Source organism: Falsiroseomonas sp. E2-1-a4 (assembly GCF_051433165.1).
Taxonomy (GTDB): Bacteria; Pseudomonadota; Alphaproteobacteria; order Acetobacterales; family Acetobacteraceae; genus Falsiroseomonas.
On sequence record NZ_JBHMFS010000015.1, the window covers coordinates 1 to 57,498 of the forward strand.

Here is a 57,498-nt window from a genome sequence, read left to right on the forward strand (position 1 = left end):
CGCTGCCGTGACGCGCCGCGGCAAGTGCGTCACGCCGACGGCGTGCCTGCGGCACGACGAAGCCAAGGAAACCTGAGGTTTCCGCCCGGCGCTTGAGGGGCCCTGGAGCGGTCACGCGAAAGGGCCGTTGGTATGATACCAACGCCCGGAAAGCCTGACCTGCGGCCGGAGGAACCGGCCGAGGTCGCGAATGCGGCCCGCCGCTTATTCGGCGAGCCAAGCCCGCGGAAAGGGCGCCCGGCGCTTGAGGGCCCGGAAAGGCATACCAACGATCGATGAAATCGAGCGTTGGTATGAGGCGGCGGCTGAGTTCGGCGAGGTTGTCGGCCGAATACATGGCGGCATTGCCGACGAACAGTCAGCGGCCGAGCCGCCAGGCATCCAGGTCCTGCTTGATGCGGGCGACGGTGGCCACGTCGGCGGTGTTGCCCGGCAGCACCCACGAGCGCAGCGGCATGCCGTCACGGGCGAGCGACTGTTCAACCTCCTCCCCAGTCCAGAGCGTTGAACAGCCCTGGGGGAGGGCAGGGTGCGGGGGGCGTGCAGGTCGCGCGCCATGTCCAGGCCCCGGAGGCCCCCCACCCAACCCTCCCCGCTTCGGGTGGAGAGGGCTTTTCGGTCAGTCCGGCGATAGCTGCGCCGCCAGCCGCTTCGGCGCGATCAACGAATAACTGCGACGGATCAGCGCCTCGGCCTCCGGCCAATCCACCGTGCCCTCCAGCCGCAGCGCGACCCAGCCCTTGTGGCCGAGATAGGGCGGGCGGAAGAAGCGCGCGGGAGCGGCTTCCAGCAGCATTTCCTGGCTGCCCGGCGGCGCCTTGAACCACACGGCCAGCCCGTCCGGCGCCTGGTGCAGCATGGCGAAGATGCGGCCGCGCACGCGGAAGGTGGGCTGGCCCCAGGCCTCCACCTCCGTGGATTCGGGCAGGGCAAGGCACAGGCGGCGCAGACGTGTGGTGGGGGAGATGGCCATGCGGCGATCCTGGCACAGGATCGGCGCTTGCCAAGACGATCAGGCGGCGCCGATGCCGGGCCGGAATCTGTCCGCCGGAGGATGGCCCGACCTGCGTTTCCGCCTCCCCCGTCGCCACCGTGCCATGCGCCGATCTGCTGATTCGCGCGGGCGGCCTGTGCGGCTGGGCCATGACGGATACTTGACCAGCGTCTCAGGCGGTTTCGCCGCACCGCCGCCTTGCTTGACCGCCAGACAACCGCTGGGGGAGCGTCCCTCGAACACCGACGGAGAGACTGCCATGCGCGCCACCCGCCTTGCCGCCCTCGCCTTGGCCGCCGCCCTGCCGGCGCTGGATGCCGCCGCACAGGAACGCCCGCAGGTGTTCCCGACGCGCGATGTCGCCGTCACCTATCGCGTCACCGGCGCGCGGGCGCAGTCTGGGCTGCCGGCGATGACGATGTCCTGGCTCACCAGCCAGCAGACCCTGCGGGTGGACATGCCCGGCATGGGCTACATGGTGGCCGACCAAAGGGCGCAGCGCGGCTTCATGGTGATGGAGCAGATGCGGATGCTGATGGACATCCCGATGGAGCAGGCCAATGCCGGGCTGCCGACGCGCGGCCAGTTTCGCCAGACCGGGCGGGACAATGTGGCGGGGCATGCCTGCAATGTCTGGAACTACCAGGACGGCAACGACCGCGGCACCGCCTGCATCACGCCCGATGGCGTGACCTTGCGGGCGCAGGGCACCTCGGGTGGTGAATCCGGCAGCATGGAGGCGACGCGGGTCGTCTATGGCGCGCAGGATCCGGCCCGTTTCCGCCGGCCGCAGGGCTACCAGACCATGCAGATGCCCCAGGGGCTGATGCAGGGCCTGACCGGCATGCCGCAGCGGCGCTAGCGCGGCGATGACCTACGCCGGCATGGCAACCCCGAGCTTCGTCGCCGCGCCGCGCAGCCCGTCCCAGATGGCCGGCGACAGGGCCAGCCCGTCGCGGAAGGCGGCGCGGCGATGCGCCAGGCCGGATTCGCCGGGCAGCCGCACGCGGGCCACGCCAGGGCGCGGCGTCGCGGCCCGGCAGGCGGCGGCGGTGTGGCTGGTCTGCCGCAGGAAGGCGGCCTGGCCGGCAAAGGCCTCCGGATCATAGACCTGCAGCAGCACGCTGGCGGTCCAGCCGGTCGGCTGGTCGGCGCGGCCATAGCCGGACAGGCCCTGGGTCAGCGCCTCGTTCATCAGCGCCCATGCATAGCCCTTCTGGCCGTGGTCCAGCCCGCCCGCCGGCAGCAGCGTGCCGCCCTGTGTCAGCACCGCCGGGTCCGTGCTCGGGTTGCCGGCGGCATCCTGTACCCAGGGGTGCGGGTACTGCGCGCCGGCCTTCTGCAGCTGTGCGGCCATGTTGATGGTGGTGATGGAGGCGCTGACATCCATCAGGATCGGGTCGCCATCCGTGGGAATGCCCGCCGCCATCGGGTCCGGCGCCAGCACGCCGGTAATGGCGCCAAACGGCGCCACCGCCGCGGCGGCGGAGGCGGAGGAGGACAGCACCAGCATGAAGCCGCGCTCCGTCGCGCGGGTCAGGTAGGCGGCGAGGCAGCCGATATGGTGGCTGTCGCCGATCGCGACGGTGCAGGTGCCATGGGTCGCCGCGCGATCGAGTGCGATATCCAGCGCCTTGTGCACCAGCCACGGCCCCGGCAGGCGGCGGCCATTCCAGGTGAGGGTGGCGCCACGGTCGCGCAGCACCTCCGGCTCCCCATCCCGCGTCATGCCGCCGGAGCGTGCATCATCCAGGTAGCGCGGCAGCAGGGCCAGGCCGTGCGTCGCGTGGCCCAGCAGGTCCGACTCCACCAGCGTCTCCGCCACCGCCTTGGATTTCGCTGCATCCAGCCCGGTGGCGGCGCACAGGCTGCGGGCCAGGTCGATCAGCGTGGCGGGGTCGTGGCGCGGGGTGGTCATGCCGGGCGGCTCCTCATCGGTGGGTTGCCCGCAGCATCATCCGGCCGGGCGGCTGGCGCCATCCCTGCACGGCGCGTTCATGCCTTAGTCTGCTGATGTGGCGGCGCCTGACGACCTCGGTGGCCGCAAGGCAATCTGTACCAGCGCCTGTGACAGTTTGCTTTCGCGGCTATAGCTATCCGGGACATGGTTCATCTCCACAAACCCTCCCCGCCCCCTCAAGTGCGGCTTTTCGGATTGTCCAGCATGACAGGATTTTCTCCAGGCATCGAAGCCCGACGCGGGGCCAGCAGCCTCGAGAAGATGCTCGGCCTGCTCGACCTGTTCACGCCGGGCCAGCCTACCTGGCCGACGGAGGAGCTGATCCGCGTCTCCGGCACCTCCCGCTCCACCTGCTACCGCTACATCAAGGCACTTCAGGCGGGGGGGCTGCTGACGCCGGTGGCGGGCGGGACCTGGATGCTGGGGCCGCGGATCATCGAGATGGACCGCACCATGCGGCTATGCGACCCGGTGACGACGGGCGGCAACCCGCCGATGCAGCGCCTCGCGGTGGAGACGGGGCATACCGGGCTGCTGTGCCTGCTGTTCTCCGGCACCGTGATGTGCGTGGCGGATGCCCCGGTGCCGGGCGCGCCGGCCGGGGTGTTCAGCCGCGGCCAGCGGCGGCCGCTGTTTTTCGGGGCGGCGTCGAAGGTGATCCTGGCGCATCTGCCGCCGCACCAGTTGCGCGCCATCTTCGCCCGCCACCGCGCAGCCATCGAGGCCGCCGGGCTGGGTGGTGACTGGGAAGGCTTCCGCCAAGCCCTGCGTGCCCTGCGCGACGCTGGACATGGCATCACCGAATCCGAATTCATGCCGGGCGTCATCGGCATCGCCGCCCCGCTGTTCAATGCGGAGGGCGGCGTGCTCGGCAGCATCGGCATCGCCGCCAGGATCGAGGAGGTGCCGGAACAGGACCGTGCGGCGCTGGCGGGCATGGTGATGGCCGCGGCGCGGGAGGCCTGCGCCCGCATTGCCGACCAGGCGCAGAATGCCGCGCTGCCGGCGCGGGCGGTGGGCTGAGGGCGCTTCACGTCAAGGTGTCATGCCGTGCGCGCCCGGCCCTGCGCTAAGCTGGAGCTGGCTTTGCGGCTCCGTCTGCCGTGACCATATCTGGTGGTGACGAATCATCCGAATCACTATATATGGTGATGAACGCCGCGTCGGTGCGCGGCCAAGGATGTACGACATGGATGGTTCACTGCCCGGCGCCCCCGCCCTTCGCCACCGCCGCATCCCCGGCGCCCGCTTCGGCGGGCCGCCTGCGAAAGCGCGGGCGCTGGATGCGGGGATGGGCCTGGCGGTGGCCCGCCGCACCGTGTTCCGTCCCTCCGACGCCGAGGATTTCGGACGGGTCGCGGACCGTGTGGCCGCCGGCAACATGGCGCTGCTGGGCGACCGGGCCGACCGCATGGAGCAGGGCCGCCTGCGCAATGCGATCGCCACCGGCGCGCTGATCACCTCCGGCCGCCACCTCCAGCATGGCGATGCGGAGCAGCCGCGGCGGAACATGGAGGTGTTCACCAACTGCGCCACCGCTGCAGCCTCCTTCAGCTTGTTCTATCTGCTGCTCAATGGCAGCGGCGTGGGCCGGGCCTATGATGATGAGCTGATGGCGGTGGATTGGGCGAAGGCGCCCAACCTGCTGCTGCATCTGGGCACCGAACATGCCGATTTCCCGGCCAGCCGCGCCACGCTGCACCGCTTCGGCCTCGATTTCTCGCTGCTTCCCTGGGGCACCAGCTTGGAGTCGATGACGGCGGCGCAGGAGGCTGAGTTGCGCGGCTGGATCGCGCGCGAATTCCTGAACGACACGGCCGAGGCGCCGGTGGATGCGATTCGCCACGTGATCGATGACAGCCGCGAGGGCTGGGGCAAGGCCGTGGAGCTGCTGGAAAGCCTCGCCTTCGAAGGCGCGGCCGACCGCACGCTGCTGCTGGACTTTTCGGCGATTCGGCCCTGCGGCGCGCCGATCGGCGGCATGCAGGGGCGCCCGGCTTCCGGCCCGCTCTCGCTGATGCGCGCCTTCGTCAATCTGCGCGCGCAGGTCATCGCGCCGGCGCGGAACGGCACGATGCAGCCCTGGGAACAGGCGATGATGGTGGACCATCACCTGTCCGTCGAAGTGCAGGTCGGCGGCGCTCGCCGTGCGGCGCGGATGGCCACCAAATCCTGGCGCGACCCGGGCATCCTGCGCTTCATCCGCGTGAAGTCCGAAGGCGGGCTGTGGACGGCGAACAACTCCGTCATGGTCGATGCCGAATTCTGGGACGGCGTGCGCGCCGCCCGCGCCGGCAGCACAGCGCCGCTGGACCAGCACGCCTTCGCGGTGTTCGAGGAAGCGACGCGCTGCGGCTACATCAATGGTGAGCCCGGCTTCATCAACGGCGACAAGCTGGAAGACCACCGCACCGGCAGCGCCTGGGACAAGCCGGTGCATGAGGATGGCCGCGACGTGCGCTCCGTCCGCTACCAGGCCGACCACGCCGTGGGCCTGCTGGCCGAGATCGCACGGCGTGCCGGTAGCGCCCGGTTCCCAGCGACCACGAATCCCTGCGGCGAGATCACGCTGCATGTCACCGGCGGGTATTGCGTCATCGCCGACTTCGCGCCGCTGCTGGCCTGCCCGGTGGACTATGCTGCGCTGACGCCCGGCGAGATGTCGGCCGATGTCGCGGAAGACTGGGATGCGCGGGTGGAGGACAGCGTGCGCCTCGGCGTGCGCTTCTTGATGCGCGCCAATCTGATGGATGCGCTGTATGGCGCCGAAGTCGCGCGCACCAACCGCATGGGCATCGGCCCGACCGGCCTGCATGAATGGGCCTGGATGCGCTACGGCCTGGGCTTTGCCGAGCTGCTGGACCACGACCGGTCGGCCGGCTTCTGGACAATGCTCGACCGGCTTTCGGAAGCTGCGAAGGACGAGGCCGAGTCCTATGCGCAGGAGCTCGGTCTGGAATCTCCGCATACCGTCACCACGGTGAAGCCCGCCGGCACCACCAGCAAGCTGTTCGGCCTGACCGAGGGCGCCCATCTGCCGGCGCGCCGCCATTATCTGCGCTGGGTGCAGTTCAAGGGCGTGCGGGCGGAGGATGGCGGCTGGACGCCGGATAGCGACCGGCTGCTGGCCGATTACGAGGCGCGCGGCTACCCGATCCGCAGCCTGTCCTCCTTCCCCGGCATGTCGATCGTCGGCTTCCCGACCCTGTCGCTGATCGAGCGTCTGGGCCTGGGCGAAAAGCTGGTGACGGCGCCGGAGGCCTCGCCCGAGGCGCAGTATCGCTGGCTGTCGCTGCTGGAGCGCCACTGGATCGGCGCCGAGCGCGGCAACCAGGTGTCCTACACGCTGAAGATCTACACAGATCAGCACGACATCGCCGATTTCCGCGACATGGTGCTGACGCATCAGCCGCAGATCCGCTGCTGCGCGATCCTGCCGAGCCGGCCGGACAATGAGCTCGGCTACGAATACCTGCCGGAGGAGGAGGTGACGCCGGAGCGTTTCCTGGCCCTCGTCGCCGGCATCAACGACCCGGCACTGCATGAGGCGGTGGACGGCGCGCATCTGCAATGCGCCTCCGGCGTCTGCCCGATCTGACGCGCTTCCTCCTCCCCTTCGTCAGGCGGGCACACCCCGCGCCTGGTCCGCCGTCGCACTAACGGCGGACAGCACCGGCCGGCCCACATCGCGCGCCAGGGCGGCGAGGAAGGGCTGCGTCGGCAATTGGGTGCAGCCGATGAACAGCGCATCGCAATCGGCGGCCATCGTCTTGCGCGCCAGCGCCTCGACCTCCGGCGCGCTGATCGCGACGAGCGCCGCCAGGTCCTTCGCGCGCAGCGTGTCCAGCCGCCGCACGGCGATACCGCCATCGGCCAGGAAATCCACGAGCTGCGCGTTCACCGCATCCGCGTAGGGCGTGACGACCGCGATACTCTTCGCGCCGATCGCCTGCAGGCGCTGCACCATGGACCGCGCGGTGGTGACCACCGGCAGGCCGGTGCCCTGCGCCAGATCTCGCGCCAGCGCCGCATCGCCCTCCGGACCGGCCAGGAAGCCGGCGGCCGTGCAGCCATAGACCAGCAGATCATGCCTGTCCGTCGCGAAGGATCGGGCCGCCAGGGCCACCACGGAATCGCGATAGGCCGGCATCGTCTCCCGCGTCAGCGGGCTTTCGGTGCGGGGGATGCCGATGCGGGTGAGGGTGGAGCCGGCGGGCAGCGAGGCCAGCATCTCCGCCTCCATCGTCGTGTTGCTGGCTGGCACCATCAGCCCGATCCGGATCGCCGTCACAGCGGCTTCAGGGGTGGTTCGGTGCCATCCGGCAGCGCCGGGTCCGCGGTGTTCAGCACCATCGCCAACATCGAGTAATAGCCGGCCAGCGCCAGCAGATCGAGCACGCCGGCCTTGCCGAAGCGGGCCTCTGCCGCGGCATACAGCGCATCCTCGGGCTTGCCGTCCCGGTGCACCGACACCGCGAAATCATGCACCAGCGCCTGGTCGGCCTGCATCGAGTCGGGCCGGCGACCTTCGGCGATGGCGGTGATGATGGCTTCCGGCAGGCCCTCGGTGCGGGCGATGCGGGCATGGGCGAAGAATTCATACTGGCAGGTCCAGCGCCGCGCCGTCACCAGGATCAGCAGCTCGACCAGCGCCTGCGGCAGCCCGGTGCCGAAGCGGAGATGCGCGCCCAGCGCCTGCACCCGCATGGCGAGCGCCGGGTTGTGCAGCAGCGCCAGGAAGGGGCCGCGGACGGAGCCGCGCGGCCCGCCGGCGATGGCGGATGCCACCTCATGCTGCGCCTCCGTCATCTGGTCGGGCGGGATGGCGGGGAAGCGTTCGGTCATGCGGGGTCTCGCGCCAGTGACGTCATGGCGGTGAGTGTGGCGCCGGCCCGGCGCCGGGGGGAAGCCCCCGGCGGTCAGGTCGCGGCCCGGCGCGGCGCCGTCAGATCCAGCTTCACCAGGCCCATCATGGCCAGGGTCATGCCGCACCTGGCTTGCCGACCAGTGCGAAGACCGCACCCTGCGGGTCCGTGCCGATGAGGATCTGGTCGCCGCCCGGCACCTCCACCGGGCCGTGCAGGATGGCGCCGCCGCTATCCTTCACGCGCTGCGCCGCCGCATCGATGGCCGGCACGTGGAAGTAGAAGCGCCACATCGGCGGGGCGCCGCCCGGCTGCTGCATAATGGCGCCGATGGCGCGGCCCTGATGTTCGATGAGCTGGTAGCCGCCCATCTCCCCCATCGGCAGAAGCTGTCCGCGGGACCAGCCGAAATGCCGCGCGTAGAATTCCACCGCCGCGTCCAGCGCGCCGGCGCCCAGCTCGTTCCAGCCGCAATGGCCCATCCGGTCCGGCGCGAAGCTGGTGCTGGCGCGATCGCCGGCGCCGCGCATGACGTAGAAGGGCGCGCCATGCGGGTCCGCCACCATGGCGATGCGGCCGACGCCCGGCAGGTCCCGCGCCGGCATCCGCACCTGCCCGCCATCCGCGAGAATGGCCGCCACCGCGGCGTCCACGTCGTCCACGCCGATATAGCCGAGCCAGCAGGGCGGCACGCCGGCCGGCGCCCGCATCAGTCCGCCGATCGCCTCCGCCCCATGGCTGAGGATGCGGTAGCCCGCCTGGCCCTCATGCGGGCTGTCCTGCCAGCCGAGCAGGCCGGCGTAGAAGCCGATGGCGGCATCGGGGTCGCTAGTCAGCAGTTCGTACCAGATGAAGCTGCCATGTGCGTTGGCCATGATGGCGGGCTCCCTCACGCGTCGAGGATCGGCTGGAAGCCGCCATAGATCATGCGCTGGCCGTCGAAGGGCATCTTCATGTCCTTCATGCGCGGGTCTTCCATCATCCGCTTCATGCCTGCGTCGCGCGTGGATTTGGAAGGCCACTCGATCCAGGAGAAGACCACCACCTCATCCGCCTTGGCCTGCACCGCGCCCTTGAAGTCCGTGACCTTGCCGTCCGGCACGTCATCGCCCCAGCATTCCACGACGCGGAGCGCGCCGTATTCCTTGAACAGCGGCAGCGCCTGGCGTGCGTGGTCCAGAAAGGCCTGCTTGTTGGCGGCGGGCACGGCGGCCACGAAGCCATCGACGTAGTTCATCATTGCTCTCCAATACTTAACCATTAAGTGAAGTATGAGGGAGTCCGGGAAGCCGGTCCAGCCTGCCGTGAACACGGCTGCTTGAGCGGGGCCTGCTGCCGCGCCGCGTTGACGCAGTGCAGCATTGCCCGTAAATCGGCGCATCCCGAACCAGCGAAGCCCCAATCGGCGCAGCCTTTTTGAGCGCCGGAGGCGCCGCTTGACCATGTCCATGACCTTCGCCGACCTGTCCCTCGCGCCGCCCTTGCTGCGCGCCCTGGCCGAGGCCGGCTATGCCACCCCCACCCCGATCCAGGCCCGGTCGATCCCGCTGCTGCTGGAAGGCCGCGACCTGCTGGGCCTGGCCCAGACCGGCACCGGCAAGACCGCCGCCTTCGCGCTGCCGCTGCTGCATCGCCTGGCCGCATCGCCTCGCCCGGCACCCCGGGGCGGTGCCCGCGTGCTGGTGCTGGCGCCGACGCGCGAACTTGTCTCCCAGATCGCCGACGGCTTCGAAAGCTTCGGGCGCCATATGCCGCTCAGCGTGACGACGATCTTCGGCGGCGTCAGCCCCTTCCACCAGGTCAATGCGCTGAAGGCAGGCGTCGACATCATCGTGGCCGCGCCGGGCCGCCTGCTGGACCTGATCGACCAGGGCCTTTGCGACCTGTCGCAGCTTGAGGCGCTGGTGCTGGATGAGGCGGACCAGATGCTCGACATGGGCTTTGCCAGGCCGATCGAGCGCATCGTCGCGACGCTGCCGCAGGACCGGCACACCCTGCTGCTGTCGGCCACCATGCCGAAATCCATCGCCGCGCTGGCCGAAAGCCTGCTTCGCGACCCGGAGAAGGTCGAGATCGCGCCGCCCTCCACCACGGTGGACCGGATCGAGCAGTCCGTGATGTTCGTCGATGCGGCCGACAAGAAGGCGGCGCTGCTGGCGCTGCTGCGGACGCCGGGGATCGGCCAGGCCGTGGTCTTCACCCTGCAGAAGACCATCGCCAACGAGGTCTGCGGCTTCATCACCGAGGCGGGTGTCACGGCCGAGGCCCTGCACGGCAACAAATCCCAGGGCCAGCGGGAACGTGCGCTGGAGGCTTTTCGCGCCGGCAGCGTGCAGGTGCTGGTGGCGACGGACATCGCGGCGCGCGGCATCGATGTCGATACCGTCACGCATGTCTTCAACCATGATGTGCCGAGCCTGCCGGAAAGCTACGTCCACCGCATCGGCCGCACCGGCCGCGCAGGCCGCAGTGGCTACGCCATCACGCTGTGCGATGCCGAGCAGCGCGCCTGGCTGCGCGACGTGGAGCGGGAGATCGGCCGCGCCTTGACCGTGCAGGCCGACCATCCGTGGCATTCCGAAGCGGCGCTGACCTCGACCCGCCGCCCACCCGTGCTGGGCGGCGGGCCAGTCAAGGAAATCAAGCCGCAGGAAAAGCGCGAGCGGAAAGTCTGGACCGAGGAGGAAAAGCTCCTCGCGCGCGCAGCGGCCAAGGCGGCCTGACCGCCCCAGCGGGCTGTCCGGCTACAGGATCGGGTCGACCCCGCTCGCCAGATAGGCCGCATGCGCCCGCTCGCCGTTCAGCGCCGAGAGGAATGCCACCGCGGCCCCGCGGTTCGGGGACTGCGCCATCATCGCGGCCGAAAAGGAGGAGACCTGCTGCATCTCCTCCGGGAATTTGCCGATCACTTCGGTGCCGGGGACGACCATAAGTTCGCTCACCTGCTGCACGGCCAGATCCGCCTCGCCGGTCACCAGCTTCTCGGCGGTGAAGCCTGCCGGGATCACCGTCGCGCGGCTGCGTACGGCTTCGGCGATGCCGAGGCGTTCGATCACGGACTCGAAGTGAATGCCGCTGGCGCCCGCTCTCGAATAGGCAATGGACCGGGCTTGCAGCAGGGCCGCCTTGAACGCCTCCAGCGAGTCGATCGGCGGATGCGTCGCGCCGCGGGCCACGGCGAGGCCTAGGCGGGAATGCGCCACCTCCACCCGCGTTGCCGGATCGACCTTGCCCTGCGCCACCAGCTCATCCATCGAGGCCTTGATCAGAACCAGCACGTCGGCCTGCTCACCCGCCGCGACCTTGGTCATGATCAGCGTGGTCGGCACCCAGTCCACGGCCACCCTGTTGCCGCTGCTCGCCTCGTAGTCTGCCACGATGCCGCCTTCGAAGGCGCCGCGCACGGCGAGGCCGGACAAGATCCGAAGCGTCACGCCCGATTCCGTTGCCATTGGTTCTGCATCTCCTCCGATGGGTATAGTCTGGCCCGGACTCAGCCCGGCGGTTCCTGATTGGACCGGCGGCCCGCCAGCAACAAGGTCAAGCAATGCCCTGCCGCATCGTGCTCCTCCACGCAACTCCCGTGGCCATGCAACCCATCCAGTCCGCCTTCGCCGAGCGCTGGCCCGAGGCCGAGATCGTCAACCTGCTGGATGACGGCCTGTCCCTGGACCGGGCGCGGGAGAACGAGCTGAGCGAGCGCATGATCGCGCGCTTCGTCGCCTTCGGAACCTATGGCCACCGCATGGGCGCGGACGGCATCCTCGTCACCTGCTCCGCCTTCGGCCCGGCGATCGACCGCATGATCGAGGCGCTGCCCATTCCGGTGCTGAAGCCGAACGAGGCGATGTTCCAGGCGGCGATCGCCAAGGGCGGGCGCGTCGGCATGCTGGCGACCTTCGGGCCCGCCGTTGGCACGATGACGGAGGAGTTCGACGAATTCGTCGCCCGCAGCGGCCGGAAGGCAAGCCTGGACACGGTGCTGGTGGCGGATGCGATCGACCTGCTGAAGAAGGGCGATGCGGAGTCGCACAACCGCCTGGTGGCCGCGCGCGCACCGGAGCTGGCGGGCCACGATGCCATCATGCTCGCGCATTTCTCCACATCCCGTGCCGCGGAGGCGGTCCGCAGGGTGGTGGACGTGCCGGTACTGACGGCGCCCCATGCCGCGGTGGACCGGATGCGTGAGATGATCGAGGCCCGCGCGGGCGGCTGAGTGCCTTGGCGGCACCCGGCATCCCGCGCCGGGTCCCGCCAGGCCTCACACGTCCAGGTTCGCCACCTTCAGCGCATTGCCGACGATGAATTCGCGGCGTGGCTCCACCACGTCGCCCATCAGCGTCGAGAACACCTGCTCCGCATCCTCCACATCTTCCACCCGCACGCGCAGCAGCGTCCGCACGGCGGGGTCCAGCGTGGTCTTCCAGAGCTGGTCGGGGTTCATCTCACCCAGGCCTTTGAAGCGCTGGATGGTCAGGCCGCGGCGGCCCTGGGCCAGCACGCGGTCGAAGGCCAGCAGCGGGCCGTGCTGGGTGGTCTCGGTGGCATCGAAGGCCAGCATGGCCGGGCCGCCGGCGTAGTCCCGGGCGAACACTTCCCGCCGCTCATCCAGCCAGCGCGCCTCGGCGCTGCGGAGTGCTGCCTGATCCAGCGTGTGGCGTTCCGTCACGCCGCGCACCACGCGGAACAACTGCAGCCCGGCGCCATCCGCCGTGGCCTTCCAGCCGCGTTCAGACGGCGGCGCCAGCGCATCCAGCCGCGTTGCCAGCAGCGCGGCGCCGGCCAGCGCCCGGTCCGCATCCGGCGTCAGCGCGCCGGCGACGGCCGCCTGCTCGATGATGCCCGCCGGCACCTGGGTGGCGAGGCGGCGCATGCGGGAGGCGATCTGGCGCAGCCGCTCCACCTCCTCCGTCAGTTCGTCCCGCGCCACTTCGCGGCCATCCGCGAAGCGTAGCCGGGCGCCGGACAGCGCCTTCTCGATCAGGAAGTCCTCGAGCGCGCGATCATCCTTCAGGTAGCGCTCGTCATTGCCGCGCTTGGCCCGGTACAGCGGGGGTTGCGCGATATACAAATGCCCACGCTCGATCAGCGCCGGCATCTGCCGGAAGAAGAAGGTCAGCAGCAGCGTGCGGATATGGCTGCCGTCCACATCGGCGTCCGTCATGATGACGATGCGGTGGTAGCGCAGCTTGTCGGCGGAGAAACCGCCGCGATCCTCCGGCCCAGTGCCGATGCCGGTGCCGAGCGCCGTGATCAGCGTGCCGATCTCGGCGGAAGACAGCATCTTGTCCATCCGCGCGCGCTCGACATTCAGGATCTTGCCCTTCAGCGGCAGGATCGCCTGGAAGCGCCGGTCGCGGCCCTGCTTGGCGGACCCGCCGGCGCTGTCACCCTCGACCAGGAAGATTTCGGACTTGGCCGGGTCCTTCTCCTGGCAGTCGGCCAGCTTGCCGGGGAGGGTGGAGATATCCAGCGCGTTCTTGCGGCCGACCTTGTCGCGCGCGAGCTGCGCCGCCTTGCGGGCGGCGGCCGAGAGCACGACCTGCTCCAGCACCAGCTTGGCTTCCTTCGGATGCGTCTCGAACCAGTGGGACAGGGCATCGGCCACCGCCACATGCACCACCGGCTGCACCTCGGACGAAACCAACTTGTCCTTGGTCTGCGAGCTGAACTTCGGGTCCGGCACCTTCACGGAAAGGACAGCGGTCAGCCCCTCCCGCATGTCGTCGCCGATCAGCTCGACCTTTTCCTTCTTCGCCAAATCCTCGGCGTATTTCATCACGATGCGGGTCAGCGCCTGGCGAAAACCCGCCTGATGGCTGCCGCCGTCGCGCTGCGGGATGTTGTTGGTGTAGCAGAGCGCCACTTCATGCGGGCTCGAGTTCCACCACATCGCGAGCTCGACGCGGATGCCTTCCGTGGCTTTCGTGACGAGGCTGATTGGCGGCTTGAAAATCGGTTCCTTGCTGCGGTCCAGCCATTCCACGAAGGCGACGAGGCCGCCCTTGAACTCGAAATGCGCCTCCACCGCCGGCACGTGCCGGTCGTCGCGCAGCGAGATCTTCAGCCCGGAATTCAGGAAAGCCAGTTCGCGCAGTCGGCGTTCCAGGATCGGGTATTCGTATTCGGTCTTGGTGAAGGTGGTCGCCGCCGGCTTGAAGGTCACCTGCGTGCCGTGCATGTGCGACGACTCGCCCACGATCTTCAGCGGCTGCACCGTGTCGCCATGCTCGAAGCGGATGAAGTGCTCCCGCCCGTCGCGCCAGATGCGCACTTCCATCCATTCGGACAGCGCATTCACCACCGCGGCGCCGACGCCATGCAGGCCGCCGGATACCTTGTAGGAATTCTGGTTGAACTTGCCGCCGGCGTGGAGGCGCGTCAGCACAACCTCGGCGGCGGAGACGCCTTCCTCGGCGTGCATGTCCACCGGAATGCCGCGGCCGTCATCGGTGACGGTGACGCTGCCATCGCCGTTCAGCACCACATCGCAAGTGGTGGCGAAGCCGGCCTGGGCCTCGTCCACGGCGTTGTCGATGATCTCGAAGGCCATGTGGTGCAGGCCGGAGCCGTCATCGGTGTCGCCGATATACATGCCGGGCCGCTTGCGGACGGCCTCCAGCCCCCGCAGCACCGTGATGGAGGCGCTGTCATAGGCATCGGCACCCGGATTCGGGTCACCGTTTCCGGAAACCGGTTGGGGCGGCGGGTTGGCGCGCGCGGCGGCGTCGGACATGCCGGCGGAGGCTCCTGAGTGTGGCTTGAACCCCTTGGGATACGGGGGTTTTTGCGCGGGTTGCGGCGGTTGCCAGTGTAGCCGGAAACCACCCGATTTGCCACGGCACATCCTTATTAGATGTGGCGGCCATTTTCAGCCTGGCACCAGCCCCTCCGGCGTGGCCCCGAAGCTCTCCGCCAGGCCATGCAGCGGGGCGAAAATGTCGGGCTCCGTGCCGGTCAGGAAGACCTGGGCGGGCAGGCGGGAAAGCGCCTCGTACAGCGCTTCCCGCCGCGCCTGGTCCAGATGGGCGGCCACCTCATCCAGCAGCAGCAGCGGCGCGAAGCCCCGCGCGGCGCCGATCAGCGTGGCATGGGCGAGCACGACGGAGACCAGCAACGCCTTCTGTTCCCCGGTGGAGCACAGCGCCGCCTCCAGCCCCTTGGGCAGATGCACCAGATCCATATCCGTGCGGTGCGCGCCCTGCGCCGCGCCACCCGCCGCGGCATCCCGCCCACGGCTGGCGGCCAGCGCATCCCGCAACCCATCCTCCACCGCCAGCGCCGGCGCCTGGTCCAGCGCGGTGGCGACGGGGCAGATCAGGTCGAGCCGCGCGGCGGGGAAGGCACCCGTGGCGGTGCCGGCCGCCAGCAGCAGGTTCAGCCGCTGGCCGAGGGACCGCCGCGCCGCGACGGCCGCCACCGCATGGCGGGCCATCGCATCCTCCAGCGCCGCCAGCCAGCCGGCATCGCGGCGGCCTTCCGCCAGCAGCCGGTTGCGGCCGGCCATGGCCGTGTCATGCGCCGCCACCTCCCGCGCATGGCCGGGGTCCAGCGCCCAGACCAGCCGGTCCAGGAAGCGCCGGCGGCCGGAAGCGCCTTCCTGGAACAGCCGGTCCATCTGCGGCGTCAGCCAGACCGCGGCGGCGCGCCCGGCGAGCTCCGACTGGTTCTTCGCCGGCTCCCCATCCACCAGGTATTTGCGGCGGCCGGCTTCGGCGCCGTCGCCTACCGTCCCGGTGCCGATCTCGGTCGGGCCCTCCGCGCCTTCGAAGGCGCCGAAGGCGGCCCAGGGGCGTGGTTCCGCGCCCGGCACCCGCCGCCCGATCTCGCCAGCCCGCGCGCCGCGCAATCCGCGCCCGGGGCCGAGCAGGCTGATCGCCTCCAGCAGATTGGTCTTGCCCACCCCGTTCGGCCCGGCAATCGCCACGATACGCCCCGCGAATCGCTGTTCGAAGCTGGGGTAGGAGCGGAAATCCGTGAGCCGGAGGCGCGTGAGGCGCAGCGTGGGGGCAGGGGTCAGCGGCGGGTTTCCCGGCTTGCAGCCTGGGCGGGCATTAGAGCGAACGAAGCCGGAACGTCAAGCCGCACGCCTCGCCAGCCGTAGCGGGACATGGGAAGGCTTCGGTCATGCGCGCTCTTCTCGCCCTGCTGTTGTTCACCACCCCGGCCCTGGCGCAGCCCGAGCCTCCCGCCTGCCTGTTCTCCCGCCGCGACATCGCGCTGGATGAGCCCTGCCTGGACCTTCTGGCGCAGATCGCCCGGGACGCCACCGGCCCCATCACCATCCGCGGCTTCGCGCAGGAACAGCAGGGGCCGCGTGTCGACGGCCTGATCAGCCGGAGGCGGGCGGAGGCGGTGGCGGCCGAATTGCGGCGCCTGGGCGTGGCGCCGGAGCGGCTGCGGGTCACCACCCCGCCGGCGGAACAGCGCGACCTGCACAGCCGCATGGACCCGCATAGCCGCCGGGTGGAGATCGTGGTGCGCTGATCGCGGACCGTTCAGCGCACCATCGCCACCAGCCCGCTCTGTTCCCGCACCGCGTCGAAGCGGAGGTCTGGAAACTCCTCCTCCGCCCGCTTGCGGCGCCAGTCGCTGCCGAACAGCGCGACGTATTCGCCGTCATGGTCGGTGGCGGTGTCGCTGCGGTTGGTGGCGGCCCATTTCTCGATGGCGGCGCGGTCGCCCTTCGGCGCGGAGATCCAGCGCATGGTCTGCCAGCGCGTCTCATCGAAGCCAGCCGGCACGCTGTATTCGAAGGACAGGCGGGATTTCAGCACATCGAGCTGCAGCTGCCCGACCACGCCGACTACCGGGGGGGACCCATCCAGCGGCCGGAACACCTGCACCACGCCTTCCTCCGCCAACTGGTCCAGCGCCGTGCGCAGCTTCTTGGCCAGCATCGGATCGCCCAGCCGCACATGCCGCAGGATTTCCGGCGCGAAGCTCGGCACGCCGCGGAAGTTGATGTCCTCGCCTTCCGTCAGCGTATCGCCGATCCGCAGCGTGCCGTGGTTGGCGATGCCGACCACATCGCCGGGCCAGGCTTCTTCCGCCACCTGGCGTTCCTTGGCGAAGAAGAACAGCGGCGCGTTGACTGGCACCTGCTTGCCGGTGCGCACCTGGCGCAGCCGCATGCCCTTGGTCAGCCGGCCGCTGCACAGCCGCACGAAGGCCACGCGGTCCCGGTGGTTGGGGTCCATGTTGGCCTGCACCTTGAAGACGAAGCCGGTCAGCTTCTCCTCCGCCGCATGGACGGGGCGCTTGTCGGATTCGCGGTCGCCGGGCGGCGGGGCGAAATCGGCCAGGCCTTCCAGCAGATGGCCAACACCGAAATCGCGCAGCGCGGAGCCGAAATAGACCGGCGTCAGCGTGCCCTCCCGGAATTTCGCCAGGTCGAACTTCGCCAGCCCGGCCTCGGCCAGCAGGATGTCCTCATAGAGCTGGGTCGCGCGCTCCTCGCCGACCAGCTCCGCGATCTTCGGGTCGTCCGGGCCGCTGACCGGGATGCCGCCTTCCTCCGTCGCATCCACCGGCATCAGCCGGCTGGCGAGGATGTCGTAGGTTCCCCAGAAGGTGTTGGCGCGGCCGACCGGCCAGGCGACGGGGGCGGCGTCCAGCGCCAGGGTCTGCTGGATCTCGTCGATCAGCTCGAAGGGGTCGCGCGCCTCGCGGTCCATCTTGTTGACGAAGGTGACGATCGGAATGTCCCGCAGCCGGCACACCTCGAACAGTTTGCGGGTCTGGCTCTCGATGCCCTTGGCGGCGTCCAGCACCATCACGGCGGCATCGACGGCGGTCAGGGTGCGATAGGTGTCCTCGGAGAAGTCTTCGTGGCCCGGCGTGTCCAGCAGGTTGAACACCATGCCATCGCGCTCGAAGGTCATGACGCTGGTCGCGACGGAGATGCCGCGATCCTGCTCGATTTTCATCCAGTCCGATCGCGTGCGGCGGGCATTGCCCTTGGCACGCACGGCCCCGGCCAACTGGATGGCGCCGCCCTTGAGCAGCAACTTCTCCGTCAGCGTGGTCTTGCCGGCGTCCGGGTGGGCGATGATGGCGAAGGTGCGCCGCCGGGCGGCTTCGCGCGCGACGTTGTCGAGGGCCGGGGTGTCACTCATGACGGGGGCTATAGCCTGTCGTGCGGCAAGGGCGAAGGCTTACCGGAGAAGCCCGTCCGGATCGGGCAGGGCGATGTTGGTGCCGTCTGCCACCAGCCGCAGCGGGCCGGCCCCCTCCGGCAGGCGCAGCCGGAAGCCGCAGCAGCCGCAGGCAAAGCGGGCGGCCTCCGGGCCTGGGTGGAAAAGCTGCGCGCGGGTGGCGCCGAGCGGCGTTTCGCCCGCCATCAGCCGCAGCGTCACCGGGCGGGTGGCAAACAGGTCGGCCGCCCAGCCCTGCACCAGGCCGCCTTCCGCCCGCAGCACCTGGCCCATCAGGTTGACCGGCGCGGGGCTGGGGCGCGGCGGCTGGGCGAGGAAGGCGGCGACCTCGGCATAATCCGGCCCGGCCAGCACCGCGGCCACCCAGAAGGGCAGGGCGTCGTCGCCGCGGAATTCATAGCGCTCGAACACCGCATCGCCGGCGCCTTCCGCCAGGGAGGACTGGCAGCGCTGGAAGGCGGCCAGGGCCGAGTCGAACGCCGCACCCTCCGCCGCGCAATCGGCGTCCAGCCTGGCGCGGGCGGCCTCGTACAGAGTTTGGTCGGTGGCGAACAGGCTGCGATGCGCCGAGGCCTCGATGCGTGCCGCCGCCCGCGCCGCCTCCTGGGCCGCGTCCAGCCGGGTCACGTTGCGCGCCAGATGCACCGGCGGCGCCCAGCCGAGGCGGCGGGCGATCAGCAGCAGGGACCGCTCGAATGCCTCCGCCACGCCCACCACGGCGATGGTGTGGTGCAGGTTGGCGAGCGCCGCTTCCAGCAGCGGCTGCTGCGTGCGGCCGCCGATCTGCTGGGCCTGCGCATTGCCGCCGCCATGCCGGCGGGTGAGGAATTCCATCGGTCCCAGCGCACCGGACAGGATCTCCACCCGCTGCGCGTGGTGCGGGTAGCTGAAGGCGTAGAAATACTCGGACAGCGCCCGCTCCACCGGGTCCCGCAGGAGGGTGAAGTACAGGCAGGGCTCGGCCAGCGCCGCATGCAGGCCGAGATACTGGTGCCCCGTGTAGAGCCTGATATCCGTCGTTCCCGCCCGTGCACGCGCCTGCGCCACCATCTGCGCCATCGGCCGGGGGTCGCCATGGCCAAGGTCGAAGTAAAGGACATGCTTCGCGCCATATTGCCGGGACAGCACGGTGCGCAGCGTGGAGCCGGCGGTCTTCGGCACATGCAGGAAGACGTGGTGCGGCATGGTCGGCGTCAGGCTCGGCGCACCTGCGGCGTATTGTTGGAGATGGCCAAGGCGGCGGCCGCCATATCCTCCCGCTGCTGCACCTGGCCAGGCGCCAGGCCCATTTCGGCAAAGGCCTGGCGGAAGATCAGGACCGGTTCGGCGTAGCCCTGGCCGCGGGGCAGATCGAGCCGCGTGCCTGGGTCCGGCAGGCGGATCACGGTGCCACCCTCCAGATCCAGCCGCTCAGCCTCCCCGACCTCGATCACAAGCAGCCGCAGCTTGGCGCCGATCTGCGCGCGCACGGCGTCGAACAGCGCCTGCGGCGGCATGCGGCCGTTCAGCAGCGGGTTGCGCCCGCCATCCGGCGTCTGCCCACCCCAGCCGCCATAGATTCCGTTCAGCACCGCCAGCGGCCGCTGCGCCCGGTCCAGATCCGACCAGAGCCTGCCAAACAGCGCCGTGTATTTCGCGTTCATCTGGTCCACTGCCGGCTGGGTTATCGGCAGGACCTCACCGCCATTGCGATCGAAATCATGATGGTGCAGGAGGTTGAGGCGGCGATTGTAGACGCTGCGCGTGCCATTTTCCGGCTCCGTCACAACCAGATCCTCAAGCCCGACCCGGAAGGGCTCGTCGCGTCGCAGCAGCGCCAGCATGGATTTCACCGGGGTGATCCACCAATCGAAGGGATAGGCCCGGTCGGTTCCGAGGTGGTGGCGCAAATTCCAGGTCATGCGGCAATTGGGGCCGAGGCTGAAGACCAGATCCGGTGCGTGCATGCCCTGGCGGGTCCCTATCCTGAGCCATCATCGCGAGGCGGCATGCTTTATGGGCGAGCGGGCCATGGCACAAGCCGTGCAGGGGCTATGCCCCGGCGGGAAGTGGCCCGGCCGCGGCCCGCCCATGCCAGATCTGCACCGGACGCGCAGCGATCCCCCCTTTTACAAAAGGGGCACAAGCGGTAGATAAGGGAAATGCAGGCACGAAAACTGTTCGACTTCAATGACCGCCGCAACGCTGCGGAAGAGGCCCGAAAGAAGACCGCGGAGAAGTTCCAGGCGCTGAAGTCGCGCCTCGACGATCCCGAGGTCCAGCGGAAGATGGCGGAGCAGAAGGCAATCGCCGATGCCCGCGCCGCCCGCATCGCGGAACGCGCGGCCGAGAAGGCCGCCGAGGCCGCCCGGATCGCCGCCGAGAAGGCCGCCGCCGAAGCCGCTGCCGCGGTCGCGCGCCGCGAGGCCGAGCGCTTGGCCGTCGAGGAAGCGCAGCGCGCCCGCATCGCCGAGATCGACGCGCAGAACCGCAGCGTCATCCTCGATGCCGAGAAAAAGGCTCGCGCCTTGGCGGTCGCCGCCGAGCAGAAGGAAAAGCGGGACGCCCGCTACGCCGCCCGCAAGCAGCGCGGCAAGTAGGGCCTGAGCGCGATGACTTGAGGCGCAATCGCCGAAAAGTCTGAATCGCGCGATCCGCCGGCTAAAGCGCCCGGGCGAGTTCCGGGCAGCAGGCCGCCAGCGTCGGGCAGGCGGTGAGGCCGAGGCGCTGCGACACCGCAAAGGCGCAGGCCAGGTTGGAGGACAGCATCGGCACGCCGATGCGCCCCTGCATCCATTGCATCGCATCCAGCGTCGGCATTCCGGTGCCGGACAGCAGCACGGCGCAATCCGCTGGCGGCGCCAGCCGCGCCAGGCCATCGGCCACCTCCTCCGGCGACATCTCGTAGGCGCGAAAGGTCTCGGACAGTTTGAAGCTGTCCACCAGCGTCAGCCCGGCGGCGCGCCAGTAGCGCTCCGCGCGTTCGGTCAGCCAGCCCGGATAGGGCGAGACCAGCAACAGTTGTGGCCGTGCCAGGACCTCCAGGGACAGGGCGATGGCGCGCGCCGCCAGAACCACCGGGCGCCCCGCGGTCTCGGATAGCCGGTCCTGCAGCGCCGCATCCTCCGCCGGCGGCACGGCGTAGCTCGGCCCGGTCAGGCCGACCACCACCGCATCCAGCGCCAGCGCCCCGAAATCCCCGAGCGAGGCGGCCATGGCGGCCGGGTAGGCGGCGTTGCGCTGTTCGAGCGTGGTGCCCGGCATCACCGGCAGGCGGGTGACATGCAGCGCGGCTTCCGGCACCAGCAGATCCCGCATCTCCGGCTCCACCGCCGGATTGGCCGATGGCGCCAGCAGGCCGATGCGATGCGTCGGCACATGGCGGGGCGCGGGCCAGGTCATCGGGGCATGCCGATCCGGGCCAGGTCGAGCATCGAGGCCTGCCGCGCCCAGATGCGCTGGCCATCCTGCGAAAGGGCGGCCATCCGCGCCACCTCATCCGCCGGGTTTCCGGCCACGCGGCTATCGGTGCGCGGCAGCAGCGCGTCGCGCACCACGGCGAGGCGCGCATCCGCCCAGTCCTGCAACAGCCGATCCGGCTCCCCGCCCAGCACCAGATCCAGCGTGGCGGCCAGCGTCATCGCGTCATGGATGCCGGCATTCATGTTCATGCCGCCGCGCGTGTTGGTCAGATGCGCGGCATCGCCCGCCAGCAGCACCCGCCCGGCACGATAGGCGGTGGCCATGGCGCGGGTCACGCCATAGACGTCGCGGCCCGAGATTTCCATCTCGGCCGCGGCCGGCAGGAAGCGGGCGATGCGGGCGCGGGCATGGGCTTCCGCCATCGCATCCCTGTCCGACATCTCCGGCGCAATGCGAAAAATCAGCCGCCAGTTCTCCGGCATCCGCAGCAGGGAGCAGGAGCCGGTTTCGTCGAACAGGTAGCCGAGCCCGTCCAGCCCCGGCAGCACATCCCGCAGATCCAACGGCGTCAGCAGCCGCAGCACGCGGTGGGCGTAGTCGTTCGTCTCGGCCTCGATTCCCGCCAGGCCGCGCAGCGCGCCGGAGGCACCGTCGCAGCCCACGGCGTAGCGGGCGCGATGGGTGCTGCCATCCGTCGCACGCAGCGTGACGCCCGCCGCATCCTGCGTCAGCGCCGTCACGCCCGCGCCGAAGCGCACGCTGCCGGTGGGCAAGGCGGCGAGCAGGGCAGGGGTCAGGTCCTGCTGTTCGCGGTGCCAGCGGAAGGGAAAGCCTGTCTCGGCGCCCAGGATGCCAAGGTCGATGCCAGCTTGCGCGCCCGTATCCACCCGCTGCCACAGGATACGGTCCACCCGCACGCCGCCCGGCAGCAGCGGCGCCAGCACGCCCAGTTCCTCCAGCGCATCCAGGGTCGGCGGATGGAAGGTGGAGGCGCGGGAGGCGGTGGACAGACCCTCCCGCTTCTCCAGCACTCGCACCGCCACGCCGCGATGGGTCAAGGCGAGCGCGAGGGTCAGGCCGACGGGGCCGGCGCCGGCGATCAGGACCTCGGTCTCACCGTACATCGAACAGACCCTCCGCCGGGGCGTCCGTTAGCAGCGCGGCGATGGCGCGGGCGGTTCCGGCCTCGCCCAAAGCGGGGGTGGCGAAGCGGGTGAATTTGGCGATGGTCTCGGCCTCGGTCATCGGGTGGCCGGGGTCGCCGGTGACGTGGTGGATCGTCTCGGACAGGCCATTGATGGTGACGGTGGCGCCGCGCCGACCGGATTCGGTCATCGCCGCATCCTCCCGCAATTCCACCGCCGCCTCCAGCGCGCGCAACGCCGGATCGGCCAGCGCGGAGTCCGTATAGGCGGCCGGGCCGAGATCGCCCTGTGCCAGCGCGGCGGCCACCGCCCAGCTCAGGCTGAACTGCGCCGAGATCGCGGCGCGCGGTGCGCGGTTGCAGGCATAGCGCAGCGCCTCGGCATAGGTGGCGATCGTGATGCGCCCCGGTGGGCCGGACAGGCGCGGGCGCAACACCAGCGCCGCCGCGGCGGCGTAATGCGCGTGGCGCACCCCGGCGAAGGGTTTCTGGTACGCCTCCTCCAGCAGCCACTCGCCAGGCGGGGCCACCGCCGCTGGCGTCTCGTGGCCCAGCGCGAGGCGCCGCGCCTCCGCGAAGCCGGCCTCCGGCGCATCCATCCCGGCGGCGGCGGCGGCTGCCGCCATCTGGCCGAGCAGCGCGGCATGCGCCGGGTAGCTGTTGCGCCCATCCATGCCGGCGGCGATCGGCGCATACATCGCGAAGGGGATTTGGCAGGCGGCGAGGCGCACCGCGCGCGCCACCCCCGCCGCATCCAGCCCCATCAGTCGCGCCGCGCAGGCGGCGGCGCCGAGGCTGTGCCAGGACCCGTCGACATGCATCCCCGGCCGGATCCGCCAGGCCTCCCCGGCGCGGGCCGCAACCTCATAGCCGAGCGCGAAGGCGGCCAGCGCCAGGGCCGGGTCGGCGCCCTGCGCGCGCGCCACCAAAGCGAGCGGCGCGACAGGCAGGGCAGGGCGCCCATGCGCGCGGGCCAGCCCTTCATTCGCCTCATCCCAGCAGGTGGCAGCCGCCAGCACCGCGGCGGCGCCGGCCGGCGCCAGATGCGCGCCGCCGAGCGCGAAGGCGCCGGGAAACCCCGCCTGCATCGCCTGCGCGAAGCCGGCGACGCGCGGATGGCCGAGGCCAGCCAGCGCGCAGCCGAGGCTGTCCAGCAGCAGCAGCCGCGCCTTCGCCGCCGCCGCGCCCTGCGGCCCGCCAAAGGCGGCCGGAATCGTCTCGAACAGGCTCAATCCGCGCGGGCGCCCGAGCGCGCCACCGCATCCCGCCACACGCGGCGCTCGCGCGCCATCAGCGGTGCCAGGGCGGCGCGGCCCTGCGGCATGGCATCGGCCTGGCGCTGTTCCAGCAGCGCCGCCCAGTCCGGGCTTTCCAGCACCTGGCGGAAGCCGGACTCCAGCGCCGCCAGCATCGGCTCCTCCAGCTTCGACTGCGCGAAGATGCCGTACCAGGGGCTGGCATCGAAGCCGGGGAGCGTCTCCGCCACCGCCGGCACATCCGGCATGGCGCGGAAGCGGCGGGCGGAGGTCACGGCGATGGCCCGCAGCGCGCCACCCGGCCCGACCTGGGGCGCGGAGGTGGCGAGGCCGTCGAAGGCCACGGGGATGGTGCCGGCCACCATATCCGTCAGCAGCGGGGCGCTGCCGCGATAGGGCACATGCGTCATTTCCAGCCCGGCCGCGGAGCGCAGCAATTCCATCGAGAGATGGGTGAAGGACCCCACGCCGTTGGAGCCATAGGGCATGCCGCCCGGCGTCGCCTTGGCCTTGGCGATCAGCTCCGCCAGGCTGATCACATCCGGCAATGCGCGGGGCGAGACCACCAGCAGGTTGGGCTGCTGCGCCAGCATGGCGATGGGCGTGAAATCCTCGTCCGGGTCGTAGGAAAGGCGGGCGAACATCGCCTTGTTGATGGCGATGATGCCCTGGGTCGCCACCAGCAGCGCATGGCCATCCGGCGCGGCGCGCGCCACGGCTTCCGCCGCCAGGTTGCCACCGGCGCCGGCCCGGTTCTCCACCACCACGGGCTGGCCGAAGACCGGGGTGAGGCGGTCCGCCACGGCGCGGGACAGGATGTCCGTCAGCCCGCCCGGCGCGAAGGGCACCACCAGCCGGATCGGCCGGCTCGGTCGCCACGCGCCCTGGGCACGCGCCACGAAGGGCGTCCCAAGGATGCTGCCGAGAATAAGGCGGCGTGTGGTGCGGGGCATTGGCGGGTCTCCGTAACGCAACCCGTCACATGCACCGGACCCCGCCGCCCGTCCAGCGCCCAGCTTGGTCAGCGGCCCTTGAACTGGGGCGGCCGCTTTTCCATGAAGGCGCGGCGGCCTTCCACATAGTCCTCGCTGGCGAAGCAGGCCTTGACCATGGCGTCGCAGGCGGCCTCGTTGGCCTCGCCGCGATCCTTCAGCGCCTGGCCGATGATGAACTTCGCGCTGCCCACCGTCAGCGGCGCATTGCCGGCGATGGTTTTGGCGTAGTCCGTCACGAAGGCCTCGAGCTGGTCGTTCGGCACCACGCGGTTCACCAGGCCCATCACGCGCGCATCCTCGGAGGACCACTTCTTCGCTGTGAAGAAGATCTCCTTGGCGAAGGACGGGCCGACCAGATCGACCAGCTTGCGGAGGCCATGCAGCGGATAGCCAAGGCCGAGCTTGGCCGCCGGCACGCCGAAGCTCGCGCTCTCGCCGCAGATGCGCATGTCGCAGCACACGGCGAGCGCGGTGCCGCCGCCGATGCAATGGCCCTGGATCATGGCGATGGTGGGCTTCGGGCAGTCATAGACCGCGTCATAGGCGCGCGCGGTCTGCGCCTGGTAGGCGGCCACCGCGGCCTCCCCGCTGCGCTCGGATTCGAACTTCGAGATGTCGGCACCGGAGACGAAGGCGCGGCCGCCCGCGCCGGTCAGCACCACCACGCGCACCGCCGGATCGGCGGTGTAGTCGGCCATGATCCGTTCCAGCGCTTCCCACATCTCCATCGAGACGGCGTTGTGCCGCTCCGGGTTGTTGAAGGTCACCCAGCCGATGCCGTCCGCCTTGCGGGCCAGCATCTTCTCCGAACCCGTCACGATCATGCCGTCCATCTTACCTGCTCCTTCAAACCACGTGGCGGGCGCGGAGGTCGGCGATGGTCGCCGCATCCAGGCCGAGACCGGCCAGCACTTCATCCGTGTGCTCGCCGATCGCCGGCGGATGCGTCACGATGTTCGACGGCGTGCGGGACATGTCGATCGGCTGGCCGACATAGGCGACCTCGCCGCGATTGCCGCCATTCAGGGTTTTCGCGATGCCGAGATGCTGCACCTGCGGGTCCGCGAAGACCTCATCCACCTTGTAGATCGGGCCGCAGGGCACGCCCTGGTCGTTCAACGCCTCGACCCAATACGCGGAGGTGTTGGTGACGGTGACGGATTCGATGCCCTCGTTCAGCACGTCGCGGTTCTTGCTGCGGGCGTCGCCGCTGACGAACCGCTCATCCTTCACCCATTCCGGCTTGCCGAAGGCCTGGCAGCACCGCTCCCAGATCCGCTGGCCGGTGGCGGCGATGTTGATGTAGCCGTCGCTGGTCTTGAAGACGCCGGTGGGAATGCTGGTCGGGTGGTTGTTGCCCGCCTGCTTCGGCACCTCGCCCTGCATCAGCCAGCGGCTGGCCTGGAAATCCAGCATGAAGATCTGCGCCTGCAACAGGCTGGTCTGCACCCACTGGCCCTTGCCCGAAACCTCCCGCTCCAGCAGCGCGATCATGATGCCCTGGGCGGCGAACAGCCCGGCGGTCAGGTCCGCGATCGGGATGCCGACGCGCACCGGACCCTGGCCCGGCAGGCCGGTGATGGACATCAGCCCGCCCATGCCCTGCGCGATCTGGTCGAAGCCCGGACGGCCGGCATAAGGGCCATCCTGGCCGAAGCCGGAAATGCTGGCATAGACCAGCTTCGGGTTCACCGCGGACAGCGCTTCATAGTCGATGCCGAGGCGCGTCTTCACGTCGGGGCGGAAATTTTCCACCACCACATCGGCCTTTTCGACCAGCTTCTTCAGCAGCGCGACGCCGTCCTTGTCCTTCAGGTTCAGCGTCATGCCGCGCTTGTTGCGGTGCAGGTTCTGGAAGTCGGAGCCCATGCGCGGGCCACCCATCGGGTCGCCCTGGTCCAGCCCTTCCGGCATCTCGATCTTGATGACGTTGGCGCCCCAATCGGCCAACTGCCGCACGCAGGTCGGGCCCGAGCGCACGCGCGTCAGGTCGAGGACGGTGAAGCGGGACAGGGCGGTCGATGCCTGGGGCATCGCGGACGATGATGCCTGGGGCATCGCATCGGTGGGGGCCATGGCGTTTCTCCTTCGGTCAGGCAATGTCTAGCATCAGCCTTGCCCGCGGCAAACTGTTGACAGCCTGCACTTGCCAAAGCCAGTTTTCGAGAATGGAGGAAGACCCCATCCAGCCCGAATCCCCGCCCACGGCGCTCGACATCGTGCGGACGCGCTCGCTCGCCTCCCTGGTTTCGCAGGAACTGGAGGCGATGATCCTCTCGGGCGCCCTGCCGGCCGGGGAAAGGCTGAACGAACAGCAGCTTGCGCTGCGCCTCGGCGTCTCCCGCGGCCCGGTGCGCGAAGCGGTGCGCGGGCTGGAACGTTCCGGCCTCGTGGTTTCCGTCCGCAACCAAGGCAGCTACGTCCGCAGCGTCAGCGCGACGGAGGCGCTGGAGATCTATGACCTGCGCGCGGCGCTGACCGGCTTGGCCTGTGCCCGCCTGGCCGGCACGGCAACGCCGGCGAAATTGGCGGAGCTGGGCGCGCTGGTGCAGCGGATGGAGGCGGCCTGGGCCGCCGATGCCGCCACCGAATACTACGCCGCCAACCTCGATTTCCACGCAGCGCTGCTGCAGGGCGGCGGCCCGCGTGGGCAGCGTCTGTACGAGGACCTCGGCAACGAGCTGCATCTGTTCCGCCGCCGCGCGCTGGTGGAGCCGGAGAACATGCGGGAGAGCAACGCGGAACACGCTGCCATCCTGGCCGCCATAGCGGCGGGCGATGCGATGGCCGCCCGCACGGCGGGGGAGGCGCATATCGCCGGCGGCAAGCGCCGCTTCCAATCCACCGATGCCAGCGGACCTGCCGCCCTGGCGCAGGCGGCGCCCAGCACCCGCCGCCGGGCGCGGCGCTCGGCCTGAGGGGGCCGGCTGCACCACCACTGCTCGTCGCCGGGGTGTTGTCGCAAGCCCCGATCCCTGCCTACTGTGTCGACGCTGGCAGACTTCAATGAGGCAGAAAAAAAATGAACGAATTCACCCTGACGCGGCGCGGCCTTGGCCTCGCTGCCGCCGGCGCGGCCCTGGTGCCCGGCCTGGCATCCGCCCAGGCGCCGCAATTCTTCCGCATCGGCACCGGCTCGGCCGGCGGCACCTACTATCCGATCGGCGGCATCATCGCGAACGCGATCTCCTGCCCCCCGGGCGCGCCCTGCAACGCGGCTGGTGCGACCGATGGCGTGCCCGGCATGGTCGCCGTTGCGGTGGCAACGCAAGGCAGCGTGCAGAACGTCAACCTGATTCAGTCCGGCAATGCCGAGGCCGGCTTCACCCAGTCCGACGTCGCGCATTGGTCCTTCACCGGTACCGGGCTGTTCGAGGGCCGTCCGAAGGTGGACCGGCTGCGCTTCGTGGCCCACCTGTTCCCGGAACACATCCACGCCGTGGTGCGCCGTGACAGCACCATCCGCAGCTTCTCCGACCTGTCCGGCAAGCGCATCGCCATCGGCCTGCAGGCCAGCGGCGCGCGCATCGGCGCGGAGATGATCCTGGAGGCCAATGGCCTGCGCGCGGGCCGCGAATACACCGCGGAATTCCTGAACCAGGCGCAGGGGACGGAGCGGATGCAGGACCGTGGCCTGGACGCGACGTTCACCGTGGTCGGCTACCCCGCCGCCGCCTTCACCGAATTCTGCAGCCGCGCCGGCTGCCGCATCCTGCCGATCACCGGCTCCGAGGCGCAGAAGGTGATCGAGCGCGCGCCCTTCTACGGCACCGGCACCATCCCGCGCACCGCCTATGAGGGCCTGGAAGCCGACATCCCGACCCTGACCGTCGGCGCCGTGCTCGCGGTGCGCGATACGGTGCCGGAGGAGACGGTCTACGCCATCACCCGCGCGCTGTGGTCGAACACCACCCGCGGCCTGCTGGACCGTGGCCACGCCAAGGGCCGCGAGATCGTCAAGGAAGGCGCGCTGACCGGCCGCGGCGTTGTGCCGTTCCACCCGGGCGCCGAGCGCTACTACCGCGAACACAACATCCTGCGCTGATCCGCGCCGGCTGAGCCTACCCCGCCCGGCCCGCGCGCAAGCGTCGGGCCGGGCGCTGCGTTTTGACTGATTTCTTGTAGCCCGAGGCCCCGACAATGAGCGGTCATCAACCCGCGCCCAACAAGCTTGACCTGGAAGCCGCGGCGCGGCTGGAGAAGGAGGTCGATACCGAACTGCGGTTCCGCGACCTGAAGGGCTTCACCGCCGGCCTGGTCTCCGTCTCGCTCGTCGCGCTGTCTGTCTTCCACTATTACACTGCGGGCTTCGGCATCCTGACCGAGCATTGGCACAAGGCCATCCATCTGGCCGCCGTGCTCAGCCTGATCTTCCTGCTGTTCCCGGGCGGCCTGATGTCCGTGGGTCCGCGCATCGGTGGCGTGCCGGTGCTGGACTGGATTTTTGCCGGATTGATCATCGCGGCCACGGTCTATCTGCCGCTGATCTTCGACGACCTGACCTTCCGCATCGGCAACCCATCCGAGACGGATGTGGTGATGGGCACCATCATGGTGGTGCTGGTGCTGGAGGCGACGCGGCGCGCGATGGGGCCGATCCTGCCCATCATCGTCTGCGTCTTCATCGCCTATGCGCTGTGGGGCAACCACCTGTCCGGCGTGCTGGCGCATCCCGGCTCCGACTGGTCCGGCTTCGTCAACCATGTGTACCTGACCGGCGAGGGCATCTTCGGCATCCCGGCCAAGGTGGTCGCCACCTTCGTCTTCCACTTCGTGCTGTTCGGCGTGATCGCGACAAGGATGGGCCTCGGCCAGTTCTTCATCGACCTCGCCAGCGTGGTGGCCGGGCGCTATCCGGGCGGGCCGGCCAAGGTGGCGGTGCTGGCATCGGCCATGTTCGGCTCGATCAGCGGGTCCTCCATCGCCAACACCGTCACCACCGGGTCGCTGACCATCCCGGCCATGAAGAAGATTGGCTACAAGCCGCATTTCGCCGGCGCCGTGGAAGCCGCGGCCAGCGCGGGCGGGCAGATCACGCCACCGATCATGGGGGCTGCCGCCTTCGTCATGATCGAGTTCCTGGAAATCCCGCTGACCACGCTGCTGATCGCGGCCGCGGTGCCGGCGGCGATGCATTTCTGGGGCGTCTTCGTGCAGGTGCATTTCGAGGCCAAGCGCCTGGGCCTGCGTGGCATGACGGAGGAGGAGATCCCGAAGCTGTGGCCGACGGTGCGCGATGGCTGGCCCACCGTGATTCCGCTGGTCGCGCTGGTCTGGGTGATCGTCGATGGCTACACGCCCTATCTGGCGGCCTTCGTCGGCATCACACTGTGCGTCATCGTGGGCTTCCTCAACCCGCGCAACCGGCTGACGTTGCGCGACCTGTGGGACGCGCTGGACATGGGCGCGCGCTATGCGCTGGCGGTCGGTGCGGCGGCGGCGGCGGTCGGCATGGTGGTGGGCGTGGTGACGCTGACCGGTGCCGGCTTCCGCGTCGGCTTCATCGTGACGCAGGCCGCCGCCAGCACCGCGCAGTGGTTTGTGCCCCTGCTCGACATCCTGCCCGAGGGCTTCGGCAGCCTGGCGGGGCTGACGCTGTTCCTGACACTGCTGTTCGTGGCGATGATCTGCATCGTCATGGGCGCGGGCATCCCGACCACGGCGCTGTACATCGTGCTGGCGGCGATCGCGGCGCCGGCCGTGATCCAGCTCGGCGTGCCGCCTTTGGCGGCGCATCTGTTCATCCTGTACTACGGGATTCTCGCGGACCTCACGCCCCCGGTCTGCGTCGCGGCCTATGCCGCGGCGGGTATTGCGGGATCGAACCCCTTCCGCACCGGGCTGACGGCGTTCCGGCTGGGGGCTGCCAAGGCCACCGTGCCCTTCGTCTTCGCCTATGCGCCGGTGATGCTGATCATGGTGGATGACTTCACCCTGGGCAGCTTCCTGTTCGTCACCATCACCTGCGCGCTCGGCGTGCTGGTGCTGGGCATCGGCCTGACCGGCTACGCCTTCACCCATATGGGCATCGGGTCGCAGATCGGCCTGGTGCTGGCGGCGCTGATGACGATCACGCCGAACGGGCCGCTGACGATGGTGGGTGTGGCCATCGCCGTGCCGATCTTCGTCTGGAATTTCTTGCGTAGTCGGCGGGAAAGGGCGGCGCTGGCCTGAACGGGCTGGCGCCGGGTTCCAGGGCGCCGGGTCAGACCGTCACAGGTTCAGACCGTCACGGGTTCAGATCGGCGCCAGCCCCACCGTCAGCCCGCCGCACACATACAGCACCTGGCCGGTGACGAAGCCGCTGCGCCCGTCCAGGAAGAACTGCACGCCATTGGCCACATCCTCCGGCGTGCCGAGCCGCTTCACCGGCACCCCCTCGATGATCGCCCGCGTGCGCGGGCTGTTGTCCGGATTGGCGCGCTTGAACAGCTCGGTCGCGATCGGCCCCGGCCCGATGGCGTTCACCGTGATGCCGTCCGCCGCCAGCTCCAGCGCCCAGGTCCGCGCCAGGCCGATCAACCCGGCCTTGCTGGCGCCATAGGCGGTGCGCAGCTCCTTCCCGAGCGCGGCGCGGGAGGCGATGTTCACGATCCGCCCGAACCCCGCTGCGCGCATCGCCGGCAGCAGCGTCTGCGCCGAAAGCACGGCGCTGCGGAGGTTCACCTCCATCACCGTCGCCAGATCCTCGACCGAGGTTTCGGCCAGGGAAGCCGGCTTCACCACGCCCACATTGTTCACCAGCCGCGTCGGCGCGTGGCGTTCGGCCACCTGCGCAAGCACCGCCCGCGTCGCGGCCAGATCGGCGAAGTCGCATTCGAAGAAATCCTCCACCGGCAGCGGGGCCTCGGGCGGGCGCAGATCCAGGTTCACCACCCGCCAGCCCGCCTCCGCCGCGCGCTGCGCGATGGCGCGGCCGATGCCGCCCGAGCCGCCGGTAACCAGGACCGTTTCCGTCACGTGAAGCTTTCCTCCAGCCATCCCGCCAGGCGATCCGCCAGGCGTTCCCAACCCATGTCGAGCATCATCGCATGCCCCATGCCATCCAGCAGTGCAAAGGGTGCGGCGTGCCAGGCGGCGGTGCGGACCACGGCATCCGGCGGCACCAGCGGGTCGCGCCTGCCGCCGAACACCACGGTGGGTTTGCCGAGGCTCCAGGCCGGCGGCACCGGCTGCGGCGCCTGTGCTTCCAGCAGCGCGACGCGGCTTTCACCCCCCATGCGGGACAGGTGGTGCAGGGCCAGCGCTTCCGGCATCGCCGGGCCGAACAGCGCGCGGCGCAGCACCGCGGCTTCCGCTGCCGCCCCACCCGGCTCCGTCATCCGCGCCACGGCGCGCCACAAGGGCGGGTCGGCCATGGCGAGGCGCCAATTCGCCCAGGCCAGCCCCTCCGGCGGGGCCGGGGCCAGCAGAACCTGGCCCGCCACCTCCGGCGCATCCAGCACCCGCTGCGCCACCAGCCCGCCCAGCGAATGGCCCACCAGCACCACGCGCCGGTGCAGCGAATCGATGGCCGCGCGGGCATCCGCGGCGTAATCGGCCAGGCCTGCCGGGGCGCGGTTGCGGAGCGTGGTGAAGCCCGGGGCGAATACCGCGTGGCCCGCCGCCGCCAGCCGCGCGCCGAACCCCTCCGCCCAGACCCAGGCGCCGCAGGACGCGCCATGCAGCAGCACCAGCGCCGGCGCGCCCGGGCGGGGCGCGGGCGGGTCCCAGGCCAGCATGGTGCCACGGGCGAAGTTCAGTTCGAAGGGATCGGGGGCGCGCATCGCTGCCATGGTGGCAAGGCGTGCTGCCGGCATCAACCTCGGAGCAACTTTCCCCCGAGGCGGGTTGAAAAACCGTCCGGACGGTACAGTTAATCCGGAATGGTCGATTCCCACGCCAATTCCCGCACCCGCATCCTCGATGCCGCCGAAGCCATCGTGCAGGCGCGCGGCGTCCATGCCCTGACGCTGGAAGCGGCGGCGCGCGATGCCGGCATCTCCAAGGGCGGGCTGCTGTACCATTTCGCCTCGAAGGAGGTGCTGCTCGGCACCATGCTCGGCCGGCTCGCAGCGGTGCTCGAGGCGGATTTCGCCGCCGCCGTCGCCGCCCAGCCGGAAGGCCGCGGCCGCGCCGCCCGCGCCATGCTGGCCTGGGCCTTCAACGAACCGGTCGCCGCCTGCGCGCAGCATGACCGCGCCGCGGCGGTCTTCCTGGCCGCCTTCCACCACGACCCGGCGTTGCTGGACCCGGTGCGCGCCGTCTTCGCCGCGATGCGCGCCGCGATCGCCGTGGATGGGCTGCCGCCGGGGGTTGGCCAGGCCATCATGTGCGCAACGGACGGGCTGTTCATGGTGCATGTCTTCGGCCTGTATGCGCTGAACACGACCGAACTGGCCGATCTGCGCGTGGCGCTGGAGAGGCTGCTGGAGACCACGCCATGACCCGGACGCGCCTCGCCACTGGCGCCCTGCTCCTGCTGGCCCTGGCCGTGGCCGCCTGGTGGATGCTTGGCAACGGCGCCACGCCGGAAGCCACGCCCGCCACACCTGTCGCCCAATCCCCCGTCGGCGTCGGCGCGCTGGGGCGGGTGGAGCCGGCGTCGCGCATCCTGCGCCTGGCGCCGGCCGGGGGGGTGGAGGGTGCGCGCATCGCCCGCCTGCTGGTGGCGGAAGGCGATGCCGTGGCCGCCGGCCAGGTCGTCGCCGAATTCCACGACGCCGCGCTGCGCGATGCCGCGCTGGCGCAGGCGGAGGCGCAGCTGGCACAGTCCCGCGCCCGCCTGGCCCGCACCCGTGCCGCCGGCCGCGCCAGCGAGGTCGCGGCCCAGCGTGCCCGCGTCGAGGCGCTGCGCAACGCTGAGGCCAGTGCCCGACGCGAGGCGGAGCGGGCGGAGCGCCTGCAGCGCAGCGGCGCGGGCGCCGAAGCCACCGCGGAGCGCAACCGCTTCGCCGCCAACCAGGCCCGCGCCGAGCGGGCGGAGGCGGAGGCTGCGCTGGACACCCTGCTCAGCCCGCGCCCCGAGGACCTCGCCTTGGCCGAGGCCGAATACACCGCAGCCGAAGCCGCCGTGGCCCGCGCCCGTGCGGAGGCCGGCATGGCCCGGCTGCGCGCCCCGATCGCCGGCACCGTGCTGCGCGTGCTGACCCGGGCCGGGGAGGCGGTGGGCAATGACGGCGTGCTGGAAATGGCCGACCTGACGGCGATGGATGTGGTGGCGGAGGTGTTCGAGACTGACCTGCCACGCCTGCGCCAGGGCGCGGCGGCCGAGGTGGTGGTGCCCGGCGAGCCGCGCCGCTTCGCGGCCACGGTGCGCGAGATCGGCTGGCAGGTGCGCCGCACCACCCAGGCCGGGACCGACCCCGTCGCCGCCGTCGATGCGCGGACGGTGGAGGTGCGGCTGACACTGGCGCCCGATGGCGTCGCGGCGCTGGCGCGGCGGTCGAACATGCAGGTGCAGGTGGCGATCCGGCCATGAACGCCACCACCACCCTTGTCGCGCGCCGCGCGCCTACCGCTGCGGTGCGGCGCCCGCCGGGGCTCGCGGCCTCCGCGCTGCTCGCGGTGCGGCTGGCCTGGCGGCAATTATGGTCGGAGAAGGCGCGGCTGGCCTCGGCCATCGCCGGCGTGATGTTCGCCTGCGTGCTGGTGTTCATGCAGCTCGGCTTCCGCGCCGCCTTGTTCGACAGCGCGACGGCGCTGATCGCTGCCATGCGCGGCGATCTGTTCCTGATGCACCCGCTCACCACCGCCAGCTTCCGGTCCGAGCCGATGCCGCGGGCGCGCGCCTGGCAGGTGCTGGCGCTGCCGGAGGTGGAGCGCGCCGTGCCGATCTATCTGGCACAGGCCACCTGGCGGAACCCCGAGACCGGCACCCGCCGCGCCATCCAGCTCATCGGCGTGGATACCGATGCCGGGGTGCTGGATTTCCCAGGCCTGGCGCCGCTGCTGGACCGGCTGAAACGCGCCGACACCATCGCCTTCGACATGCGATCCCGCCCCGAATTCGGCGCCGTGCCGCAGATGCTGGCGGAACGCGGGCCGTTCGAGGTGCAGGTCGGCAATCGCGACATGGAGGTGGTGGGGCTGATCGAGATCGGGCCATCCTTCGGCGCGGATGGCAACATCGTGCTCTCAGACACGAACTTCCGCCGCGTGGTGAAGGAAAGGCAGGTGTCCTCCATCGACCTCGTCGCCATTCGCCTGCGGCCGGGCGCGGATGCCGCGGCCGTGCAGGTGCAATTGCGCGCCTTGCTGCCGGCGGATGTGATGGTGCTGACCCAGGCGGAGCTGACGGCGCATGAACGATCCTACTGGGAGGATACGACGCCGATCGGCTTCATCTTCTCCTTCGGCAGCCTGATGGGCCTCGTTGTCGGCATGGTCATCGTCTATCAGATCCTGTTCAGCGACATCGCCGGACACCTGAAGGAATATGCGACGCTGAAGGCCATGGGCTATTCCAATGGCTATCTCGGGCAGGTTGTGCTGGGGGCGGCGCTGATCCTCGCGCTGGCAGGCTTCGTGCCGGGACTGCTGGTCTCTGCCCTGCTGTATCATGTGGTCGGCACCGCCACCTTCCTGCCGCTGACCATGGACGTCGCACGCGCCAGCACGGTCTTCGTGATGATCTTCACCATGTGCGCGGTGGCCGGGCTGCTGGCGATGCGGAAGCTGCGCGATGCCAATCCGGCGGACATGTTCTGATGGCCGCTGAAGCGCCCATGGAAGCCCCCGTCCTGCTGCGCAACATCACCTTCGCCTATGGCGAGGGCGAGCTGCGCAAGGCGGTGCTGCGCGAAGTGGACCTGACCGTGGCGCCCGGTGAAATCGTGCTGCTGACCGGCCCCTCCGGCAGTGGCAAGACCACGCTGCTGACGCTGATCGGCGCGCTGCGCGCCATGCAGGATGGCAGCGCCCGCGTGCTTGGGCAGGAACTGAAGGGCGCCAGCGAGGCCGACCGCGTGCGCCTGCGCCGCAACATCGGCTTCATCTTCCAGAACCACAATCTGCTGGGCTTCCTGACCGCGCGGCAGAATGTGGCGATGGCGCTGGAACAGGATGCGGCGCTGGGCGAACGCCAACGCCTGGCCCGCGCCGCGGAATTGCTGGGGCTGGTGGGGCTGGAGGATCACCTGGAAAAACTGCCCTCGCAGCTTTCCGGCGGTCAGCGCCAGCGCGTTTCCGTCGCCCGTGCGCTGGCGGCGGAGCCCGGCCTGGTGTTGGCGGATGAGCCCACCGCGGCGCTCGACAAGGCGAGCGGGCATGAGGTGGTGATGCTGCTGCGGGAACTCGCGAAGTCGCGCGGCGTGCCGATCCTGCTGGTCACGCACGACCCGCGCATCCTCGACATCGCCGATCGTGTGGTGGCGATGGAGGATGGGCGGATCGTCGGTGCCAGCGCGGAGAGGAACGCGGCAGCGTAGCCTCTATTCCAGCTTCACATTCCCCAGCCGCACCGCCTCCCGGTAGATGTCCAGCTCGTCGCGGATCACCCGGCCGTAGAAGGCGGGTGTGATGTCGGCAGCGGGCGGGATCACCGCGCCCAGGCTGGTCAGCCTTTCCCGCACCGTGGGGTCCGCCAGCGCGGCGGCCAGCGCGGCGGCCAGCTTTTGCACCACGGGCGCCGGGGTGCCGGCGGGCGCCAGGTAGCCCAGCGTCGTGCTCAGCTCCGCCTGCACCAGCCCGGCCTCGCGCAGCGTCTGCACATCCGGCAGCAGCGGGGACCGGCTGGCGGAGGCGATGCCGATGATGCGCGCGCGGCCATCCATATGCAGCGGCAACGCGCTGGAAAGCTGGTCGAACACCACCGGGATGTTGCCGGCGATCAGATCGTTCAGCGCCGGGCCGGTGCCGCGATAGGGCACATGCACAAGGCCCGCGCCGGTGCCGGCGTTGAACAGCTCGATCGCCAGATGCGCACCGGAGCCGATGCCCGCGGTGCCCGCGGACATGCCGCCCGGCGTCGCCTTGGCGCGTTCGACGAAGGCCGCCAGCGTGGGTGTGGTGATGTCCTTCGCCACCATCATCACGATCGGCACGCGATAGGCCATGCCGATCGGCGCGAAGTCGCGCAGCGGATCATAGGGCAGGTGGGCCATCGCCACCGGGAAGATGGAGACCGGGGCGGTGCCGGTCAGCAGCATGGTGTAGCCATCCGGCCGCGCCTTCGCGACCAGGTCGGTGCCGACGATGCCGCCCGCGCCGGCGCGGTTGTCCACCATCACCTGCTGTCCCAGCGCCTGGCTCATCGCCGGCTGCAGCAGCCGCGCGGTGAAATCGACGTTGCCGCCCGGTGGATAGCCGACGACGAGCCGCACCGGCCGGTCCGGGAAGGTTTGCGCCCGGGCCGGGCCGGTGGCGAGGCTTGCTGCGGCGAGGCTGGCGGCGGTGAGCAGCGTGTTGCGGCGTGTGGTCATGCCGGTTCTCCTTCCCTGTTTTTGGCGCGGCGCGCCGCGACGCTTGTGGCGCGACGCGCCGCGAATTCGCTCTCCAGCAGCGGGATCGACCCGCCCGCGTGCCAGATCTGGACCATACGTTCGGAAAATGGATTGGCGTGCAGCACGCGCCCATCCGGCAGCGTCACCCGGCCTGTGGCCGGGTCGGCTTCCAGGATTTCGCCATCCTGCACGGCGGCGTGGATGCCGGGGCAGATCATCACCGGCAGCCCGTGGTTCAGCGCGCGGCGCAGGAAGCCGGAATCGCAGGACTCCACCACCACCACGGCGATGCCGGAGGCACGCATGGCGACACTGACTTCGACATGATTGTGATGCGCGAAGTTGCGCCCGCCGACGACGATATCGCCCTTGCGCACCTGCTGCGGAAATTCGGGACGCAGCCGCCGAAAGCACATGGCGCGCAGCGCGTCCTCGTCGAATTCCTTGCCGAAGCTGTCACGGATGATGGCGAATTCGATGATGCCGTCGTCGCCATGCACATCATCGCCGAATTTCCAGACGCGGCCGCGCGGCGTGGTCATGCCGTGGCCTCCGCCAGCATCGCGCGGGGATCGACGATGCACCCCGCCACGGCGGAAGCCGCAACCACCGCCGGGCCGGCGAGATAGACGCGGGAGGACCGCGCGCCGTTGCGGCCGTGATAGTTGAACTGCTGGGTGGAGATCAGCACCTCGTTCTCGTTCAGCACGCCCTGGTAGCCCCAGCAGGTGGTGCAGCCCGGGGCGAGGATGGTGGCGCCGGCCTCGGCCAGCACTTCCAGCAGCCCCTCCCGCGCCGCTTCCACATAGACGCCGCGGCTGCCAGGCGTGACATACAGCGTCACATGCGGCGCCACCTGGCGGCCGCGCAGCAGCCGCGCGGCTTCCCGCATGTCGTCCAGCCTGCCATTGGCGCAGGATCCGATGGTGGCCTGGTCGATCCGCAGCCCCGCCGCCTGTTCCACCGGCACCGCGCCATGCGCGTCCGGCGGCACCGTGACCATTGGGGCGATGCTGCCGAGGTCGTAGATCAGCCGCGTCATGTAAGCGGCATCCGGATCGGCGCGGACCACCTGCCAGGGCCGCCCGGCGTCACGCGCCCGGACATACTCCAGTGCCCGCGCATCCGGCTCCATGATCCCGGTATAGGCGCCGGAGTGGAACAGCGAGGCGAGGATCGCCTGGCGGTCATCCAGGCTCAGCGCATCCAGGCCCGGCCCGTCGAATTCCACGCAGCATTGCAGAAGCCGCCCATCGGCGGTGCAATCTCGTAAAATGGTCTGGATCACATCCCGCGCCGTCACGCCAAAGCCGAGCCGGCCGGTCAGCGTGATGCGGGCGGAGGGGGGCACCGCGATCCAGTTCTCGTCCTGGATGAGGGAGACCAGAACCTCCGTCGAGATCGGCAGGTTCAGCGCGCCCAGCGCGCCGATGCTGGCGATGTTGCCCTCATCGGAGAAGATCAGCGTACCCGGCCGCGCGAAGCCGCGCTCCGTCAGCACCAGATGGCGCAGGCCGTTGCCGGGGCCGAAAAAATTTTCGATGCCCTGCTGCGCGCACCAGTCGCGCAGCGTGCGGTGGGTCTCGTGGTGGTGCGATCCCATGGCGGCGGAGGTTGAATGGTCGATGACCATCACCGCCTTGTCCGGGCGCGGAATGCGATCCACGCCGATGCGTTCCAGGTTGCGCTTGTGGCCGTGCCAGAACAGTTCCTGGCAGGCGGTGTAGTCAGGCGAGACGGTGACGTATTCGCCGACGGCGACCTGCTCCCGCCCGCAATGCGCGGCGATGATTTTTTGCGCGATGGTTTGCGCGGCCACCGTCATCCACCCTCCTCGCCGGTCTCTGCGCGGCGTTACCGGGAGGGTTTATAGGTCAGTCTTATGGCCGATGAACAGAGGCCCGGTCCGGGCCCGGCTCAATCCGCCTTGGCGCTGGCCTCGGACCGCGTGGTCCCGACGCGCTGGGCAAGGGCGGCGGCCATGAATTCGTCGATCTCGCCATCCAGCACGGCGGCAGGGTTGCCCTTTTCCACGCTGGTCCGCAAATCCTTCACCATCTGGTAGGGTTGCAGGACGTAGCTGCGGATCTGGTGGCCCCAACCGATATCGGTCTTGCCGGCTTCCACCGCATCGCTGATCGCCTCCCGCTTGCGGAGCTCCAGTTCGTAGAGCCGCGCCTTCAGCATATCCATGGCGATGACGCGGTTCTTGTGCTGGCTGCGGTCCTGGGTGGAGGCCGCGACCACGCCCGTGGGAAGGTGCGTGAAGCGCACGCCCGATTCGGTTTTGTTGACGTGCTGCCCGCCGGCGCCGGAGGCGCGGAAGGTGTCCGTCTTGATGTCGGCCGGGTTGATCTCGATCTCGATCCGGTCGTCGATGACGGGATAGACATAGACACTGGCAAAGCTGGTCTGCCGCCGCGCCGCGGCGTCGAAGGGGCTGATGCGGACCAGGCGGTGCACCCCGGTTTCCGTCTTCAGCCAGCCGAAGGCGTTGTGGCCAGTGACCTGAATGGTGGCGGACTTGATGCCGGCCTGCTCGCCGTCCGACTGTTCGGTGAGCGACAGCTTGTAGCCGCGCTTTTCCGCCCAGCGGGTGTACATGCGCAGCAGCATCTCGGCCCAATCCTGGGCCTCCGTGCCGCCGGCGCCGGCATTCACTTCCAGATAGGCGTCGTTCTGGTCAGCCTCGCCGGAGAGCAGGCTTTCCGTCTCGCGGTGCTTCACCTCGGCCGCGTAGGTCTTGAGGTCGGCAACCGCGGCATCGGCGATGGCGGCATCGCCCTCGGCCTCGGCCAGCTCGATCAGCTCCAGCGCATCGGCGACGTTGCGTTCCAGCGCCTGCACACCCTCGATCTGCGCGGCCAGGCGGTTGCGCTCCCGCATCAGGGCCTGGGCGGCGTCCGCCTTGGCCCAGAGGTCGGGGTCCTCGGATTTCGCGTTCAGCTCCTCCAGCTGCCGCAGCGCCTCATCCCAATTGAGATGGGCGCGCAGCAGGGCGAGGCCCTCGGCGATCTGGATCTTCAGGTTTTCGGCATCGGCGCGCATGGCGGGTTCAGTAGTGCCGGCCTGCGCGTCTGTCGAGACAGCGCAGGCCCCGGGCGCCCGGCCCTTGCGGGTCGCTAATACAAACCACCCAGATTGCTGTCCACGCTGGTCGCCGCGGTGCCAGGCTCGGCCGCCAACGGATCCATCGGCGGGCGGGCGCTGGTTTCGGTGCCGGGCTTGAAGGCCTCGAAGATGGTCTGGCCGTTCGGCAATTGCAGCCGCACCAGCGCCACGCCGGGCGGCGCGCGGAAGGGCAGGGGTGGGCTGTCGCCCAGCGCCGCCGCCACGACGTCACGGAAAATAGGCGCGGCATTGCTGCCGCCGGTCTCGCCATTGCCCAGGCTGCGCGGATCGTCGTGGCCGACCCAGACGGCCACCACGAGGTCCGGGGTGAAGCCGACGAACCAATTATCCTTGAAGTCGTCCGTCGTGCCGGTCTTGCCCGCGACCGGCCGATCTAGCCCGGCGCCGGCCCGCGTCCCGGTCCCGCGCTGCACCACGCCTTGCAGCATGCTGGTCATCTGGAAGGCGGAAACCGGGTCCGTCACCTGCTGGCGGGTTTCGGTCAGCGCCGGCGGGCCGCCATTCGGGTTGCTGTCGCAGGCGGTGCATTCGCGCGCATCGGTGCGCCAGACCAGACGGCCATGGCGGTCCTGCACGCTGTCGATCAGCGTCGGCGTCACCTGCCTGCCGCCATTCACGAAGCTGGCATAGCCGGCGGCCTGGCGCAGCACCGTCGTCTCCCCGGCGCCGAGCGACATGGCCAGCACGCGCTGCATGTTGGGGATGACGCCGAAGCGCGAAGCCACTTCCGCCACCGCGGGCATGCCGACCTGCTGCGCCAGGCGCACGGTCACCAGGTTGAGGCTGCGCTCCAGCGCGCTGCGCATGGTCACCCAGCCCTGCGGCGCGCCGCCGCCATAATTGCCGGGGCGCCACAGGCCCTGGGGTGTCATCACCTCCACCGGGCCGTCCAGCAGAAGCTGGTTCGGCGGGATGCCGGCCTCCAGCCCCGCCAGGAAGACATAGGGCTTGAAGGAGGAACCGGGCTGGCGCTGCGCCTGGCTGGCGCGGTTGAACCAGGACCGTTCGAAGGACCAGCCGCCGACCATGGCGAGCACGCGGCCGGTATTCGGGTCCATCGCCACGACGGCGCCCTCGACCTCCGGCATCTGGCGCAGCGCCAGGCGTTCCGGGCGTGCGGGCGTGCGGCCTTGGGCGGCGGTGGCGGGCAGGGTTTCCACCAGCACGACATCGCCCGGCGCCAGCACATCCTGCATCCGTCGCGGCGCGCCGCCGACGCGGCCGTCCCGCACCGGGCGGGCCCAGCCGGAGACTTCGTCGAAGGGCAGGGAGCCGGTGCGCGGCTGGGCGGCGGTGCGGCCATCCGGGCGTTCCAGCCAGGCCATCCGCGCCTCCCGGTCACGCACCTCGAGCGCCACGGCCAGGCGCCATTCCGGCATCGCGCCGGGCGGGCGCTGCTGCGCCTGCAGGGCGGGCAGCCATTCGGTGGCGCTGGCCGGAATGCGTGCCACCGGGCCGCGCCAGCCGCCGCGCCGGCGGTCATAGGCCAGCAGCCCGTTGCGCAGCGCAATCTCCGCCCGCTCCTGCAACACCGGCTCGAGCGAGGTGCGGACCACGAGGCCGCCCATCGTCGTCTGGTCGGCGCCGAAGCGGGCGATCAGCTCGCGCCGCACTTCCTCGGTGAAGTACTGGCCCACCGGCACCACGTCGGGGCGGCGCTGCGGGCGGGGGATCAGCAGTTCGGCCTTGGCCCGAGTGGCGTCCGCGGCTGGCAGCGCGCCGTCATCCACCATGCGGTCGATCACCCAGTTCCGCCGGCCGATCGCGGCCTCGGGGAAGCGGGCGGGGTTGTAGTTGTTCGGCGCCTTGGGCAGCGCGGCCAGGAAGGCGGCTTCCGCCACCGTCAGCTCATCGAGCGACTTGTTGAAGTAGTTCTGCGCCGCGGCGGCCACGCCATAGGCCTGCTGGCCCAGGAAGATCTCGTTCAGATAGATTTCCAGGATGCGCGCCTTCGGCATCGCCTGCTCGATCCGCAGCGCGAGAATGGCCTCGCGCACCTTGCGCATCAGCGTGCGGTCGTTGCCGACGAGCATGTTCTTGGCGACCTGCTGGGTGATGGTGGAGGCACCGGCCATGCGCCGGCCCGAGCCCAGCTGCTCCAGGTTCGTCACCACGGTGCGCGCAATGCCCAGCGGGTCGATGCCGTAATGCGACCAGAAGCGCTGGTCTTCGGCCGAGATGAAGGCCTGCTGCACATGGCGCGGAATCGCCTCGATCGGCACGAAGACCCGGCGTTCCTGCGCCAGTTCGGCCATCAGGCGGCTGTCGCCGGCATAGATGCGGCTCATCTGCGGCGCCTGGTAATCCGCCAGCCAGCGATAATCCGGCAGCTCCGCCGCGGCGGAGCGGTACAGCGCATAGGCCGCGCCGGCGCCGGTCAGGCCGATGGCGACGGTCAGGATGATGACGGTCTTGGCCAGGAAGCCCATGGTGCCGAAGACCCAGCCCCGGCCGGGGCGAGGGGCCTTGGGAGCACGGGGAGCCTTGGGCGGGCGCGGCGGCTTGCCGGCCGGCGTTTGCGGGTCAGCTGCGCTTGGGCGGCTGCCCACCATCGGGCCTTCGGCGCGGAGGTCGTGGGTGTCCATCGGCTTCCCATACACTGTCCGGCGCGGCGCGGCACATGCCGGCGGCATTGGTCTGCCCTGCACCCGCGGAGACGTGTGCAGGATTTTGGGTCGGATGCGCCCCCTTGCGAGGGGGGCGGCCCCGTTCAGCCGAAGGCCGCCACCACATTGCCCGATTGCGCCAGCCAGCCATGGATGGCGCGGCCCATGGCGCGGGCCAGCCTGGCGCGGTGGTCCGCCCGGCGCAGGGCGGCCTCATCCTGCGCGTCGGACAGGAAGCCCAGTTCCACCAGCACGGCCGGCACATCCGGCGCCTTCAGCACCACGAAACCGGCCTGGCGATGGGTGTTGGGCAGCAGCGGCACATCCTCCCGCAGCTCCGCCACCACCTGTTCCGCCATGCGGGCGCTGCCGATGCGGGTTTCCGCCTGGATCAGGGAGGCGAGGATGGCCTGCACCTCCGGCGAGACGGAGGGCAGGCGCAGCCCGCCGGCACGGTCCGCCTGGTTCTCCCGCCGTGCCAAGGCGCCCGCCAGCGAGTCGGAGCTGTCGCCCAGGGTATAGACGCTGGCGCCGCGCGCCCCAGGTGCGCTGTCCGCATGCAGCGAGATGAACAGCGCAGCCTGGCGCTGGCGGGCGAAATTCACCCGGGCGCCGAGCGCCACGAAGCGATCATTGCCGCGGGTCAGCGCCACGCGGCAACGGCCGCCGGCCTCCAGTACGCGCTTCAATTGCAGGGCGGTGGCCAGCACCACACGCTTTTCCTGCGTGCCGCGGACACCGAGGGCGCCCGGGTCCCGCCCGCCATGGCCGGGGTCCAGCACCACCAGTGGCAGGGATGCGGCGCGGCGTGTGGCTGCCGCTGTGCCACCGCCTTCCGCCATCACGCCACCGCCACCGGCCAGCCGGGCAAACGGCCCGGACGCGCCTGGCACCACCTCGATCACCAGGCGGTTGCCGCTGGCGGCGGCGCGGCGCAGCGCCACCGGGCCGGAGAGATCGAGCCGCAGCCGCCCGCGCTCCACCCGCGCCGCGCGCACCGGCCCGGCACCGCGCAGCCGGGTTGCGGCCCGCCAGGGCTGGCCGGGTGTCTCCAGCAGCAGGCGGTTCGGGGACCGCGCCGCCACCAGCTTCCAGCGCGCATTGGCCGGCAGCGTCAGGGTCAGGCGCGCGCCGGGCCCCACGGCCTCCAGCGAGGCACCGGTGACGGCGGCGAGGACTTCCGTTGGCGCGGGCAGCGCCGCGAGGCCGAGCACGAGGCTCGCCAGGGCTCGGCGACCGAGCATGGGTTGGCACCCCCTAAGGTTCCGGCGGATGGGCGGCAACGGCCGGCCGATCCGCGTAGGCAGGCCGCGCACGGCCCCCGCCGCGGCAGGCCGGACCACCCCCCGGTGCCGGCCATGGGTGGAGAATGCCACATTGTGCCCGTGGCTTGCCAGCACCGGTTGAGAGATTGCGCGAGTTTGACGCTGCGCCGGTGGCCCGACAGTGCCCCTTTTGGACGGCATCGCTGGCGGCGCCTTGTGGTGGCTGGATGGGCCGCCTATGGTGACCTGCCCCGGTGGCAACCGCTTCCGGCTTGGTTTGTGTGTCTCGCGGCCGCCCGGCCCCGTTTTCGCCCGCGTTGTCGCGGCGGGCGGGGCGCCGGGTCAATGGCCGGTATCCCTGGCATGGTGACGGGCTTCGCCCGGCGCCGCACTTCGCCAGGTGTCGCGACGCCTGCCCGGCCGGCGCGGAGCCTGCGCGGACACCCTGCGACCGATTCGTGGAAAGACGAGGCTGGACACAGGGCGCCCCACAGGCCAGCCGCCCGCCCGATTGCGCCTGCGACCGGCGCCCCTTTCCATGGGGCATGCCGATTGAAGGGTTTCCGGGGCAGCGCGAGGCGCGCCCGCCGGGACCGGTCTGCCTGGGATGATTCCCAGGTGCATCGGCCCCACTGAACCCAACAGGGTCTGCCCAGGGGCTTCCCCCAGGGCGGGTCCGCCGCGACAAGGACCGGATCGCCGCCGCATGGACGATTTCCTGCCGCCGATCCGTGCTGTCTCGGGCCCTGTCACCCCCGACCGCCGCTGCCGGCCCACGGGTCCAACCCCTGGCCAGCGCGGTGCGGAGTTTTCACCCCCATGACCAAGCGCATGCTGATCGACGCATCCCACCCCGAGGAAACCCGGGTGGTGGTGCTGGATGGCAACCGGCTCGAAGCCTTCGATATCGAGTCGGCGAACAAGATGCCCCTCAAGGGCAACATCTACCTGGCCCGCGTCGTGCGGGTCGAACCCAGCCTGCAGGCCGCCTTCGTCGAGTATGGCGGCAACCGGCACGGCTTCCTCGCCTTCAGCGAGATCCACCCGGACTACTACCAACTGCCCGTCGCCGACCGGCAGCGCCTGATCGAGATGCAGCAGGCCGAGGCGCGCGAGGAACAGGAACGCGAGGACGCCGAGGAAGCCGCCCGCGACGGCGATGAAGCGCTGACCGGCGCGCTGCAGGCCGCCATCGAGGGCGAGGCCGAGGCAATCGGCGAAGCCCCCGGCGAAGATGGCGGCGCTGAAGACGACCGGCGTGAAGACGACCGGCGTGAAGACGACCGGCGTGAAGACGAACGGCGGGAAGATGAGGGGCGCGAGGCCGCCGGGCCGGCGCCGGAGGCGAACGGGTCGGACGATTCCGACGGCGAGCGCGACTCCGGCAGCGCCATGCCGATGGCCATCCAGGTGGAACGCATCACCGCCAGCGACGAGCCCGAGGCCGCCACCCCGGCCGAGTCCGAGGCTGCCGCCGAGGACGCGGCGCTGGCCGCCGAACGGCAGGAGAATGCCGAGGCCGCCGGCGACCAGCGCTCGGCCGAGGACAATGGCGCCGAGGATGAAGGTGCCGATGACAACGGCGCCGAAGACGAGTCGCGCGACGAGAACGGTACCGAGGGCACCAACGGCGAGCCGACCACCGGTGAGCCGGGCAGCGAACCGCGCCAAGCCCGTGGGCGCCAGGACCGCGGCGGCCGCGGCCGTGGCCGCGACCGGGGCCGGGGTGGTGACCGGGGCGGCGACCGGGGCGGCGACCGCGGTGGTGACCGCGGTGGTGACCGGGGTGGCGAGCGCAGCCGCGACGACCGCAGCCGCGAAGACGAGGTCGAAAGCGTCGGCAATTCCGAGGCGCCGCCGCCCGAATCCCTGGGCGGCACGACGGAGGATGACGCGCGCGAGCGCCGCATCCCGCCGCGCTTCCTGCGCCACTACAAGATCCAGGAGGTCATCAAGCGCCGCCAGATCATGCTGATCCAGGTTGTGAAGGAGGAGCGCGGCGGTAAGGGTGCCGCGCTGACCACCTACATCTCGCTGGCGGGCCGCTTCTCCGTCCTCATGCCGAACTCGCCGCGTGGCGGCGGCGTTTCCCGCAAGATCACCTCGACCGGGGACCGCAAGCGCCTGCGCGAGATCATCGACGAGCAGCAGCTGCCGCAGGGCATGTCGCTGATCGTCCGCACCGCCGGCGCGCAGCGGCCGAAGCCCGAGATCAAGCGGGACTGCGAATACCTGCTGCGCCTGTGGGACAACATCCGCGAGCGCACCTTTGCCTCCACCGCCCCGGCGCTGATCTATGAGGAAGCGGACCTCATCAAGCGCTCGATCCGCGACGTCTTCGGCAAGGATGTCGAGGAAGTGCATGTGGAGGGCGACGAAGCCTACCAGGATGCGCGCGAATTCATGCGCATGCTGATGCCGGCGCATGTGAACAAGGTGAAGCCGGTGCGGGACGGCGTGCCGCTGTTCGCCCGCCACGGCGTCGATGTCCAGCTCGACGCCATGCACAGCCCGAATGTGCAGCTGAAGTCCGGCGGCTACATCGTCATCAACCAGACCGAAGCGCTGGTTTCCATCGACGTGAACTCCGGCCGCGCCACCCGCGACCGGCACATCGAGGACACGGCGCTGCGGACCAATCTGGAAGCGGCCGATGAGGTGGCGCGCCAGTTGCGCCTGCGCGACCTGGCCGGCTTGATCGTCATCGACTTCATCGACATGGAATCGGCGCGCAACGATGCGCAGGTCGAACGCCGGTTGAAGGAGGCCCTGAAGCAGGACCGCGCCCGCATCCAGGTGGGCCGGATCAGCCATTTCGGCCTGCTCGAAATGTCCCGCCAGCGGCTGCGGCCTTCGGTGGTGGAACACGCCTATGTCGCCTGCCCGCATTGCCAGGGCCGCGGCCTGGTCCGCAGCGTGGAATCCAGCGGCCTGCAGGTGCTGCGCCAGATCGAGGAGGAAGGCGCCCGCCGCCGCGCCGCCGAGATCATCGTCCATTGCGCCATGCCGGTGATGCTGTGGCTGCTGAACCAGAAGCGCGAGCGGCTGGGCCAGATCGAGCAGCGCTTCGGCATGCGCGTGCTGGTGCAGCCGGATGACACGCTGATCCCGCCCGCGCTCCGGATCGAGAAGACCCGCGCGGCCAACCCGGATGCCTTGCCGGAGCGGCAATCCGCGCTGCGGATGGATTTCGCGCCGGAGCCGGAGCCGATCGACGACGAGCCGGAGGTCGAGGAGATCATCGCGGAACCGCAGGCGCGCGTCGCGGCGGAGCCGCGCGAGCGGAACACGGCGGAGCCGCGCGAGCGGGCCCCGGCGGAGCCGCGTGAGCGGGCCGCGGCGGAGACGCGCGAGCGGGCCGAGACCCCGGGCGAAAAGCCGGCCGAGGGCGCGGAGGGTGAGGCCGGACGCCGCCGTCGCCGCCGTCGCCGCCGTGGCGGTCGCCGCGAGGGTGTCGAGGGCCAGTCCGAGGCGGGCAGCGCCGAGGAGGATGAGACCGAGGAGGGCGAGGAGACCGCCGAGGCGCAGCCCGCGCCGCAGCCGGATGCAGCCGTTGCCGCCGAGGCCACGTCCGAATCCAAGCCCGACGCCCCGGCCGAAGCGGCCGAGGAGTCGGAGGAGGATGAGGCCGCGCGCCGGCGTCGCCGTGGCCGCCGTGGTGGCCGTCGCCGGCGCGAGGAAGGTGAGCAGCCGGCCGAGCCGGCCCCCACCCTGGCCAGCCCGACCCCGCCCCAGGCGCCGCCGCCCGCGCGCCGCGCGCCGACCCCGGCCGACCCCTTTGCCGGGCATATGGATGACATCTTCATGGCGATGGAGGCAGCCGAGGAGGCGGCCGAGCGCGCCGTGAAGTCGCGCCGCTCCGCCCCGCAGGCGGCACAGCCGGTCCCGGCCCTGCCGGAGGTGGCGGTCGAGCAGCCGGTGGCGGTGACGCCGGTCGCCGACCTGCCGCTGCCGGAGGCACCCGTGGCTCAGGCACCAATGGCTGAATTGCCGGCGGCTGTGGTGCCGGAGCCTGTCACCATCGCCGCGGCCCCGGTGATGGCCGAGCCAGTGGCGCCCGCGGATTCGGCCCTGGCCGAGTCCCCCGCCGTAGCCGTGCCCGTGCCCGCGCCGGAGCCCGCCGCTGTGACGGCGCCGGCCGAGCCGGTGGCCGCGCCGCCCGTCGCCCCGATCGTGCTGGGTGAGGGTGCGGTGCCGGAACTGCCGCGCAAGCGGGGCTGGTGGCGCGCCTAGCCGCCGATCCGGCAACGCCCCGATTCAGCAAGGCCCGGGCGGCGACGCCCGGGCCGCATGGCTGAGCGCCACCGGTCCGGTTGCCGCCCGCCGCATCAGCGGCGAGGATGCCCGCCTGAGATCCACGCCGCCCTTGGCGTGGCCAGGAGGGAGTGACAAGCGTGGCGCAACTGACGGTCCTCGAGCCTGAGGGCATGTATCCGGATACGGATTTGGAGCAGGAGGTGTTTGGCCCCGGGGTCGAATTCCTCCATGGCGGCGCGCCACATACCGGCACGCTGGATGCCCTGCCGGATGCCGTCTGTGCCAAGGTCGATGGACTGCAGATCTTCCGCCACTGGCTGACGCCCAAGGATATCGCCCGCTTCCCCAAGCTGCGCGTGGTGGTGCGGATGGGCGTTGGCTATGACCGGCTGGACCGTGCCGCCTGTGCCGCGCGCGGCATCACGGTCTGCAACGTGCCCGACTACGGCACGCAGGAAGTGGCGGACCACGCCATTTCGCTGGCCCTCGGCCTGCGCCGCGGCCTGTTCCTGCACCATGAGCTGCAGCGCAGCGACCCGACCGCGCCCTGGCGCTACGTGGACAGCCCGCTAATCCGCCGGGCGGAGGTGCAGGGCTTCGGCATTGTCGGCCTCGGCCGCATTGGCATGGCGGTGGCGCTGCGGGCCAAGGCCTTCGGCTTCAAGGTGCGCTTCTACGACCCGCATCTGCCCAACGGCGTGGACCGCGCCCTTGGCATCACCCGCGCCCGGACGCTGGAGGAGTTGATGCGCGGCGCCGATGTGCTGTCGATCCATGCGCCGGATACGCGGGAGACGCGTGGCATGATCGGCGCGCGGGAACTCGCCTGGCTGCCCGAAGGCGCCGTGGTGGTGAATACGGCGCGTGGCACCAGCCTGGATATCGATGCGCTGGAGGCCGGCCTGCGCTCCGGCCATATCGCGGGCGCCGGGCTCGACGTGATTCCGGTGGAGCCGCCGGTGGATCCGGTGCCGGGCCTGGTTGCGGCCTATCGGGCGAAGGAGCCGTGGCTACAGGGCCGCGTGGTCATCACGCCGCACAGCGCCTTCCACACGCCGGAAGCTTGGCTGGACATTCGCCGCAAGAGCGCCGAAACCATGCGCGACGTGCTTCTGCTCGGGTTGTCCACCAACGTCATTCTCCCGGATAACGGGTAGTCAGCGAAAGCCGCCACACGCGGGACGCGAGGCGCTCAAGTCGTTCAAAAAAAGAGATTGACTGAGAGCGTTAATTAACATACTGTTGTGTACCCGCTGCCGCGATTGTCGCGACATTATTGCGGTGCAGCATTACGTTTGCTGCACCGACCCGACGAGCCCCGCGCACGTGGCGGGTTCCCGGACTGAAGGAGATTGCCAGGCGTGCATGTCTTTCTCGACATCTCCCGTCTCCTGACCGTGGCCCACCGATCGGCGCCGTCCGGGATCGACCGGGTCGAGCTGGCCTATGCCCGCCACTGGGCGACGAATGATCCTTCGCACTGCACCTTCGTGGCGGAAGTCCCGCTGCTGGGCTTCGCGGCGCTGCCCACCTCCCTGGTTCGGGAATTGGTGGTGGCGCTGGAGGAATCCTGGGAAAGCGGTACCCGCCTGGCCGCCGGTTCCGCGCGTCGCGCCCGCCTGGCGCTGCCCTTCGGCCGTCCCGCATTGAACGAGGCGCTGCGGCGGCCCGGCGACAAGTGCTTCCTGCTGGTGTCCCACCGCGCCCTGGAACGCCCTGCGCGCATTTCCAGCATGCGGCGCAATGGCTGCCATTTCGTGCCGCTGATCCATGACCTGATCCCGCTGCACCACCCGGAATTCGCCCGCGCCGGCCAGGCCGAGAAACACAAGCGCCGCATCATCACCACCGCCGCGCTGGCGGACGCCATTATCGTCAATTCGGAAGCGACGGCGGTGGAACTCTCCCCCTGGCTGGCGGCCAGGCCCGACCGGCCGCTGGTCGCCGTCGCCCCGCTCGGCGTCGCGCCGCCGGCGGTGGAGGCGCCGCCGGTGGCGCTGCGGCCCTATTTCGTGGCGCTCGGCACCATCGAGCCGCGCAAGAACCACCTGCTGCTGCTGAACCTGTGGCGGCAGTTCGCCAGCACCATGGGCGGCGCCGCGCCGCGCCTGGTGGTGGTCGGCCGCCGCGGCTGGGAGAATGAGAACGTGCTGGACATGCTGGAGCGGTGTTCCGCCCTGGATGGCCTGGTGCGCGAATGCGGGTCCCTGCCGGATCGGGAGGTCGCGTCATTGCTGCGTGGCGCGCGGGCCCTGCTGTTCCCCTCCTTCGCCGAGGGCTTCGGCCTGCCCCTGGCGGAAAGCCTGGCGCTCGGCGTGCCGGCCCTGGCCTCCGACCTGCCGGCGCTGCGGGAAGTCGGACGGCAGGTGCCGGACTACCTGGACCCGCTGGATGGCATGTCCTGGCGCAGCGCCGTGCTGGATTATGCCCGCCCGGACAGCGGCAGTCGCCGCGCCCAGATGGGCCGCATGGCCGGCTGGAAGCCGCCAAGCTGGGAAAACCATTTCGTCGCGGTGGAGCAGCTGTTCCGCGACCTGGTGAAGCGCCCATCGGAACGGACGGCGCCCAGCCCGGGGCTGCCAGAGCGTGACCGCGGCTGGTCCGCACCGGTTCCGAGTGCCGCCCGCCGTGACGAGGGGCTGTCATGAGGATGACCAGAGCCGGGCTTCCGCGGTCTGCGCGCCAGGCGCGCAGGCCCTGAGCGCAGTCCGGTCATGAAATCCGCCCGCTCTCCCCGGGTGGTCCCGAAGCCCGCCGCAAAGCCCATCGCCATACTGGGCCTGGGCTGCCGGCTGCCTGGGGCCGCCGATGCCGATGCGCTGTGGTCGCTGCTGGAGACCGGCCGTGATGCCGTGACCACGGTGCCGGCGGACCGCTTCAACCAGGCTGCCTTCCTGCACCCACGCCGCAGCGAGCCGGGGCGGGCCTATACCTTCGCGGCCGGCACGCTGGGCGATGTGCGCGGCTTCGATGCCGGCGCCTTCGGCATCTCCCCGCGTGAAGCGGCGGAGATGGACCCGCAGCAGCGCCTGCTGCTGGAGGTGACGCTGGCGGCGATGGAGGATGCCGGTATGCGGCCCTCCGCCCTGGCGGGGCGCGATGTCGGCGTCTTCGTCGGCGGATCCTCCACCGACTACGGCGATCTGCGGCTGCTCGACCATGCCGGTGGCGATCGCTACTTCATGACCGGCAATGCGCTGTCGATCCTGTCCAACCGGCTGACCAACGTCTTCGACCTGCGCGGCCCGGCCGAGACCATCGACACCGCCTGCGCCTCCTCCCTCGTCGCGCTGCACGCCGCCTGCCAGGCCCTGGCGGAAGGGCGGCTGGAGGCGGCAGTGGTGGCGGGGGTGCAGATGCTGCTCTCGCCCTTCCCCTTCGTGGGATTCTCCCGCGCCGGCATGCTCTCCCCCACCGGGCGCTGCCGCGCCTTCACGGCGGGGGCAGATGGCTATGTGCGGGCGGAGGGTTCGGCGGCCTTCCTGCTGAAGCCGCTGGATGCGGCGCTGGCGGCGGGCGATGCGATCCGCGCCGTGATCCTGGGCAGCGGCGTCAGCGCGGTGGGGCGCAGCATCGGCCTGTCTTTGCCGAACCGGGATGCGCAGGCGAAGCTGATCCGCCAGGTGATGCAGGATGCCGGCGTCACTGCCGACCGCCTGGCCTACTGGGAGGCACATGGCACCGGCACCCAGGCGGGCGATCCGGCCGAGGCCTGGGCGATCGGCCAGGCCGCGGCGGGGCGCGACGCGCCGCTGCCGGTGGGCTCGATCAAGTCCAATATCGGCCATCTGGAGCCCGCCTCCGGCGTCGCCGGGCTGGCCAAGGCGCTGCTGGTGCTGGAACGCCGGCAGGTTCCGGCCACGCTGCATCAGGGTGAGCCGAACCCAAATATCGACTTCGCCGGGCTGAATATCCGGGTGCCGGCGGCGCTGGAGGCGCTAGCCGATATCGCGCATCCGGTAGTGGGGGTTAATTCCTTCGGCTTCGGCGGCACCAACGCCTCCGTCCTGCTCGGCCCGGCCCCGGCGCCGCGGCGCGTCGCGAAGGTGGCCAAGGCTGGCCCGCCGCCGCCGCCGCCGCTGCTGCTCTCGGCACGGTCCGCCGCCGCACTATCCGCCCTGGCGGCGAATTGGGAAGCGCGGCTGGAATTGGCTGGCTCGGCGGAGGCGGCGGCGCTGGCGCGTGGCGCCGCCCGGCACCGGGACCTGCATCCGCACCGGCTGGTGCTGCGTGGCGCCGATGGGCCGGCGCTGGCCGGGGGCCTGGCCGATTGGCGGCGGGCGACGCCGAAGGCGCAGGCGGTGGCGGGCCTCGCCGCGGCCTCCGGCGGGCTGTGCTTCGTGTTCAGCGGCAATGGCGCGCAATTCGCCGGCATGGGCCGCATCGCGCTGGCCCAGTCGGCGCCGTTCCGCGCCGGGATGGCGGCCGCCGATGCCGTGCTGGCGCCGCTGCTCGGCTGGTCGCCGCTTGCCATGGTCGAGACAGGCGTGACGGCGGAACAGCTGGCCGCCACCGACATCGCCCAGCCGCTGCTGTTCGCCGTCCAGGTGGCCAGCCTGGGCGCGCTGGCTGCGGAGGGGCTGCGGCCGGACCTGGTGCTCGGCCATTCGGTGGGGGAGGTCGCCGCCGCCTATGCCGCCGGGCTGCTCGGCCTCACGGCTGCCTCGCGGCTGGTGGTCGCACGCTCCCGCCAGCAGCACCGCACCCGCGGCCAGGGCCGCATGGCCGCACTTGGCGCAACCGCGGCCGAGGCCACGGCGCTGATCGCTGCCGCCGGGCTGGAAGGCCGCGTCGAGATCGGCGCGCTGAACGGCCCCGCCGCGGTGACGCTGGCCGGGCCGGAGGCGGACCTCGCAGTGCTGCGGCAGGCGGCGGAGGCGCGGCGCCACGCCTATGTGGCGCTGGACCTGGACTATGCCTTCCACAGCGCGGCGATGGATGCGGTGCGGGACGGGCTGCTGGAGGAGCTGATCGGCCTGGCCGGCCAGCCCGGCACCGTGCCGATGATCTCGACCGTGACCGGGGAGGCACTGGCCTGCGATGCGGTCGGCCCGGTCTATTGGTGGCGCAACCTGCGCCAGCCGGTGAAGTTCGAGCCGGCGCTGCGCAACGCCATCGCCCAGGGCGCCCGGCTATTCCTGGAGGTCGGCCCCAACCCGGTGCTGCAATCCTACCTGCGGGAGACCGCCCGCGCGGCGGGGGTGGAAGCGGCAAACCTCGTCAGCCTCAGCAAGCGCGATGTCGAGGATGCGGACCCGTTCCCCGCCATCGCCGACCGCGCCTTCGCCGCCGGCGCCGATCCGCGCGGCGGCCCCGCCTTTGAAGGCATCACCACCACCCGCCTGCCGCTGACCCCCTTCGACCGCAAGCCGGTCTGGCAGCCGGAGACGGTGGAGGCGATCCGGCTGGTGGATCCGGTGCAGGACCACCCGCTGCTCGGCTTCCGCCGGGGTGCGGAGCCGGGGGTCTGGACCGTGTCGCTGGACACCGAGCTGATGCCCTGGCTGGCCGACCACCGGCTTGGTCCGGATGCGGTGCTGCCGGCCTCCGGCATGCTGGACATGGCACTCGCCGCCGCCCGCAGCCGCAATCCGGATGCCGCGGCGCTGGAGGTGGCGGAGTTCCGCATCCTGCGCGCGGTGCAGCTGGAACAGGGCCGGGCGCGGGAATTGCGCTGCACACTGGATGCCGCCACCGGCCTGTTCCGGATCGAGGGCCGCCGCCGCCTGTCGGAGGAAGCCTGGGCGCTGCATGCGGAAGGCGAGCTGCGGGTTGCCACCGCCACGGCGCTGGACCCGCCCGCCCTGCCACCCGGCCCCGGCGGCCGCCCCGCCGCGCTGGATGGTGCGGCGCTGCGCGGCATCGCCGCCCGCCTCGGCCTGACCTATGGCCCCGCCTTCGCCGCCGTGGACAGCGTGGCGCCGACGTCCGTACCGGGCCAGGTGCGGGTGCGGCTTTCGCTGCCTGACTCCGCGCCGCCGGATGCGGGCTACCTGCTGCACCCCTCGCGCCTCGATGGCGCCATGCAGGGGCTGTTCGCCCTACTGACCGAAACGCCGCCGCCGCCCGGCACCGGCCTGGTGCCGGTGCGCTTCGGCCGGCTGGTGGCGCTGGCGGGCGCCGCGCCTGCGGTGAGCGCGGAGGTTACGTTGACCCGGCGTGGCGTCCGCTCCGCCACCGCGCGGATGGTGTTGCGGGATGCGCTGGGGCACATCGTCGCGCGTATCGAGGATGCGGTATTCCAGCGCTTCGCCCTGCCCGGCGCGGCCAGCGCGGAAGATGCCGTCTACCGCATTGGCCTCGCCCCGGCCGCGGATGGCGCGCCGCCCGCCCCGGCGCTGGCGCCCGCGCTAGAGGCCGCCCGCGCCGTTGCCGCGACGCTGGATTTGACCGAAATCTCCCTGCTGCTGGAGGCGCATGTGGCCGCCGCCGCCCAGGGTCTCTACGCCGCCGAGCCGTCCCTGCACGAAGCCGAGCCCGAAGCCTCGGCCTATGAGGCCTTCCTGCGCCGCGCGCTGGTCGAGGATGGCGCGGCGGAGCCGGTGCAGAAGGGCACGCCGGGCGGCATCCGCCTGCTGCCCGACAATGCGCTGCCGGAGGCCGCCGAGATCTGGCGTTCCGTCCTGGCGGAACAGCCGGCGCTGGCGCTCGACCTCGCCTGGATCGCGGAAGCCGCCGAACGCCTGCCGGATGCGCTGCATGGCCGCACCCGCGACCCCGCGCCACCGCCGGCGCAGGGCGAGGGCATGGCCAGGCTGGCGGAAGCGCTGGCTGCCGCCGTCGGCGCGCTGGCCGCCGCCTGGCCCGAGACACGGCCGTTGCGCATCCTGGAGGTGGGCGCCGCCGGCGGTGTGCTGGCGCGGCGCGTGCTGGCGCGGCTGGCGCCGATGGGCCGCGCTTTGGTCTATGTCGCGGCCGGGGAGGGGCGGGTGCCACTGCCCGAATTGCCGGAGGGCATGCCGGCGGGCAGCGAGATCCGCGGCGTCACCTGGGACCCCTTGGGCGAGGCGCCGCCGCCACTGGTCGCGGACCTCGTCATCGGCCTGGCGCCGGCCGCCCGCGCCAAGGCCGGCACCACGCTGGCCACCGCGCTCCGCTCGGCACTGGCCGAGGGCGGCGCGCTGCTGTTGGTGGAACCGCTGCCGGGCCGCGTCTGGACTTTTGTTTGCGGCCAGGACCCTGCCTGGTGGACCGGCCTCGGGCCGGATGCGGCGGGTGGCTCGGCCGGTGGGGCGCTGCCGGATGCGGCGCTGTGGCTCGGCCGGCTTGCGGAGGGTGGTTTTCGCGCCTCCGTTGCCGAGCCGCTGTCCTGCGCCCCCTGGCCGGCGCTGCTGCTGGCCGCCGAACAGCCGCCGCCCCCCGCCGCCGCACCGCCCGCGCCGCCGCGCAGCCTGGTGCTGGCGGATGCCGAATCGGCACCGCTCGCCGATGCCCTGGCCGCAAGGCTGCGGCGCCGTGGCGCGGAGGTGGAGCGTGCGGGTCTGGAGGAACTTCCTGCCGCCCGCCTGCGCGGCCTGCGCCTGATTGTGCTGGCAGGGCCGGAAGAACCGGCGCTGGCCGCGACGCTCGCCACCGTCACCCGTCTGGCGGAGGCCGCCGTGGGTGTCGCCGCAGGCTTTGTGCTGGTGACCCAGGGCGGGCTGCAACCGCCGGAGGGCTGCCATGTGCCGCAGGCCGCCGCCCTGCTCGGCCTGGCCCGCGTGCTGACGAACGAAATGCCGGCGTTGCGCCCGCGGCGCATCGACCTCGCGCCCGGCCTGGCGCCGGAGGCCGCGGCGCGGCGCCTGGCTGCCGAGTTGGCGCAGCCGGTGCCGGAGGCGGAGGTGACGCTCGGCCCCGATGCGCGGCTGGTGCCCCGCCTGCAACGCGGCCTGACCACGCCGGCACCCGGCGGGCCGCTGGCGCTCGGCATCGGCCAACCCGGCCGCCTCGGCACGCTGCGCTGGGAGGCCGCGAGCGTTCGCGCGCCCGGCCCTGGTGAGGTGGCGTTGCGCGTCGAGGCCGCGGGCCTGAATTTCCGCGACCTGATGTGGGCGCAGGGGCTGCTGCCGGAGGAAGTGCTGGAGGCGGGCTTCGCCGGCCCGACACTCGGCATGGAATGCGCCGGCATCGTCGAGCAGGCCGGGCCGGGTGTCGCGCTGCGCCCGGGCACACGGGTGTTCGGCTTCGCCCCCGGCGCGCTGGCCGCCCGCGTCATCACCCGGGTGGAGGCGATCGCGCCGCTGCCGGAGGGGCTGGACCCGGTCCAGGCCGCGACCATCCCGGTGGCCTTCATGACCGCGCTGCATGCGCTGGAGACCTGCGCCGACCTGCAAGCGGGCGAAACGGTGCTGATCCATGGCGGCGCTGGCGCCGTGGGTCTCGCCGCCTTGCAGGTGGCGCAGTCGATCGGCGCGCGCATCGCGATGACCGCCGGCAGCGCCGCCAAGCGCGCCTTCCTGCGTGCCGCCGGGGCGGAACTGGTGCTGGACAGCCGCGACCCCGGTTTCGCCGACGCGCTCCGCGCCGTCTGGCCGGAGGGAGTGGATGTGGTGCTGAACTCCCTGGCCGGAGAGGCGATGGAGCGCTCGCTGGGCCTGGTGAAGCCGTTCGGGCGCTTCGTGGAGCTCGGCAAGCGCGACTATGTCGAGAACCGCCGCGCGCCGATCCGCCCGCTGCGCCGCAATGCCAGCTATTTCGCGGTGGATGTGGATGAGCTGCCGCGCGCCCGCCCGGGCCAAGCCTCCCGCTTGTTAAGCCAGGTGCGGGACCGGTTGCAGGACGGCACGCTGCGGCCGCTGCCGCATGCGCTGTTCGGGCCGGAGGAGGTTGAGGCCGCCTTCCGCACGCTGCAGGCCTCGGCCCATATCGGCAAGCTGGTGATCCGCCCGCCGGCCGAACGCCCCGCCGCCGCCGCGCCCTGGGCGCCGCCTGTGGACCAGACCATCATCGTCGTCGGCGGCACGCGCGGCTTCGGCCTTGCCACGGCGCGCTGGCTGGTCGGGCAGGGGGCGAAGCACCTGGCGCTGATCGGCCGCAGCGGCGGGGAGGAAGCGGCCGCCGC

44 protein-coding genes and 1 pseudogene (1 of these 45 only partly in view) are annotated in these 57,498 nt (G+C 71.0%); 18 read left to right on the forward strand and 27 right to left on the reverse strand.

What is annotated here, in order from left to right; translation table 11 throughout:
- Window positions 1-295: 295 nt before the first annotated feature.
- Both ACFHNC_RS16365 and ACFHNC_RS16370 read right to left on the reverse strand, forming a co-directional pair.
- Window positions 296-469: pseudogene (locus ACFHNC_RS16365) on the reverse strand (IS1634 family transposase); the annotation flags it as partial.
- 150 nt (window positions 470-619) lie between these two features.
- Window positions 620-973 (reverse strand): MmcQ/YjbR family DNA-binding protein, encoded by a 354-nt coding sequence (locus ACFHNC_RS16370; RefSeq protein ID WP_437170301.1) that lies wholly within the window; start codon window positions 971-973, stop codon window positions 620-622.
- Window positions 974-1,253: 280 nt separating this feature from the next.
- Here ACFHNC_RS16370 and ACFHNC_RS16375 point away from each other — a divergent pair, with 280 nt between their 5' ends.
- Window positions 1,254-1,856 (forward strand): hypothetical protein, encoded by a 603-nt coding sequence (locus ACFHNC_RS16375; protein ID WP_437170302.1) that lies wholly within the window; start codon window positions 1,254-1,256, stop codon window positions 1,854-1,856.
- 12 nt (window positions 1,857-1,868) lie between these two features.
- Here the strand turns inward: ACFHNC_RS16375 and ACFHNC_RS16380 are convergent, their stop codons facing one another.
- A complete protein-coding gene (locus ACFHNC_RS16380; RefSeq protein ID WP_437170303.1) occupies window positions 1,869-2,912 on the reverse strand; it encodes an Ldh family oxidoreductase in 1,044 nt (347 codons plus the stop codon).
- 246 nt (window positions 2,913-3,158) lie between these two features.
- Between ACFHNC_RS16380 and ACFHNC_RS16385 the strand changes: the two genes are divergently transcribed.
- Window positions 3,159-3,977 carry an IclR family transcriptional regulator gene (locus ACFHNC_RS16385; protein ID WP_437170304.1) on the forward strand — a complete coding sequence of 273 codons (819 nt, stop codon included), beginning with the start codon at window positions 3,159-3,161 and terminating at the stop codon, window positions 3,975-3,977.
- 166 nt (window positions 3,978-4,143) lie between these two features.
- The gene (locus ACFHNC_RS16390; RefSeq protein ID WP_437170305.1) at window positions 4,144-6,552 is read left to right on the forward strand and encodes a recombinase; all 2,409 of its coding nucleotides are present in this window, start codon (window positions 4,144-4,146) and stop codon (window positions 6,550-6,552) included.
- A 21-nt stretch (window positions 6,553-6,573) separates the two neighbouring features.
- Here ACFHNC_RS16390 and ACFHNC_RS16395 read toward each other — a convergent pair whose 3' ends face one another.
- The 4 genes from ACFHNC_RS16395 to ACFHNC_RS16410 form a co-directional block, all read right to left on the reverse strand.
- Entirely contained in the window at window positions 6,574-7,245 is a 672-nt protein-coding gene (locus tag ACFHNC_RS16395; RefSeq protein ID WP_437170306.1) for a maleate cis-trans isomerase family protein, read from the reverse strand.
- Window positions 7,242-7,799, reverse strand: a complete 558-nt coding sequence (locus ACFHNC_RS16400; RefSeq protein WP_437170307.1) for a carboxymuconolactone decarboxylase family protein — start codon at window positions 7,797-7,799, stop codon at window positions 7,242-7,244. The genes ACFHNC_RS16395 and ACFHNC_RS16400 overlap by 4 nt, the downstream gene beginning before the upstream one ends.
- A 136-nt stretch (window positions 7,800-7,935) precedes the next feature.
- A complete protein-coding gene (locus ACFHNC_RS16405) occupies window positions 7,936-8,694 on the reverse strand; it encodes a VOC family protein (protein WP_437170308.1) in 759 nt (252 codons plus the stop codon).
- A 14-nt stretch (window positions 8,695-8,708) separates the two neighbouring features.
- Window positions 8,709-9,056: a DUF1428 domain-containing protein gene (locus ACFHNC_RS16410; protein ID WP_437170309.1), complete on the reverse strand. Its 348-nt coding sequence runs from the start codon at window positions 9,054-9,056 to the stop codon at window positions 8,709-8,711.
- Window positions 9,057-9,261: 205 nt separating this feature from the next.
- Between ACFHNC_RS16410 and ACFHNC_RS16415 the strand changes: the two genes are divergently transcribed.
- Window positions 9,262-10,542 carry a DEAD/DEAH box helicase gene (locus tag ACFHNC_RS16415; protein WP_437170441.1) on the forward strand — a complete coding sequence of 427 codons (1,281 nt, stop codon included), beginning with the start codon at window positions 9,262-9,264 and terminating at the stop codon, window positions 10,540-10,542.
- Window positions 10,543-10,563: 21 nt separating this feature from the next.
- Here ACFHNC_RS16415 and ACFHNC_RS16420 read toward each other — a convergent pair whose 3' ends face one another.
- Window positions 10,564-11,271: a molybdate ABC transporter substrate-binding protein gene (locus ACFHNC_RS16420; protein ID WP_437170310.1), complete on the reverse strand. Its 708-nt coding sequence runs from the start codon at window positions 11,269-11,271 to the stop codon at window positions 10,564-10,566.
- 137 nt (window positions 11,272-11,408) lie between these two features.
- On the opposite strand from ACFHNC_RS16420, the gene ACFHNC_RS16425 reads away from it, so the two are divergent.
- Window positions 11,409-12,035: an aspartate/glutamate racemase family protein gene (locus tag ACFHNC_RS16425; RefSeq protein WP_437170311.1), complete on the forward strand. Its 627-nt coding sequence runs from the start codon at window positions 11,409-11,411 to the stop codon at window positions 12,033-12,035.
- A 45-nt stretch (window positions 12,036-12,080) separates the two neighbouring features.
- Here the strand turns inward: ACFHNC_RS16425 and gyrB are convergent, their stop codons facing one another.
- The gene (gyrB, locus tag ACFHNC_RS16430) at window positions 12,081-14,555 is read right to left on the reverse strand and encodes a DNA topoisomerase (ATP-hydrolyzing) subunit B (RefSeq protein WP_437170312.1); all 2,475 of its coding nucleotides are present in this window, start codon (window positions 14,553-14,555) and stop codon (window positions 12,081-12,083) included.
- Between the two features lie 135 nt (window positions 14,556-14,690).
- Window positions 14,691-15,839, reverse strand: coding sequence for a DNA replication/repair protein RecF (recF, locus tag ACFHNC_RS16435; protein WP_437170442.1), 1,149 nt, complete (start codon window positions 15,837-15,839; stop codon window positions 14,691-14,693).
- Window positions 15,840-15,946: 107 nt separating this feature from the next.
- Between recF and ACFHNC_RS16440 the strand changes: the two genes are divergently transcribed.
- The gene (locus ACFHNC_RS16440) at window positions 15,947-16,306 is read left to right on the forward strand and encodes an OmpA family protein (RefSeq protein WP_437170313.1); all 360 of its coding nucleotides are present in this window, start codon (window positions 15,947-15,949) and stop codon (window positions 16,304-16,306) included.
- A gap of 11 nt (window positions 16,307-16,317) precedes the next feature.
- Here ACFHNC_RS16440 and ACFHNC_RS16445 read toward each other — a convergent pair whose 3' ends face one another.
- Genes ACFHNC_RS16445 through ACFHNC_RS16455 form a run of 3 tightly spaced genes read right to left on the reverse strand, consistent with a single transcriptional unit; the run spans window position 16,318 to window position 19,922 of the window.
- A complete protein-coding gene (locus ACFHNC_RS16445; protein WP_437170314.1) occupies window positions 16,318-17,937 on the reverse strand; it encodes a peptide chain release factor 3 in 1,620 nt (539 codons plus the stop codon).
- A 39-nt stretch (window positions 17,938-17,976) separates the two neighbouring features.
- Entirely contained in the window at window positions 17,977-19,161 is a 1,185-nt protein-coding gene (locus tag ACFHNC_RS16450) for a sulfotransferase family 2 domain-containing protein (RefSeq protein WP_437170315.1), read from the reverse strand.
- Window positions 19,162-19,169: 8 nt separating this feature from the next.
- Entirely contained in the window at window positions 19,170-19,922 is a 753-nt protein-coding gene (locus tag ACFHNC_RS16455) for a hypothetical protein (protein WP_437170316.1), read from the reverse strand.
- A gap of 195 nt (window positions 19,923-20,117) precedes the next feature.
- On the opposite strand from ACFHNC_RS16455, the gene ACFHNC_RS16460 reads away from it, so the two are divergent.
- Window positions 20,118-20,555, forward strand: coding sequence for a DUF6481 family protein (locus tag ACFHNC_RS16460; RefSeq protein ID WP_437170317.1), 438 nt, complete (start codon window positions 20,118-20,120; stop codon window positions 20,553-20,555).
- A 61-nt stretch (window positions 20,556-20,616) separates the two neighbouring features.
- On the opposite strand, the gene ACFHNC_RS16465 is transcribed toward ACFHNC_RS16460, so the two are convergent.
- From ACFHNC_RS16465 to ACFHNC_RS16490, 6 genes are all read right to left on the reverse strand, one after another.
- Window positions 20,617-21,357: a maleate cis-trans isomerase family protein gene (locus ACFHNC_RS16465; RefSeq protein WP_437170318.1), complete on the reverse strand. Its 741-nt coding sequence runs from the start codon at window positions 21,355-21,357 to the stop codon at window positions 20,617-20,619.
- Window positions 21,354-22,502, reverse strand: coding sequence for an FAD-dependent oxidoreductase (locus tag ACFHNC_RS16470; RefSeq protein ID WP_437170319.1), 1,149 nt, complete (start codon window positions 22,500-22,502; stop codon window positions 21,354-21,356). The genes ACFHNC_RS16465 and ACFHNC_RS16470 overlap by 4 nt, the downstream gene beginning before the upstream one ends.
- Complete coding sequence (locus ACFHNC_RS16475) at window positions 22,492-23,754, reverse strand: MmgE/PrpD family protein (protein ID WP_437170320.1); 1,263 nt, start codon at window positions 23,752-23,754, stop codon at window positions 22,492-22,494. Before ACFHNC_RS16475 ends, ACFHNC_RS16470 begins: the two co-directional genes overlap by 11 nt.
- Window positions 23,751-24,731, reverse strand: coding sequence for a Bug family tripartite tricarboxylate transporter substrate binding protein (locus ACFHNC_RS16480; RefSeq protein ID WP_437170321.1), 981 nt, complete (start codon window positions 24,729-24,731; stop codon window positions 23,751-23,753). The genes ACFHNC_RS16475 and ACFHNC_RS16480 overlap by 4 nt, the downstream gene beginning before the upstream one ends.
- 68 nt (window positions 24,732-24,799) lie before the next feature.
- On the reverse strand, window positions 24,800-25,606 hold the full coding sequence (locus tag ACFHNC_RS16485) for an enoyl-CoA hydratase (protein WP_437170322.1): 807 nt from the start codon (window positions 25,604-25,606) through the stop codon (window positions 24,800-24,802).
- Window positions 25,607-25,619: 13 nt separating this feature from the next.
- Entirely contained in the window at window positions 25,620-26,807 is a 1,188-nt protein-coding gene (locus ACFHNC_RS16490; protein WP_437170323.1) for a CaiB/BaiF CoA transferase family protein, read from the reverse strand.
- 134 nt (window positions 26,808-26,941) lie between these two features.
- Between ACFHNC_RS16490 and ACFHNC_RS16495 the strand changes: the two genes are divergently transcribed.
- The 3 genes from ACFHNC_RS16495 (at window position 26,942) to ACFHNC_RS16505 (ending at window position 30,947) form a co-directional block, all read left to right on the forward strand.
- Window positions 26,942-27,691: an FCD domain-containing protein gene (locus tag ACFHNC_RS16495; protein ID WP_437170324.1), complete on the forward strand. Its 750-nt coding sequence runs from the start codon at window positions 26,942-26,944 to the stop codon at window positions 27,689-27,691.
- A gap of 104 nt (window positions 27,692-27,795) precedes the next feature.
- Window positions 27,796-28,818: a TAXI family TRAP transporter solute-binding subunit gene (locus ACFHNC_RS16500; protein ID WP_437170325.1), complete on the forward strand. Its 1,023-nt coding sequence runs from the start codon at window positions 27,796-27,798 to the stop codon at window positions 28,816-28,818.
- 95 nt (window positions 28,819-28,913) lie between these two features.
- Window positions 28,914-30,947: a TRAP transporter permease gene (locus tag ACFHNC_RS16505; protein WP_437170326.1), complete on the forward strand. Its 2,034-nt coding sequence runs from the start codon at window positions 28,914-28,916 to the stop codon at window positions 30,945-30,947.
- A gap of 63 nt (window positions 30,948-31,010) precedes the next feature.
- On the opposite strand, the gene ACFHNC_RS16510 is transcribed toward ACFHNC_RS16505, so the two are convergent.
- Complete coding sequence (locus tag ACFHNC_RS16510; protein WP_437170327.1) at window positions 31,011-31,733, reverse strand: SDR family oxidoreductase; 723 nt, start codon at window positions 31,731-31,733, stop codon at window positions 31,011-31,013.
- Entirely contained in the window at window positions 31,730-32,572 is an 843-nt protein-coding gene (locus tag ACFHNC_RS16515) for an alpha/beta fold hydrolase (protein ID WP_437170328.1), read from the reverse strand. The genes ACFHNC_RS16510 and ACFHNC_RS16515 overlap by 4 nt, the downstream gene beginning before the upstream one ends.
- Window positions 32,573-32,638: 66 nt before the next feature.
- On the opposite strand from ACFHNC_RS16515, the gene ACFHNC_RS16520 reads away from it, so the two are divergent.
- From ACFHNC_RS16520 to ACFHNC_RS16535, 4 genes are read left to right on the forward strand one after another with little or no spacing between them, the layout of a single operon-like run.
- Window positions 32,639-33,199, forward strand: coding sequence for a TetR/AcrR family transcriptional regulator (locus ACFHNC_RS16520; protein WP_437170329.1), 561 nt, complete (start codon window positions 32,639-32,641; stop codon window positions 33,197-33,199).
- On the forward strand, window positions 33,196-34,233 hold the full coding sequence (locus tag ACFHNC_RS16525; protein ID WP_437170330.1) for an HlyD family efflux transporter periplasmic adaptor subunit: 1,038 nt from the start codon (window positions 33,196-33,198) through the stop codon (window positions 34,231-34,233). The genes ACFHNC_RS16520 and ACFHNC_RS16525 overlap by 4 nt, the downstream gene beginning before the upstream one ends.
- Window positions 34,230-35,462 carry an ABC transporter permease DevC gene (gene devC, locus ACFHNC_RS16530; RefSeq protein ID WP_437170331.1) on the forward strand — a complete coding sequence of 411 codons (1,233 nt, stop codon included), beginning with the start codon at window positions 34,230-34,232 and terminating at the stop codon, window positions 35,460-35,462. The genes ACFHNC_RS16525 and devC overlap by 4 nt, the downstream gene beginning before the upstream one ends.
- Window positions 35,463-35,479: 17 nt before the next feature.
- Window positions 35,480-36,181, forward strand: coding sequence for an ATP-binding cassette domain-containing protein (locus ACFHNC_RS16535; RefSeq protein ID WP_437170332.1), 702 nt, complete (start codon window positions 35,480-35,482; stop codon window positions 36,179-36,181).
- A gap of 3 nt (window positions 36,182-36,184) precedes the next feature.
- Here the strand turns inward: ACFHNC_RS16535 and ACFHNC_RS16540 are convergent, their stop codons facing one another.
- The 6 genes from ACFHNC_RS16540 to ACFHNC_RS16565 form a co-directional block, all read right to left on the reverse strand.
- Complete coding sequence (locus ACFHNC_RS16540) at window positions 36,185-37,174, reverse strand: Bug family tripartite tricarboxylate transporter substrate binding protein (RefSeq protein ID WP_437170333.1); 990 nt, start codon at window positions 37,172-37,174, stop codon at window positions 36,185-36,187.
- Window positions 37,171-37,737 (reverse strand): hypothetical protein, encoded by a 567-nt coding sequence (locus tag ACFHNC_RS16545; protein ID WP_437170334.1) that lies wholly within the window; start codon window positions 37,735-37,737, stop codon window positions 37,171-37,173. Before ACFHNC_RS16545 ends, ACFHNC_RS16540 begins: the two co-directional genes overlap by 4 nt.
- Entirely contained in the window at window positions 37,734-39,014 is a 1,281-nt protein-coding gene (locus tag ACFHNC_RS16550) for a 3-isopropylmalate dehydratase large subunit (RefSeq protein WP_437170335.1), read from the reverse strand. Before ACFHNC_RS16550 ends, ACFHNC_RS16545 begins: the two co-directional genes overlap by 4 nt.
- Window positions 39,015-39,112: 98 nt before the next feature.
- Complete coding sequence (gene prfB, locus ACFHNC_RS16555) at window positions 39,113-40,243, reverse strand: peptide chain release factor 2 (protein WP_437170336.1); 1,131 nt, start codon at window positions 40,241-40,243, stop codon at window positions 39,113-39,115.
- A gap of 74 nt (window positions 40,244-40,317) precedes the next feature.
- Entirely contained in the window at window positions 40,318-42,912 is a 2,595-nt protein-coding gene (locus ACFHNC_RS16560) for a penicillin-binding protein 1A (RefSeq protein WP_437170337.1), read from the reverse strand.
- 125 nt (window positions 42,913-43,037) lie between these two features.
- Window positions 43,038-44,177, reverse strand: coding sequence for an N-acetylmuramoyl-L-alanine amidase family protein (locus ACFHNC_RS16565; RefSeq protein ID WP_437170338.1), 1,140 nt, complete (start codon window positions 44,175-44,177; stop codon window positions 43,038-43,040).
- A gap of 840 nt (window positions 44,178-45,017) precedes the next feature.
- Between ACFHNC_RS16565 and ACFHNC_RS16570 the strand changes: the two genes are divergently transcribed.
- The 4 genes from ACFHNC_RS16570 to ACFHNC_RS16585 form a co-directional block, all read left to right on the forward strand.
- Window positions 45,018-48,431: an Rne/Rng family ribonuclease gene (locus ACFHNC_RS16570; protein WP_437170339.1), complete on the forward strand. Its 3,414-nt coding sequence runs from the start codon at window positions 45,018-45,020 to the stop codon at window positions 48,429-48,431.
- Between the two features lie 161 nt (window positions 48,432-48,592).
- Entirely contained in the window at window positions 48,593-49,612 is a 1,020-nt protein-coding gene (locus ACFHNC_RS16575) for a C-terminal binding protein (protein WP_437170340.1), read from the forward strand.
- A gap of 204 nt (window positions 49,613-49,816) precedes the next feature.
- Window positions 49,817-51,103: a glycosyltransferase family 4 protein gene (locus tag ACFHNC_RS16580; protein WP_437170341.1), complete on the forward strand. Its 1,287-nt coding sequence runs from the start codon at window positions 49,817-49,819 to the stop codon at window positions 51,101-51,103.
- 66 nt (window positions 51,104-51,169) lie between these two features.
- Window positions 51,170-57,498: the 5' portion of an SDR family NAD(P)-dependent oxidoreductase gene (locus ACFHNC_RS16585; RefSeq protein ID WP_437170342.1), read on the forward strand. It continues 994 nt past the right edge of the window; the window shows 6,329 of its 7,323 coding nt (coding positions 1-6,329); its start codon is at window positions 51,170-51,172; its stop codon lies off the right edge, out of view.

Excerpts from the sequence above, each read along its gene's own strand:
- ACFHNC_RS16370 (WP_437170301.1), bottom strand. The coding sequence starts at position 973 with ATGGCCATCTCCCCCACCACACGTCTGCGCCGCCTGTGCCTTGCCCTG.
- ACFHNC_RS16375 (WP_437170302.1), top strand. The coding sequence starts at position 1,254 with ATGCGCGCCACCCGCCTTGCCGCCCTCGCCTTGGCCGCCGCCCTGCCG.
- ACFHNC_RS16380 (WP_437170303.1), bottom strand. The coding sequence starts at position 2,912 with ATGACCACCCCGCGCCACGACCCCGCCACGCTGATCGACCTGGCCCGC.
- ACFHNC_RS16385 (WP_437170304.1), top strand. The coding sequence starts at position 3,159 with ATGACAGGATTTTCTCCAGGCATCGAAGCCCGACGCGGGGCCAGCAGC.
- ACFHNC_RS16390 (WP_437170305.1), top strand. The coding sequence starts at position 4,144 with ATGGATGGTTCACTGCCCGGCGCCCCCGCCCTTCGCCACCGCCGCATC.
- ACFHNC_RS16400 (WP_437170307.1), bottom strand. The coding sequence starts at position 7,799 with ATGACCGAACGCTTCCCCGCCATCCCGCCCGACCAGATGACGGAGGCG.
- ACFHNC_RS16405 (WP_437170308.1), bottom strand. The coding sequence starts at position 8,694 with ATGGCCAACGCACATGGCAGCTTCATCTGGTACGAACTGCTGACTAGC.
- ACFHNC_RS16410 (WP_437170309.1), bottom strand. The coding sequence starts at position 9,056 with ATGAACTACGTCGATGGCTTCGTGGCCGCCGTGCCCGCCGCCAACAAG.
- ACFHNC_RS16415 (WP_437170441.1), top strand. The coding sequence starts at position 9,262 with ATGTCCATGACCTTCGCCGACCTGTCCCTCGCGCCGCCCTTGCTGCGC.
- ACFHNC_RS16420 (WP_437170310.1), bottom strand. The coding sequence starts at position 11,271 with ATGGCAACGGAATCGGGCGTGACGCTTCGGATCTTGTCCGGCCTCGCC.
- ACFHNC_RS16425 (WP_437170311.1), top strand. The coding sequence starts at position 11,409 with ATGCAACCCATCCAGTCCGCCTTCGCCGAGCGCTGGCCCGAGGCCGAG.
- gyrB (WP_437170312.1), bottom strand. The coding sequence starts at position 14,555 with ATGTCCGACGCCGCCGCGCGCGCCAACCCGCCGCCCCAACCGGTTTCC.
- ACFHNC_RS16440 (WP_437170313.1), top strand. The coding sequence starts at position 15,947 with ATGCGCGCTCTTCTCGCCCTGCTGTTGTTCACCACCCCGGCCCTGGCG.
- ACFHNC_RS16445 (WP_437170314.1), bottom strand. The coding sequence starts at position 17,937 with ATGAGTGACACCCCGGCCCTCGACAACGTCGCGCGCGAAGCCGCCCGG.
- ACFHNC_RS16450 (WP_437170315.1), bottom strand. The coding sequence starts at position 19,161 with ATGCCGCACCACGTCTTCCTGCATGTGCCGAAGACCGCCGGCTCCACG.
- ACFHNC_RS16455 (WP_437170316.1), bottom strand. The coding sequence starts at position 19,922 with ATGCACGCACCGGATCTGGTCTTCAGCCTCGGCCCCAATTGCCGCATG.
- ACFHNC_RS16460 (WP_437170317.1), top strand. The coding sequence starts at position 20,118 with ATGCAGGCACGAAAACTGTTCGACTTCAATGACCGCCGCAACGCTGCG.
- ACFHNC_RS16465 (WP_437170318.1), bottom strand. The coding sequence starts at position 21,357 with ATGACCTGGCCCGCGCCCCGCCATGTGCCGACGCATCGCATCGGCCTG.
- ACFHNC_RS16470 (WP_437170319.1), bottom strand. The coding sequence starts at position 22,502 with ATGTACGGTGAGACCGAGGTCCTGATCGCCGGCGCCGGCCCCGTCGGC.
- ACFHNC_RS16480 (WP_437170321.1), bottom strand. The coding sequence starts at position 24,731 with ATGCCCCGCACCACACGCCGCCTTATTCTCGGCAGCATCCTTGGGACG.
- ACFHNC_RS16485 (WP_437170322.1), bottom strand. The coding sequence starts at position 25,606 with ATGGACGGCATGATCGTGACGGGTTCGGAGAAGATGCTGGCCCGCAAG.
- ACFHNC_RS16490 (WP_437170323.1), bottom strand. The coding sequence starts at position 26,807 with ATGCCCCAGGCATCGACCGCCCTGTCCCGCTTCACCGTCCTCGACCTG.
- ACFHNC_RS16495 (WP_437170324.1), top strand. The coding sequence starts at position 26,942 with ATGGAGGAAGACCCCATCCAGCCCGAATCCCCGCCCACGGCGCTCGAC.
- ACFHNC_RS16500 (WP_437170325.1), top strand. The coding sequence starts at position 27,796 with ATGAACGAATTCACCCTGACGCGGCGCGGCCTTGGCCTCGCTGCCGCC.
- ACFHNC_RS16505 (WP_437170326.1), top strand. The coding sequence starts at position 28,914 with ATGAGCGGTCATCAACCCGCGCCCAACAAGCTTGACCTGGAAGCCGCG.
- ACFHNC_RS16515 (WP_437170328.1), bottom strand. The coding sequence starts at position 32,572 with ATGCCGGCAGCACGCCTTGCCACCATGGCAGCGATGCGCGCCCCCGAT.
- ACFHNC_RS16520 (WP_437170329.1), top strand. The coding sequence starts at position 32,639 with ATGGTCGATTCCCACGCCAATTCCCGCACCCGCATCCTCGATGCCGCC.
- ACFHNC_RS16525 (WP_437170330.1), top strand. The coding sequence starts at position 33,196 with ATGACCCGGACGCGCCTCGCCACTGGCGCCCTGCTCCTGCTGGCCCTG.
- devC (WP_437170331.1), top strand. The coding sequence starts at position 34,230 with ATGAACGCCACCACCACCCTTGTCGCGCGCCGCGCGCCTACCGCTGCG.
- ACFHNC_RS16535 (WP_437170332.1), top strand. The coding sequence starts at position 35,480 with ATGGAAGCCCCCGTCCTGCTGCGCAACATCACCTTCGCCTATGGCGAG.
- ACFHNC_RS16540 (WP_437170333.1), bottom strand. The coding sequence starts at position 37,174 with ATGACCACACGCCGCAACACGCTGCTCACCGCCGCCAGCCTCGCCGCA.
- ACFHNC_RS16545 (WP_437170334.1), bottom strand. The coding sequence starts at position 37,737 with ATGACCACGCCGCGCGGCCGCGTCTGGAAATTCGGCGATGATGTGCAT.
- prfB (WP_437170336.1), bottom strand. The coding sequence starts at position 40,243 with ATGCGCGCCGATGCCGAAAACCTGAAGATCCAGATCGCCGAGGGCCTC.
- ACFHNC_RS16560 (WP_437170337.1), bottom strand. The coding sequence starts at position 42,912 with ATGGACACCCACGACCTCCGCGCCGAAGGCCCGATGGTGGGCAGCCGC.
- ACFHNC_RS16565 (WP_437170338.1), bottom strand. The coding sequence starts at position 44,177 with ATGCTCGGTCGCCGAGCCCTGGCGAGCCTCGTGCTCGGCCTCGCGGCG.
- ACFHNC_RS16570 (WP_437170339.1), top strand. The coding sequence starts at position 45,018 with ATGACCAAGCGCATGCTGATCGACGCATCCCACCCCGAGGAAACCCGG.